Annotated in this window: 52 protein-coding genes (1 of these 52 only partly in view); 20 read left to right on the top strand and 32 right to left on the bottom strand. The window is 64.4% G+C overall.

Going from position 1 to position 57,081, the window contains the following annotated elements; all coding sequences use genetic code 11:
• A protein-coding gene (locus tag ABEL04_RS00485) for a thiamine pyrophosphate-dependent enzyme (RefSeq protein ID WP_375800405.1) crosses the window boundary here: on the top strand, positions 1-607 show its 3' portion. Its footprint begins 548 nt before the window's first position; only the last 607 of its 1,155 coding nucleotides appear in the window; its start codon lies beyond the left edge, outside the window; it ends in the stop codon at positions 605-607.
• A gap of 68 nt (positions 608-675) precedes the next feature.
• On the opposite strand, the gene ABEL04_RS00480 is transcribed toward ABEL04_RS00485, so the two are convergent.
• The 5 genes from ABEL04_RS00480 to ABEL04_RS00460 form a co-directional block, all read right to left on the bottom strand.
• Positions 676-2,073, bottom strand: coding sequence for a tryptophanase (locus tag ABEL04_RS00480; RefSeq protein WP_375800408.1), 1,398 nt, complete (start codon positions 2,071-2,073; stop codon positions 676-678).
• A gap of 280 nt (positions 2,074-2,353) precedes the next feature.
• A complete protein-coding gene (locus ABEL04_RS00475) occupies positions 2,354-2,878 on the bottom strand; it encodes an RNA polymerase sigma factor (RefSeq protein ID WP_375800404.1) in 525 nt (174 codons plus the stop codon).
• Between the two features lie 278 nt (positions 2,879-3,156).
• Positions 3,157-4,470 (bottom strand): HD domain-containing protein, encoded by a 1,314-nt coding sequence (locus ABEL04_RS00470; protein ID WP_375800403.1) that lies wholly within the window; start codon positions 4,468-4,470, stop codon positions 3,157-3,159.
• Positions 4,471-4,518: 48 nt separating this feature from the next.
• Positions 4,519-5,382, bottom strand: a complete 864-nt coding sequence (locus ABEL04_RS00465; protein ID WP_375800402.1) for an esterase/lipase family protein — start codon at positions 5,380-5,382, stop codon at positions 4,519-4,521.
• A 112-nt stretch (positions 5,383-5,494) separates the two neighbouring features.
• A complete protein-coding gene (locus tag ABEL04_RS00460; RefSeq protein ID WP_375800401.1) occupies positions 5,495-6,151 on the bottom strand; it encodes a phosphatidate cytidylyltransferase in 657 nt (218 codons plus the stop codon).
• Positions 6,152-6,347: 196 nt separating this feature from the next.
• Here ABEL04_RS00460 and ABEL04_RS00455 point away from each other — a divergent pair, with 196 nt between their 5' ends.
• The 3 genes from ABEL04_RS00455 (at position 6,348) to ABEL04_RS00445 (ending at position 10,799) form a co-directional block, all read left to right on the top strand.
• Positions 6,348-7,241: a dienelactone hydrolase family protein gene (locus ABEL04_RS00455; RefSeq protein WP_375800400.1), complete on the top strand. Its 894-nt coding sequence runs from the start codon at positions 6,348-6,350 to the stop codon at positions 7,239-7,241.
• 61 nt (positions 7,242-7,302) lie between these two features.
• Positions 7,303-8,367, top strand: coding sequence for a uroporphyrinogen decarboxylase (gene hemE, locus ABEL04_RS00450; RefSeq protein ID WP_375800399.1), 1,065 nt, complete (start codon positions 7,303-7,305; stop codon positions 8,365-8,367).
• Positions 8,368-8,492: 125 nt separating this feature from the next.
• Positions 8,493-10,799, top strand: a complete 2,307-nt coding sequence (locus tag ABEL04_RS00445; RefSeq protein ID WP_375800398.1) for an acyl-CoA dehydrogenase — start codon at positions 8,493-8,495, stop codon at positions 10,797-10,799.
• Positions 10,800-10,998: 199 nt separating this feature from the next.
• Here the strand turns inward: ABEL04_RS00445 and ABEL04_RS00440 are convergent, their stop codons facing one another.
• From ABEL04_RS00440 to ABEL04_RS00395, 10 genes are all read right to left on the bottom strand, one after another.
• Positions 10,999-11,496, bottom strand: coding sequence for a methyltransferase family protein (locus tag ABEL04_RS00440; protein WP_375800397.1), 498 nt, complete (start codon positions 11,494-11,496; stop codon positions 10,999-11,001).
• A gap of 48 nt (positions 11,497-11,544) precedes the next feature.
• A complete protein-coding gene (locus tag ABEL04_RS00435) occupies positions 11,545-11,934 on the bottom strand; it encodes a hypothetical protein (RefSeq protein WP_375800396.1) in 390 nt (129 codons plus the stop codon).
• A gap of 320 nt (positions 11,935-12,254) precedes the next feature.
• A complete protein-coding gene (locus ABEL04_RS00430; RefSeq protein WP_375800395.1) occupies positions 12,255-12,821 on the bottom strand; it encodes a DUF2911 domain-containing protein in 567 nt (188 codons plus the stop codon).
• Between the two features lie 118 nt (positions 12,822-12,939).
• Positions 12,940-13,227, bottom strand: coding sequence for an amphi-Trp domain-containing protein (locus ABEL04_RS00425; protein ID WP_375800394.1), 288 nt, complete (start codon positions 13,225-13,227; stop codon positions 12,940-12,942).
• A gap of 204 nt (positions 13,228-13,431) precedes the next feature.
• Positions 13,432-15,447 (bottom strand): M1 family metallopeptidase, encoded by a 2,016-nt coding sequence (locus tag ABEL04_RS00420; protein ID WP_375800393.1) that lies wholly within the window; start codon positions 15,445-15,447, stop codon positions 13,432-13,434.
• 214 nt (positions 15,448-15,661) lie between these two features.
• A complete protein-coding gene (locus ABEL04_RS00415) occupies positions 15,662-16,210 on the bottom strand; it encodes a type 1 glutamine amidotransferase domain-containing protein (protein ID WP_375800392.1) in 549 nt (182 codons plus the stop codon).
• Between the two features lie 142 nt (positions 16,211-16,352).
• A complete protein-coding gene (uvrC, locus tag ABEL04_RS00410) occupies positions 16,353-18,254 on the bottom strand; it encodes an excinuclease ABC subunit UvrC (RefSeq protein ID WP_375800391.1) in 1,902 nt (633 codons plus the stop codon).
• A 401-nt stretch (positions 18,255-18,655) separates the two neighbouring features.
• Positions 18,656-19,354 carry a peptide-methionine (S)-S-oxide reductase MsrA gene (gene msrA, locus ABEL04_RS00405; protein ID WP_375800390.1) on the bottom strand — a complete coding sequence of 233 codons (699 nt, stop codon included), beginning with the start codon at positions 19,352-19,354 and terminating at the stop codon, positions 18,656-18,658.
• Positions 19,355-19,611: 257 nt separating this feature from the next.
• The gene (locus tag ABEL04_RS00400) at positions 19,612-20,133 is read right to left on the bottom strand and encodes a hypothetical protein (RefSeq protein WP_375800389.1); all 522 of its coding nucleotides are present in this window, start codon (positions 20,131-20,133) and stop codon (positions 19,612-19,614) included.
• A 37-nt stretch (positions 20,134-20,170) separates the two neighbouring features.
• Positions 20,171-21,172 (bottom strand): aldo/keto reductase, encoded by a 1,002-nt coding sequence (locus ABEL04_RS00395; protein WP_375800388.1) that lies wholly within the window; start codon positions 21,170-21,172, stop codon positions 20,171-20,173.
• A gap of 101 nt (positions 21,173-21,273) precedes the next feature.
• Here ABEL04_RS00395 and ABEL04_RS00390 point away from each other — a divergent pair, with 101 nt between their 5' ends.
• Complete coding sequence (locus tag ABEL04_RS00390; RefSeq protein ID WP_375800387.1) at positions 21,274-22,251, top strand: cation diffusion facilitator family transporter; 978 nt, start codon at positions 21,274-21,276, stop codon at positions 22,249-22,251.
• A gap of 15 nt (positions 22,252-22,266) precedes the next feature.
• On the opposite strand, the gene mdh is transcribed toward ABEL04_RS00390, so the two are convergent.
• Positions 22,267-23,211, bottom strand: coding sequence for a malate dehydrogenase (mdh, locus tag ABEL04_RS00385; RefSeq protein WP_375800386.1), 945 nt, complete (start codon positions 23,209-23,211; stop codon positions 22,267-22,269).
• A 331-nt stretch (positions 23,212-23,542) separates the two neighbouring features.
• Here mdh and ABEL04_RS00380 point away from each other — a divergent pair, with 331 nt between their 5' ends.
• Positions 23,543-25,258 carry a hypothetical protein gene (locus ABEL04_RS00380; protein ID WP_375800385.1) on the top strand — a complete coding sequence of 572 codons (1,716 nt, stop codon included), beginning with the start codon at positions 23,543-23,545 and terminating at the stop codon, positions 25,256-25,258.
• A gap of 64 nt (positions 25,259-25,322) precedes the next feature.
• Here ABEL04_RS00380 and ABEL04_RS00375 read toward each other — a convergent pair whose 3' ends face one another.
• From ABEL04_RS00375 to thpR, 3 genes are all read right to left on the bottom strand, one after another.
• Entirely contained in the window at positions 25,323-26,423 is a 1,101-nt protein-coding gene (locus tag ABEL04_RS00375; protein ID WP_375800384.1) for a lysylphosphatidylglycerol synthase transmembrane domain-containing protein, read from the bottom strand.
• A gap of 48 nt (positions 26,424-26,471) precedes the next feature.
• A complete protein-coding gene (gene lolA / locus ABEL04_RS00370) occupies positions 26,472-27,119 on the bottom strand; it encodes an outer membrane lipoprotein chaperone LolA (RefSeq protein ID WP_375800383.1) in 648 nt (215 codons plus the stop codon).
• A 124-nt stretch (positions 27,120-27,243) separates the two neighbouring features.
• A complete protein-coding gene (gene thpR / locus ABEL04_RS00365) occupies positions 27,244-27,783 on the bottom strand; it encodes an RNA 2',3'-cyclic phosphodiesterase (RefSeq protein WP_375800382.1) in 540 nt (179 codons plus the stop codon).
• A 103-nt stretch (positions 27,784-27,886) separates the two neighbouring features.
• On the opposite strand from thpR, the gene ABEL04_RS00360 reads away from it, so the two are divergent.
• The gene (locus ABEL04_RS00360) at positions 27,887-28,357 is read left to right on the top strand and encodes a putative molybdenum carrier protein (RefSeq protein WP_375800381.1); all 471 of its coding nucleotides are present in this window, start codon (positions 27,887-27,889) and stop codon (positions 28,355-28,357) included.
• A 58-nt stretch (positions 28,358-28,415) separates the two neighbouring features.
• Here the strand turns inward: ABEL04_RS00360 and ABEL04_RS00355 are convergent, their stop codons facing one another.
• From ABEL04_RS00355 to hisB, 6 genes are all read right to left on the bottom strand, one after another.
• Positions 28,416-28,745: an ABC transporter permease gene (locus tag ABEL04_RS00355; RefSeq protein WP_375800380.1), complete on the bottom strand. Its 330-nt coding sequence runs from the start codon at positions 28,743-28,745 to the stop codon at positions 28,416-28,418.
• Positions 28,729-29,532 (bottom strand): imidazole glycerol phosphate synthase subunit HisF, encoded by an 804-nt coding sequence (gene hisF, locus ABEL04_RS00350; protein ID WP_375800379.1) that lies wholly within the window; start codon positions 29,530-29,532, stop codon positions 28,729-28,731. The genes ABEL04_RS00355 and hisF overlap by 17 nt, the downstream gene beginning before the upstream one ends.
• A gap of 54 nt (positions 29,533-29,586) precedes the next feature.
• Positions 29,587-30,384: a 1-(5-phosphoribosyl)-5-[(5-phosphoribosylamino)methylideneamino]imidazole-4-carboxamide isomerase gene (gene hisA, locus ABEL04_RS00345; protein WP_375800378.1), complete on the bottom strand. Its 798-nt coding sequence runs from the start codon at positions 30,382-30,384 to the stop codon at positions 29,587-29,589.
• A gap of 39 nt (positions 30,385-30,423) precedes the next feature.
• Positions 30,424-31,074 carry an imidazole glycerol phosphate synthase subunit HisH gene (gene hisH, locus ABEL04_RS00340; protein WP_375800377.1) on the bottom strand — a complete coding sequence of 217 codons (651 nt, stop codon included), beginning with the start codon at positions 31,072-31,074 and terminating at the stop codon, positions 30,424-30,426.
• Between the two features lie 90 nt (positions 31,075-31,164).
• On the bottom strand, positions 31,165-31,983 hold the full coding sequence (proC, locus tag ABEL04_RS00335) for a pyrroline-5-carboxylate reductase (protein ID WP_375800376.1): 819 nt from the start codon (positions 31,981-31,983) through the stop codon (positions 31,165-31,167).
• A 143-nt stretch (positions 31,984-32,126) separates the two neighbouring features.
• Positions 32,127-32,732 carry an imidazoleglycerol-phosphate dehydratase HisB gene (hisB, locus tag ABEL04_RS00330; RefSeq protein WP_375800375.1) on the bottom strand — a complete coding sequence of 202 codons (606 nt, stop codon included), beginning with the start codon at positions 32,730-32,732 and terminating at the stop codon, positions 32,127-32,129.
• 292 nt (positions 32,733-33,024) lie between these two features.
• Here hisB and ABEL04_RS00325 point away from each other — a divergent pair, with 292 nt between their 5' ends.
• From ABEL04_RS00325 to ABEL04_RS00295, 7 genes are all read left to right on the top strand, one after another.
• Positions 33,025-33,351, top strand: coding sequence for a hypothetical protein (locus ABEL04_RS00325; protein ID WP_375800374.1), 327 nt, complete (start codon positions 33,025-33,027; stop codon positions 33,349-33,351).
• A 123-nt stretch (positions 33,352-33,474) separates the two neighbouring features.
• Positions 33,475-35,604, top strand: a complete 2,130-nt coding sequence (metG, locus tag ABEL04_RS00320) for a methionine--tRNA ligase (RefSeq protein ID WP_375800373.1) — start codon at positions 33,475-33,477, stop codon at positions 35,602-35,604.
• A 99-nt stretch (positions 35,605-35,703) separates the two neighbouring features.
• Positions 35,704-36,288 (top strand): hypothetical protein, encoded by a 585-nt coding sequence (locus ABEL04_RS00315; protein ID WP_375800372.1) that lies wholly within the window; start codon positions 35,704-35,706, stop codon positions 36,286-36,288.
• A gap of 17 nt (positions 36,289-36,305) precedes the next feature.
• Entirely contained in the window at positions 36,306-37,028 is a 723-nt protein-coding gene (locus ABEL04_RS00310; protein WP_375800371.1) for a 5'-methylthioadenosine/adenosylhomocysteine nucleosidase, read from the top strand.
• A 135-nt stretch (positions 37,029-37,163) separates the two neighbouring features.
• On the top strand, positions 37,164-38,609 hold the full coding sequence (gene hemA, locus ABEL04_RS00305) for a glutamyl-tRNA reductase (protein WP_375800370.1): 1,446 nt from the start codon (positions 37,164-37,166) through the stop codon (positions 38,607-38,609).
• A gap of 102 nt (positions 38,610-38,711) precedes the next feature.
• On the top strand, positions 38,712-39,683 hold the full coding sequence (hemC, locus tag ABEL04_RS00300; protein WP_375800369.1) for a hydroxymethylbilane synthase: 972 nt from the start codon (positions 38,712-38,714) through the stop codon (positions 39,681-39,683).
• Between the two features lie 26 nt (positions 39,684-39,709).
• On the top strand, positions 39,710-40,462 hold the full coding sequence (locus tag ABEL04_RS00295) for a uroporphyrinogen-III synthase (protein ID WP_375800368.1): 753 nt from the start codon (positions 39,710-39,712) through the stop codon (positions 40,460-40,462).
• Here the strand turns inward: ABEL04_RS00295 and thiE are convergent.
• Positions 40,459-41,142: a thiamine phosphate synthase gene (thiE, locus tag ABEL04_RS00290; RefSeq protein ID WP_375800367.1), complete on the bottom strand. Its 684-nt coding sequence runs from the start codon at positions 41,140-41,142 to the stop codon at positions 40,459-40,461. The genes ABEL04_RS00295 and thiE overlap by 4 nt on opposite strands.
• 116 nt (positions 41,143-41,258) lie before the next feature.
• Between thiE and ABEL04_RS00285 the strand changes: the two genes are divergently transcribed.
• From ABEL04_RS00285 to ABEL04_RS00275, 3 genes are all read left to right on the top strand, one after another.
• Positions 41,259-42,584 (top strand): glycerate kinase, encoded by a 1,326-nt coding sequence (locus tag ABEL04_RS00285; protein ID WP_375800366.1) that lies wholly within the window; start codon positions 41,259-41,261, stop codon positions 42,582-42,584.
• Positions 42,585-42,706: 122 nt separating this feature from the next.
• Positions 42,707-44,824 carry a thioredoxin domain-containing protein gene (locus ABEL04_RS00280; RefSeq protein ID WP_375800365.1) on the top strand — a complete coding sequence of 706 codons (2,118 nt, stop codon included), beginning with the start codon at positions 42,707-42,709 and terminating at the stop codon, positions 44,822-44,824.
• 50 nt (positions 44,825-44,874) lie between these two features.
• The gene (locus tag ABEL04_RS00275; RefSeq protein WP_375800364.1) at positions 44,875-46,062 is read left to right on the top strand and encodes a thiolase family protein; all 1,188 of its coding nucleotides are present in this window, start codon (positions 44,875-44,877) and stop codon (positions 46,060-46,062) included.
• A 6-nt stretch (positions 46,063-46,068) separates the two neighbouring features.
• Here the strand turns inward: ABEL04_RS00275 and ABEL04_RS00270 are convergent, their stop codons facing one another.
• Positions 46,069-47,013, bottom strand: a complete 945-nt coding sequence (locus tag ABEL04_RS00270) for a hypothetical protein (protein ID WP_375800363.1) — start codon at positions 47,011-47,013, stop codon at positions 46,069-46,071.
• A gap of 85 nt (positions 47,014-47,098) precedes the next feature.
• Here ABEL04_RS00270 and ABEL04_RS00265 point away from each other — a divergent pair, with 85 nt between their 5' ends.
• From ABEL04_RS00265 to ABEL04_RS00255, 3 genes are all read left to right on the top strand, one after another.
• Entirely contained in the window at positions 47,099-47,722 is a 624-nt protein-coding gene (locus ABEL04_RS00265; protein WP_375800362.1) for a DNA-3-methyladenine glycosylase, read from the top strand.
• A 245-nt stretch (positions 47,723-47,967) separates the two neighbouring features.
• Positions 47,968-50,919 carry an alanine--tRNA ligase gene (alaS, locus tag ABEL04_RS00260; RefSeq protein ID WP_375800407.1) on the top strand — a complete coding sequence of 984 codons (2,952 nt, stop codon included), beginning with the start codon at positions 47,968-47,970 and terminating at the stop codon, positions 50,917-50,919.
• 125 nt (positions 50,920-51,044) lie between these two features.
• Positions 51,045-52,493: a PhoPQ-activated pathogenicity-related family protein gene (locus tag ABEL04_RS00255; protein ID WP_375800361.1), complete on the top strand. Its 1,449-nt coding sequence runs from the start codon at positions 51,045-51,047 to the stop codon at positions 52,491-52,493.
• A 149-nt stretch (positions 52,494-52,642) separates the two neighbouring features.
• Here the strand turns inward: ABEL04_RS00255 and ABEL04_RS00250 are convergent, their stop codons facing one another.
• The 5 genes from ABEL04_RS00250 to ABEL04_RS00230 form a co-directional block, all read right to left on the bottom strand.
• Complete coding sequence (locus tag ABEL04_RS00250; RefSeq protein WP_375800360.1) at positions 52,643-52,822, bottom strand: hypothetical protein; 180 nt, start codon at positions 52,820-52,822, stop codon at positions 52,643-52,645.
• Positions 52,809-53,273: a transposase gene (locus ABEL04_RS00245; RefSeq protein ID WP_375800359.1), complete on the bottom strand. Its 465-nt coding sequence runs from the start codon at positions 53,271-53,273 to the stop codon at positions 52,809-52,811. The genes ABEL04_RS00250 and ABEL04_RS00245 overlap by 14 nt, the downstream gene beginning before the upstream one ends.
• Positions 53,185-53,772 (bottom strand): transposase, encoded by a 588-nt coding sequence (locus tag ABEL04_RS00240; RefSeq protein WP_375800358.1) that lies wholly within the window; start codon positions 53,770-53,772, stop codon positions 53,185-53,187. Before ABEL04_RS00240 ends, ABEL04_RS00245 begins: the two co-directional genes overlap by 89 nt.
• A 293-nt stretch (positions 53,773-54,065) precedes the next feature.
• Positions 54,066-56,096 (bottom strand): PEGA domain-containing protein, encoded by a 2,031-nt coding sequence (locus ABEL04_RS00235; protein WP_375800357.1) that lies wholly within the window; start codon positions 56,094-56,096, stop codon positions 54,066-54,068.
• Positions 56,097-56,128: 32 nt separating this feature from the next.
• The coding region (locus tag ABEL04_RS00230; protein WP_375800356.1) for a hypothetical protein at positions 56,129-57,081 on the bottom strand (953 nt) is incomplete at its 5' end.

Here is a 57,081-nt window from a genome sequence, read left to right as displayed (position 1 = left end):
CGTCTGCTGCCCCCTCTTCGCTGAGTACCAGCATGGCGTCTTCGAGGCGCGGCTGGACGGGAGAGACCCCGACACGGTGCCGCGTCCGGCGCTTCCCCAGGTTCCCGATGAACTCCCTGATGCGCACCGGGCCGTTGCGAACCAGTATGAGCCGCTTCTCCAGGCCCTGTCTGATCGCCCGCGGGCCGTGACGACCGGCGACACGACGGTGGGAACGCTGTTTGCGCTCCCGCCGGTCGAGGCCGTCGACCTGTGCACGTACATGGGGGGCAGCTTGCCCCTCGCGCTCGGGGCACAGGCAGTGGGAAAAGAACCGGCGTGGGCCGTCACGGGCGACTTCGGATTCGTGGCGGCGGGGCACCTCGGGCTCCTCGAAGCCCAGCAGCGCAGCCTTCCGCTCAGGGTTTTGCTCCTCGACAACGGCCGGGCCCATGCCACGGGGGGACAGTCGGTCCCCCGCGACGCCGTGGACACCGTCCTTGCGGGCTATACCGACCACGTCGTGTCGCTCGATGACCCTACCGAGCCGGCGGCTTGCCGGGAGGCACTGGACGAGGCCGCTGGACGGGACGACCTTGTTATCGTCCGCGCCCGGTACCGGGAGTGACGCATGACTCGCGATTGCTGATTCGTGACACGGAGCTGGTGGAAGAGAGGGAGCTCGTGTGTCACGAATCACGTCTCCGTCTCGCGATGGACCACCTCGGGTTCTTTCGGGCGGAACTGCGCGGTGAAGTGGCGCAGTTGCGGGGGTTCCTCCGTGATCTCGTAGCCGCAGAGCTCGTCGCGACGCTCGTACACGTTCTCGAAGCACTCGATCACGTAGTCGACGTGACTCTGGGTGTAAACACGGCGGGGAATGGCGAGGCGAAGAAGCTCCTGGTCGGCGGGCTCCTCGCTTCCATCGGGCTGGCGGCCAAACATGACGGATCCGATCTCAACGCCCCGGATGCCGCCCGTCGTGTAGAGGGCCACGGCGAGGGCCTGCCCCGGATAATCGAGTGGATCGATGTGAGGAAGGAGGCGTTTCGCGTCGACGTAGACGGCGTGACCCCCCACCGGCTGCACGATGGGCACCCCCATCTCTGTGAGTGCCTCGCCCAGGTACCGAGTCGAGGCCATGCGGTACTCCAGGTAGTCCTCATCCACGATTTCTTGGAGGCCAACAGCGATGGCCTCCAGGTCGCGGCCGGCCAGGCCGCCGTACGTCGGAAAACCCTCGGTAAGGATGAGCTGGTTGCGGGCCTCACGGGCCCACGCATCATCGTTGAGGGCCAGCCAGCCTCCGATATTGACGAGAGCGTCCTTTTTGGCACTCATGGTCATGCCGTCCACGTGCGAGAACATCTCGCGGACGATGCTCTCAACTGACTGGCTGCCGTACCCGTCTTCGCGCTCCTTGATAAAGTAGGCGTTTTCTGCGAAGCGACAGGCATCGAGGAAGAGGGGCACGTCATGCTCGTCGCAGAGCGCCTTCGCCCCGCGGATGTTGGCGATCGACACCGGTTGGCCCCCACCCGTGTTGTTGGTTACGGTGAGCATGACAAGGGGGACCCGGTCGGCATGCTCTTCGAGAAGCGCCGCCAGCCGATCGAGATCCATGTTGCCCTTAAACGGGTGCTTGCGGTCGGGATCCCGGCCCGCCTCGATAACGAGATCGAGGGCCTCGGCCCCGGTGGCCTCGATATTGGCCCGTGTCGTGTCGAAGTGGGTATTGCTTGGAATCTTCGCCTCAGGACCAGCCACGAGGCCCATCAGGATGCGCTCGGCAGCACGGCCCTGGTGAGTCGGGATCACGTGCTCGAAGGGCATCAGGTCCTTGACCGCCTCCTCGAACCGGAAGTAGGAGGGAGAGCCCGCATAGCTCTCGTTTCCCTGCATCAGGCCTGCCCACTGGGCAGCACTCATCGCCGACGTCCCTGAGTCGGTGAGCAGATCGATGATGACGTCGTCGGCATGCAGGTTAAACAAGTTGTAGTGCGCATCCTGGATCAATCGCTCACGCTCTGCCCGGGAGGTGAGCTGGATGGGCTCGACCGACTTGATCCGAAACGGCTCAATGATCGTATCCATCTCCATGGCACCACGGCACTTGGAGGCGAGGAGCGTTGCAGAATGCCAAGCTACCAAACAGGCGGCCCAAGGACAACGCTGAGTGCGAATCCAGGCCCCGGCGAGAATCCCTCCGACAGCGTGTGGCGGCGCCAGAACCCCCTTCAGCCAGCGGGCAGCTAAACTGGGGGACGGGCTCTGAGCGCCAGCAGGTGGGATGCGGTCGGGGCCGCCGCACCGGTCCGACAGTCTGCCACGGATTGGGGGTCTTTCTCACCCAAGGGACCTGAGAAAGTGGGCGTCAGGCCTCCACTGGATCGAGGGACCGGTCGAGCTCGGCACGGAGCTTCTTGCGACCCCGGTGGATGTACACCTTTACCGTGTTGAGTGGCATGTCCAGGATTTCGGCGATCTCTTTGTACTTCAAGCCCTGAAGCTCGCGCAGGGCCACCACTCGCCGATACGGATCATCGACCCGGTCCAGGGCCTCCAGAACGTGGTCCCTCAAGTCTTCCGTTTCGGCGTGCTGGTCGGGCAGGCGTTCCGAACTTTCGGCCCGCTCCAGGCCCTCGGTGTTTACGCAGAGCGTGTCCCGGCGCCGCTGACGGGCCCGGAGCTTGTCAATGCTCGCGTTGCGCGTGACGCGCATGAGCCAGGGAAGAACTTTGTCCTCGTTGAGCTCATCCTGGTGTTCCCAGAGCGTAATGAGGACCTCCTGGGTAACATCCTGAGCCGTCGCGGCGTCCTTCACGTAGGAACGCGCGAGCCGGAAGATACGATCTTCGTGGCTGGATACTTGCTGTTCGAAGGCGGGAAAAGAGGACATGGGCCCGAGCGGGTAATCAGAAAAACTGTTGAGAATGGCCTACTGCGGTCGGGGTCGACGGCTACAAAATCAGGGGGACTTCCCCCGAGTAGCCTGTCGCCATGTCCTACGCGGCCGTGAACGATGCGGTGCGCGTGGATCGACGAGTCGGAGCACGCGGTCGACGAATCGTCCCCCACACGCTCCCTTCGTGCATTGCGCCTGATTGAGCGCTGGTCTGCGGAAAAGGAGTGAGCCGCAGGTGTGGTTGTCAGAAATGATGGACGGTACTCGGAACGCTACTCTTCGATCATGGCCTCCACGTCGATGTCGACCGGCTTCGGGTAGCAGACGTAGGGTTTTTCCACAAAGCTGGTGAGTTCGGAGATCGAGGCGGTGTCCGCCATCTCGGACAACTCGCGCACGGTGCCGTCCCGGCCCAAGATGTCGATCAACTCCTGGTCGCTGTCGTAGGCGGTATGCTGCGACACGTTGAGGGTCAGGTAGTGACGGGCGGCATCGTAGGCCTCGGTTTGGGGGGCGAGATCCTGGTCCACCAGCCAGTCGGCAACCCGGGATCGCCACGCCTCAAGCACATCTGCGTCGGGCCGTTCAGGGAGAAACACGACCCGGAAGAAGACGCGGTTGATGAAGCGCCGGCACAAGTCGGCCAGCACAGGGTCGGGGCCCTGCATCCACTGCTTCAGACTGAAGAGGATGTCCGTGTCATCGAGCCGAAGGTACTGAGCGTGCACCTCCGGTGTCTCGATCTGGTCGACGTGGATGTCGTTCCGGAGGAAGAACAGAAGGGCGCGGGAGCCCTGGCGAAGCCAATCTGGAGGCGTCCCAGTCCCAGCGCGCACCTGGGCCCGATGCAGGATGCCGCGGAGTAGCTCGTCGCCTGCTAGGACCGTCTTGTGCATGTACACCTGCCAGTACATCAGGCGCCGCGAGATGAGGAAGTTCTCGACCGCGTAGATCCCCTTCGCCTCGATCATGATTTCCGAGTCGGGGCCTCCTTGAAGGGGGAGCACGCGCATGGTTTTGAGCAGGCGTTGCACGCCCACCTCCCCTTCTGCAACGCCGGTGTAAAAGGAGTCGCGGCGGAGATAGTCGAGCCGATCCATGTCGAGCTGGCTCGACACGAGCTGGTGAAAGAACGGGCGGTCGTAGGTGTCGTCGAAGATGGCAAGGGCCTTGTCCAGCGCCCCGTCCATCCGCCGGTTCAGTCGCACGAGGAGCACCCGGCTCATGTCCTCGTGCGCGAAGTCGTCGACGAGCTCGTGCTCCAGCGAGTGCGAAAATGGCCCGTGGCCCACGTCGTGGAGGAGGGCTGCGGCCAGGGCGGCGGTCTGCTCCGCCGGGTCGATGGGCGTGCCCTTCTCAGAAAGACTCGTAAGGGCATCCTGCATGAGCGCCATCGCCCCGAGTGCGTGGTTAAACCGGGTGTGCTCGGCGCCCGGAAAGACGAGATGCCCAACCCCCAGCTGCCGAATGCGCCGGAGGCGCTGCAGCTCCGGCGTCTGGATAAGGTCCATGATTACGTTCTTCGGGACCGAGATGAACCCGTGCACCGGGTCCGAGAACAACTTGAAGCGCTGATTGGAGGACACAGCGAAGAGCAATCGGCGGTCGATTCGCAGAACAACGCCCGATGACGATCAATGTCCGTTCTCGACCAGCATCTGGGCGATCGAGGTGTAGAACGCGTTCGAGTCGAAGGATCCAGCCAGCCGAGACTTGAGGCCGACCTGACGGGCATGGTCGGCGTCGATCGTTCCCAGATACTGTCCCCACCGGGCACTCTCCACGCTCACGAAGCCATCGTTCGGGCCCTCCTGTTCATAGAGGTGTCGGTTGAAGTACTGGAAGAGGGGGTCGATGGGGACGGACGTGCCCTTCCCCGCCTGGAATCCATACGAGTAATAATCGACTTCGGGGTGGTTGGGAACCTCCTTGTTGAAGGTGTTCTCCACGAAGGCGGGCGTGAGTTCCTCCAGGGCCCGCCGAATGTTGGCCGATCCGTCCTCCAGGACGTGCGTCCCAACCCAGTCGGCGACGTCCGCGAGCCACCGGCGAACCGTTTCGGGCTGATCGAGGACCAACTGGGCCACAGCGGAGCCATGGTGGGGGGTGGCGACGGTCACGAGCACGTCGACCACCTCATGCCAGCCCATCTTTGAGATCAGGTACCGGGCGTCGAGCCCTCCCATGGAGTGGGCAACGAGCAGCAGGCGGTCGGCGTTCGTCTGCTCGAGGACGTGGGCCAGCCGGTCGTTCCAGGTGGCGGTGCGGGACCGCACGGTGTTGTAGGGCGCCACGTTGGGAGCAATCGCCTTCACGCCCCGCGACCGCAGGTGCAGGGCCTCCTCGTGCAGATGGCCGCCCCGCCGAAAGGAGGCGCCCACCCCGAAGCCGTGCATGAGCACAACGGGGGCCTGGACCGGCACGATGGAAGGCTCAGGAAAGGGCTCAAGCCCGGTAAGGCGTTGCAGGGCCGTCACCGGTAGCGTCTCGTCGGGCATAAACAGCGAGGATGGACGGCACAGCGGATTCGAAGTAGAGCAGAAATCGTACCCGGAACCGAGGGCGGAGGTTCGGGAAGAAGAACTGGCCACAGCCCTGACCGGGGGGCTCCTACGACGGGAAGCCGCCGAGGACGGGGAACGGTCGCCCGAGGAGGAGCACCTCGCTCCCCCTGACGGCGATGGCCGCCACGATGGGGACTCGGATGTTGTCGTTAACCGGGAGGGGAAGGGCCTCCACCACCGCCCCCGTCACCACGCCGGCGGCCCCGGGCCCGAGCGCAATGGCCGGGAAGCACGCCATGACGACGAGACCCGTCCCCACGAAGGCGGCAGAGCCCTCGAGCGTTGCGGACAGAGGGCCCCACGGGTAGCGCCCCAGCCGTCGGCCAACGAGGGCCGCTGCGGCGTCCGCAAGCATTGCCATGACGAGCACCGGAACGGCGACGCGGAGGGGAAAGAGAAGGGCGAGCAGAAACGCCCCGACGAGCACACAGGTGGCTCCGTTGAAGCGAATGCCCGCTCCGACCTTTGGGAGCTCCTCTGTCCGCATCATGGGGCCAAAAACCGTCCGGATGAACGCATTGAACGAGGGGGAGTAGGCCCGTGCCAGGTCTGCGCTCACCGCGAACAGGGCCATCGGGCCCAGGATGTAAAGCGAGAGCGGCATGCCCGCCCACTCCATGCCCAGGGGAATGCAGAGTGCGAGCAGGTGCAGGGCCTTGCGCCACAGCTCGCCGGAGTACGGAAGAGAGGAGGAATTGGACACAGGAGTCGTGCGCCTCAGGGACAGACCAGCAATCCCCGAACCTTCACGTCGAGGGATGGTTCGACAGGCGCACCTCTGGAGCAGGGAACCTCGAGCGGACAGACAGTTTCGTATCTCAGGTCGCTTGCCAGTGCATCCAGCGCGACCCTGCCTCTATTCCGTTCTCAACGGCACGTGTCCAGCGCTTCGTTTCCCAATGTCCTTCCGAGTCTTCCTTCTCGCTGCGCTCGCCGCAGTCCTTCTCACCGGATGCGGCTCCAACGGCGATTCTGAGGCGCAACAAATGGCCGACGGCCACCAGGGGGACACCCCGACCGCCACAGACGCAACGCGGGCCCCTGAGATTCCGATTACCACGAAGACGGTCTCCTACACCCAGACCCCGGACGGAGACGCGGTGGAGGGGTACCTGGCCGCGCCCGAACGTCCGGATTCGGTCCTGTCGGCCCACGGGCGAGATCCGTCTTCGGCCCACCTGCCCGGGATTGTCGTGATCCACGAGTGGTGGGGGCTGAACGACAACATCCGGGCCGCCACCCGCCGGCTAGCGGGGCAAGGCTACCGAGCCCTCGCCGTGGACCTGTATCGGGGAGCCACCGCATCCTCACCCGATTCCGCCCAGGCCCTCACGAAAAGCGCCCTGAGCCGCCGAGACCAGCTGATGGCAAATCTGCGGGCCGCACACGACCATCTCCGCTCCGAGGCAGAGGCCCCGCAAGTAGCCGTCCTGGGATGGTGCTTCGGTGGAAGCCGCACGTTCGACACGGTGGCCGCGGCCCCTACGCGGTACGACGCGGCGGTTGCGTACTACGGGTCCCCCGAGCCGGTGACGGCATCGGTCCTGGATACGCTCACGACCCCGGTTCTGGCCCACTTTGGCCGCCAGGACGAGGTTGTATCGATGAAGGCGGTCCGCGGATTCCAGTCCCGTCTTGAGACGGCGGACGCAACCGTACAGGTGCATCTCTACGACGCGGGGCATGCCTTTGCAAACCCCTCGGGGGAGAGCTACGACCGGGAGGCCGCAGGGGAGGCGTGGTCGCGCACGACCAAGTTCCTACGGACCCATCTCTATCCGGAGAGGCCCTGAGGATTCGTCCAGCTCTCGTCCCGATCGTTTGACGCCACACCAATCTCAAGTTGGTTGCTGAATGTCTGCCTTCCCGTCGCTCCAGAACGACCTGATCCTCCGCACGGCCCGTGGGGAAACCACAAGCCGAACCCCGGTCTGGATGATGCGTCAGGCGGGCCGCTATCTGCCCGAGTACCGGAAGATCCGCGAGTCCCACGACTTCTTCGAGGTCGTCGAGACGCCCGAGCTCGCGGCCGAGGTGACGATTCAGCCCGTCGACCGCTTCCCGCTGGACGCGGCAATCTTGTTTTGTGACATTATGGTGGTGCCGGAGGCGATGGGACTGACCGTGGAGATGGTGTCGGGGCGAGGGCCCACGTTCCCGGAGCCGCTCTCGACCCCCGACGAGATGGAGCGGCTCGTTGAGCCGGACGTAGACGAGGCCCTCGGGCACGTCTTCGAGGCCCTCACGGTGACTCGCCGCAAGCTCGACGGCCGCGTCCCCCTCATCGGGTTCGCCGGGGCGCCGTGGACCCTCATGGCCTACATGGTGGAGGGGGGTGGCAGCTCGTCCTACCGCGCCGCCCGATCCTGGCTCTACCGTCATCCCGACGCGAGCAAGGCGCTCCTGCAGCGCACGACCGACCTGATTGTCGACTACCTGAAGGGCCAAATCGAAGCGGGAGCGCAGATGCTCCAGGTCTTCGACTCGTGGGCGGGACTTCACAGCCCGGAAACGTTCCGCACCTTCTGCCTGCCGTACCTCGACCAGATTGCCACGGAGGTGAAGGTCGACCATCCGGACGTCCCCCTCGTGGTGTTCGCCAAGGGGGCCCATCACGCGCTCGGTGCACTGGCGGACACCGACTACGACGTCCTCAGTCTCGACCATACTGTGGACCCGTCCGAGGCCCGGACCCTCGTCGGAGACCGGGCGGTCCTACAGGGCAACCTCGATCCCTGTGCGCTGTACGCCCCCCCCGAAGCCCTCCGGCGTGAGGTGCAGCACATGCTGGCCGGGTTTGGGGCGCACCAGCACATCGCCAACCTCGGCCACGGGATGCTGCCGGACCATGATCCGGACCATGCCCGCGTTTTCGTGAAGGCCGTGCACGAGCACTCCCACCGGATGCACACCGTCTGAGGACGGCACTGCCCGCTCTGTGGGTCGGCGGCGCGCTTCCCCGGCCTACACGACAGCAGTAAGCGGACGGAGGCCTCCGGGCGAATGTACACACCCGCGCTTCTACCCGTCTTCGCTGATCGGCCATGCTTGACACCTCCTCGCCCCAGGTTCGCGCCCTCCTTCCGCTGCTCTACGTCGCGTGGGCCGACGGGGTGCTCACGCCGTCCGAGGCCGAGACGCTGCGCGTCCAGGTCCAAGATCAGAACTGGATCGATGGGGACGTGCGCGAGGAGGTCTGCGGCTACCTTGATCCGCAGTCTCCCCCCACCGCGACGCAGTACTTCCGCTGGATCCGTGCACTGAAACAGGCCGCGCAGGAATCTTCCGTGAGAACCCGCTGCTCGCTGGCGGAGCTCGGGGTCGCGATGGCCAAAGTGGGGGAAAACGGCACGGCCCTGTCGGACGCTTCGCGCCGGGCCCTGGAAGACATTGAGGCCTCTCTGGGGGTGGATGGGGAGGAGGTGATCGGTGACCTGCTCGGCGAGCGGCCCACGCCGGAGGTGCCCACGCCACCGACCGAGGTGCCCTTCGACAGAGACGCGCTCACGGCAGTGCTCGACGGCAGGCACGCCGACCTGCGCAACCGCATCCGCACGCTGCTGCGCGATCCCGTCTTCGAGTACCGGGACGATCTTCCGACGTCCGCCTACCGCGACCAGGTGCTCCGCTGGTGCCGACTGCTGGCCGACCAGGGCCTCGGCGCCCTGGGCTACCCGGAAGAGTATGGGGGCGAGGACGACATGGAGCGGTTCGTCGTCACCTTCGAGATGCTGGCGTACCACGACCTCAGCATGGTCATCAAGTTCGGGGTGCAGTTCGGCCTGTTCGGGGGCAGCATCCACCGCCTGGGCACAGAGCGCCACCACGAGCAGTACCTGGAACGGGCCGGCACGCTTGAGCTGCCCGGCTGCTTCGCGATGACGGAATATGGGCACGGCTCGAACGTGCGCGACCTGGAGACGACGGCCCGCTACGACCCGAAGGCCGAACAGTTCGTGATCAACACACCCCACGACGCGGCCCGCAAGGAATGGATCGGCAACGCGGCGGCCCACGGCCGGATGGCCACGGTGTTTGCCCAGCTCCACACCGAGGGCGAAGCGCACGGCGTGCACGCCTTTCTCGTGCCCATCCGCAAGGCCGACGGCACACCGCAGCCGCGCGTCCGCATCGAGGATTGCGGCGAAAAAATGGGGCTCAACGGCGTAGACAACGGGCGGCTCTGGTTCGACCATGTGCGCATTCCCCGAGAGAACATGCTCGACCGCCATGCGAGCGTGGCGCCGGACGGGACCTACGAAAGCCCCATCCCGAGCGACGGCAAGCGCTTCTTCACCATGCTGAGCACGCTCGTGGGCGGACGGATCAGCGTGGCCCGGGCGGGCCTGAGCGCCGCCAAGTCGGGGCTCACGATTGCGGTCCGCTACGGCAACCGGCGGCGGCAGTTTGGGCCAAAGGACGAGCCCGAGGTGCCGCTTCTTCACTACCGCACGCACAAGCGCCGCCTGCTGCCGCGCCTCGCCACCACCTACGCGCTCCACTTTGCGCTCGACGACCTCACACGGCGCTTCGCGGCGAAGGGCACCGACGGGACGCTCGAAACGGTGGAGGCGGAGGCCAATGCTCTCAAGGTGTACGCGACCTGGCACACGACCGATACGCTGCAGGAGGCCCGCGAGGCATGCGGGGGACAAGGCTACCTCGCGGAAAACCGCATTGCCGCCCTCAAGGCCGACACGGACGTCTTCACGACCTTCGAGGGCGACAATACCGTCCTCATGCTGCAAGTGGCGAAGGGCCTACTGTCCGACTTCCAGCGGGAGTTTCGGGACATGAACCTACTGGGGATGGCCCGCTTCGTGGCCGGCGAGGTGGCCACGCGGATGACGGAGCTCAACCCGGTTGTCACGCGCAAGACGGACCCTGAACACCTGCGGAGTGTCGACTTTCAGCGGTCGGCGTTCGAGTACCGGGCCGATCACATGCTGCAATCGGCCGGCCAACGCCTGCAGCGCCGCATCGAGGAGCAGGACATGGCCCCGTTTGAGGCCTTCGTGGACGTGCAGGATCATCTCGTGCAGCTCGCCCACGCGGAGGCCGAGCGGGTGGTTCTGAACCGGTTTGTGGACGCCATCGGGACGATAGAGGACGAACCCCTGGCGGACACGCTGGCGACGCTCCGAGCCCTCTTCGCGCTCTCCCGCATCGAGGACGACCTGGACTGGTTCCTGGAAGCCAACTACATCGAGTCTACCAAATCAAAGGCCATCCGGGGCGAGGTGAACGCCCTGTGTGACGAGCTCCGACCCCAGGCCGAGGCGCTGGTCGACGCGTTCGCCATCCCGGACGCCTGCCTTGCAGCGCCGATTGCGACGGAGAAGGAGACGTAGAGACACGCTTGGGCGTGCTTCCGGCCTCCACTCCCCCCGGACGGACGCCCGCAGCTCTATATTCCTGCCGATCCGAGGGAGGACGCCTGTCCCGTGACCACGGGGACAAAGGAGTTTGCAGTTTCCGATAGGCTCCCGACGGCCACTGAATTGCGTTCACGCATCCCGATTCCGAGCCGAACTCGATCGGGCAGTACTTTTAAAGCCATCGGCGGACGTCTGCCCGGTACTGGTTGTATTCCTCCCCGAAGAGGGCTTCCAGCCGCGCCTCCTCCTGCTGGATCACACCGCGAAGATACAGGAGGACCGGCACGAGGGTCACGAGCGGCCATACGCTATTGACGAGCAGACTCCCCCCGACGTGGGCGATGCTGTGCCCTACGTAAATCGGGTTCCGGCTGTACTGGTAAACCCCCTCGCGGATGAGCTCCGGCGGCTCGTCGGAGTGGGAGGGGTGCTTCCCTCGGGCCCGCATGGTCCGTATTGCTCCTCCAAAGATCAGGCTTCCCAGAACGAGGAGAATCGCACCGGGGAGAAGATTCCAGGGCCATGGGAGAAGGGCCACGGGAACGGCCCAGTCGATCCCCAGGCCGATCAGAAAAGCAACGAGCGTCAACAGGGGAGAGGGGGCAAGAATCTCTCCGGGAGGAACCTGGTCGGGGGAACGATCGGGGACTGATTGGTCAGGGCTACTCATTTGGTCAGGGCTACTCATGAAGTAGACGGGACTAACCGCGGTACACTCTCAATGACAAACGGAATGCAGGCGTACAGTTATCAGTATCTCGGGCCGGACGAACAGCGAGACGACCAAAGAGTTGAGTCCGACGTTCAAGCGCTGCCTGACCCCCACAAGCACGAGAGTCCAATCCTTTCCGCCGCGGCTGAGGTCTATGGGAAGCCTGGGGCCGATGAGTAGGAAGAAGCATTTTGAAATTGAATGCCAGCCGACGTTCCCAGCAGCGTCGCGGCCGAGTAGACCCGTGTGCGGCAGTGTCGGGACACGGATGAGCTCCGCGTGCTGACCATCAACAACGACGATAGTTCCCACGCAGTCCGGAAGCGGATGAAACAGCAGGGCCACACGTTTCCGGTGCGGCTGGACGACGGGCATCTCCGTAACAACGACGTGCATACCTCGTCGACCACCTTGGTTTACGACAATGGCCAGCCTGGACGTCACGCACCGAGTGGAAGGGTGCACTGGGTCGCTCATCGAAGGATTCAGTTGGCGGAGGTGACTTGCGGCCCTGCAGGCAGAGCCCCGAAGGCGCTTCCCGAAGCGATTGAAGAACAGGGGGCGCGGGACTCCATGTCCTCAAAAAGCCTCATGACGGAACTGCCGCCATCAGGTGAGCGCGGCTTCCCTGGGACCGCAGTCGACGATGGGGCCAGGGCAACTGGAAGAACCAGGGCGCACTGAAGTTTGAACAAGGAGTACGGTCGGATCCGACCCTAGTTGCCCCCGCTATCTGCCACCTGAATCTGGAAGGGGACCCGCACGTCTGCCCAGTGGAGAACGCAGGTCCCCTGGCTGTTCTTGACGTTCTCGAACAGGAACGTCATCATTTCCCGCTGCGGGGCCGACTCGGGCGTAACCTGCACACGGAGCACATCCTTGCTCTTGTCGTAGTTGGTGCCCCATTGATTGGCGACACTGTTGAAAATGATCGTCCAGGTCTCCTCGCCGGGAATGGTGTAGAGCGAATATGTCCCAGCCGGGAGGGACTCGCCCTCGATGGTCACGTCCGACGAGACTGAGAACGTGGTCGCTTCGTTGGCACCGGTGCGCCAGACCTCGCCGTACGACACGAGCCCGCCGAAAATCTTTCGACCTTCCACACTGGGCCGGCCGTAAGTGATGCGAACCTTCGTGGTGCCGATGGTCTGGGAGACGGTGGCATTCGGGCTCACACGCGGCTCTTCGTTGCCCCGCTCCTGGGCCGTCGCCGGGGTGACGATCACGGAGGCGAGGAGCAGCAGAAAACCGGTGGTCAGTACACGGGAGGGGAGCGTAGGCATGCCGATGTAGACTGGGCTGTAAAGAGAAGCCGAAGATGCGAAGCGTCCAAGCTGGGAAATTAAAGTGTCGATCGGAAGAGCAGCCCGCGCCCCGAACGATTTCCGTGAGGCCGGGGGGCTACTCGATCTCCAGCGAGCCGGGTCCTGCGATGCTTCCCTCGCTGGTTTCGTACCACTCAATCTCGAGTTCGAGGTCGATCTCGGAGGAGCCACGGTCGTTCGACTCGTGCTCTAGCTCGATCTCAAACTCCACGTGGTCGGGAACCTGAACGCTCGTGGACTGATCGGCGGCCGAGAAGTCAAGTTCGCCGCTGTCCTCAAGCTTGTCTGCGATGGTTCGGAGATAGGTAGCCACGTCCGCGCGGGACATGTCCTGTTCGAACTCGAAAAGCGTACCGTTGGACATCGGTTCTGAAAAAGGTATATGGGCGGAAAAAGAGTGTGCACCGCTCAGCTATACTTGGAACGAGTGAGGCAGTTCGTGCCGTGCTGGTGAATTTGAAATCGTCTCGAGCAAGGCGGCCGTAAGGGTCCGGGAGCGGGTTCGGAAGGAAGGCAGGGCCTTCTCGGGAGGCAGATGGGACGCGGGCCGAGACGCACAGCCTGGGATTTACGGCTGCCAGGTCTGATTCGATCGGTCGACATCGGGGAAGTGCTCGTCCGGATCGATTTCGACACGGACGACGGCAGGCGAGCGGGGGACTGTAATCGTGCGCCGCTGCGCCCCGTTCAGCCAAACGTCCACCGGGACTCTCCGCCGCTCGGTCGTGCCATCGCTGCGCGTGACGACCACCCGGGCCGGCATTGGGAGGCGGCCCCGGTTCACAACGACAATTGCGGTCGAGTCGCCCGTCGATGTCACAGAAGCAATCGCCTGGTCCAGCGTCCAGGTCGTATGGAACCACGCGTGCCAGAACCAGGACAGGTCGCGGTCTGTCACGTCCGCCACGGTGTTGAAGAAGTCGTACGGCTGCGGGTGCTTTCCCCACCACCGATCGATGAAGGCGCGGTAGGCCCGTCGGAAAGACGCTTCGCCGAGCAGACCGCGGAGCGCTTTCAGAACCTGTGCGCCCTTGTCGTAGGGCAGGTCGAAGTATACGCTGGGCGGGATGCGGTCGCCGTGGCGTGTGAGCGGCACCTCGTCGCCTCGCCGCGCAACGCGCAGGTACGTCCGGCGCTGGCCCCGCTCCGAATCGCTAGCCCGGCCAGACGGGCGCGGCTCCGGGCCGTGGGTCGTCCGCATGCCCTGCGCTGTATTGAACTGCGTGAGGCCTTCGTCCATCCACACGTGCCGCTTCTCATTGGTGCCCACCTCCATGGGCACCCACATGTGGCCCACCTCGTGCATCAGATCCCCGGCCAGCTTGGCCGGCGTCGCCCACGGCTGCATGATCGTGACCATCGGGTACTCCATGCCGCCGCCCCGCAGCACGCCCTCCATCGCGGTCATGGACGAGTACGGGTACGGCTGCTGCAGGGATCGGGAGAGGACCTCTACCGCATTGCGGGTAAACTGGGCACCGCGGGGCCAGGCGGCGGCCGCCTCGGTGGGGCGGTAGAAGTTGTGGACCATCACGGTGTCGGTGGCCACGCCGGAATCGGGATTCGAGGGCGCCTCCCGGACCGTGCCGTCGCCCGGGAAGCGATTGGCGGGCGGAGGCACAAGGGCACGGGTGGCGTTCCACAGGTACCGGTCGCTCGTGCCCCACGCGAAGTCGCGCACACTCTGGGCGCGAAAGTGCCAGGTCGCCGTGGGCCCGCTGGCCTGAGTGGCGACCCTGGTGCCACGTTCGCCCTCCTCTACGATTGGGACCACCGCGCCGGTCCGGCGCGCCCGCTGGAGGCGTCGCTGCGAGCGCTCTGAGAGGACCGCCTCGGGGTTCTGAAGCTGCCCGGTGGCGCCCACGAGCCAGTGGGCAGGCACCGTGAGGCGCACGTTATAGTCAGCCTGCCCCATGTAAAATTCGGCCTGGCCCGTGTACGGCTCGGCGACCCATCCGTGCACGTCATCGTAGACGGCGACCTGCGGGTACCAGTAGCCCATGAAATAGACGCCCTCATCGCGCCCCTCTTTGCCGTCGGCGGGAGCGGGCGGCACCTCGTGCGACCAGTCGAACGAGAGGACAACGCTGTCGCCGGGCACAAGGGGCCGTGGCAGCCGGAGCCAGGCCACGGTCCCGTCCACGGTGTAGCCGGCCGCCGAGTCCGGCGCCGCGCGGAGCAGCGGCGTGCCGTCGGCTGCCACGCGCTGAAGGGAGACGCCACCGGTTACGGGCACCGATTCCTGGCGGGCCACGTCGGCCCGGTAGAGGTTTTGCCGGAGATGCACCGCCACGCGACGCAGCGTGTCCGGCGACCGGTTCAGATACGTCACGCGCTCGTGGCCCACGAGGCGATGAGTGGCCGGGTCGAGGCGCGCCTCGATGTCGTATCGGGCGTACTGCTGCCAGTAGTTAGGACCCGGGTGTCCAGTCCGGGTCCGTGTCCCCGCGCGGACGGCACGGGTGAAGGCCGGCGATTCGTAGACGGCATGCGGGCTCGCAGGTGCGTCGGAGAGGGTCGGCGCCGGCTGCGTCTGGGCCCCGGCGGGCCGGACGGCACCGGCAAGCACCAGGAGCCCCGTCATCAGCGCGACGACTCGCCCGCACAGGGGGCATGAAGGAGAGAAGTCCGGTCGAGGCGGATTCGGGATTCGGGTCGCCATGAGGACTGGAAACCGGAATGAGGCAGCTGGGTGGACGGGGAGGATCTTCGTGCGTCAAGGAAGAGGACCCTCGACGCCTTGTCAACGGCCCAGCACGAATCCCTCCTCGGCTCGACAATCCGGGGAATGACAGACGTTACGCCGGTGCGGAGGCTGGAGCGGCTTCCTGCTCGAGCGCCGACACGAGGGTACGGCAGAATGCCGGAATGTCTTTCACCACGCGTCCCCAGACGAGGTTGCCGTCGCGGAAGGCCGCCTCGTCCACCCACTCGGCGCCCGCATTCACTAGGTCGTCCTTGATGCCCTCGCTGCCGGTGGCACGATGGCCGTCGACGATGCCGGCCGAGATCCCGACGAGGCCTGCGTGGCAGATCTGAGCCACGATCTTGTTCTGCGCATCCATCTCACGCACGAGCGATGTCACGCCCTCGTCGCGGCGAAGCTTGTCGGGGGCCCAGCCGCCGGGCACCACTACGGCATCCAGGTTGTCGGCGTCGAGGTTGCGGGCGGCCACTTTGGACGTCGCCGTGAGGCCGTGCTTGCCGGTGAACGTCGTCCCGGCGTCCCGACCGGCAACGACGACGTCGGCGCCCTCTTCGCGCAGCCGCATGGTTGGGACCCAAAACTCGAGGTCTTCGAACGACCGATCGACGAGGACAGCGATACGCTGATCAGAAAGGTCCATGGTGGTTGAGGGAGTGGATTGGGAAACCGATGTGTTTCTGTTATTGAAGGGTGAAGTACCAAGACGTGTCCGTCTTGCAGACGTGCAGATTCGTCGCAAGGTCCCGGCCGGCCCCGCAGATAGCCCGAAAGCCAGATGGAAGCTATTCAGTGTCCGCGGCCACGGGCTCGTCAGTCTCATGGTAGTAGTCGTACACGGTCTCCGCTTTCGCCGGACCGACGATCTCCGCCATTTCGTCCTCCTCGGCCTCCTTCACCTTGGCGACCGAGCCAAAGTGGCCCAGGAGCTTTTCGGCGGTCTTCTCCCCGATGCCGTGGATGTCGAGCAGCTCGGACTGCAGCGTCTTCTTCTTGCGCCGCTTGCGCTGGTAGGTCACGGCAAACCGGTGGGCCTCATCGCGCACCTTCTGGAGCAGCCGCAGGGCCGGGCTGTCTTTCGCGAGGAACACCGGATCGGAGTCGCCCGGTCGGTAGACCTCCTCCAGCCGCTTGGCGAGGCCAATCACCGGAAACCGATCGTACGCGCCCACCTCCTTCAGCATCTCTACGGCACTGGAGAGCTGGCCCTTTCCGCCGTCGATGACCACGAGGTCCGGCCATGGACCGTCCTCCTCGACCATCCGACGGTAGCGGCGCCGTACCACCTCGCGCATCGCTTTGTAGTCGTCGGGCGTGCCCTCCTCGGTGGAGCGGATCTTGTAGGTGCGGTAGTCGCTCTTGCGGGGGGTGGCGTCGGTAAAGACGACGCAGGAGGCCACCGTCTCCTTGCCGCCGTGGTGCGATACGTCGATGCCGTCGATGCGGCGGGGCGTCTCGTCCATGCCCAGCGCGTCGCCGAGAGCCTTCACGCTCTCGGGAATGCGGTTGCGCTCCCGTTTCATCTGCTGCGTCTTCCACTCGCCCACCTGCAGTTTGGCGTTCGACGTGGCCATGCGGACCAGACTCGCCTTCTCGCCCCGCTGGGGCACTTTGATTGGCACCTTGTGGCCCTGCCTCTGGCGCAGGAGTTCCTCCAGGGCGTGGGTGTCCTGAGCCGGGTGGTCGTTCGGGTCGTGCGAGAGCAGGACCTCCTCGGGGTAGAAGTTCGCGTCGGCGTAGTAGTTTTCCGCGAGGGAGAGCACGAGCTCCTCGTCCGTGCGGCCCTCGATGCGGCGCAGAAACGTGTGCCGCTTGCCAATCATCTTGCCCTCGCGCACCTGAAAGAGCACGCCGCAGGCAATGTCCTCGTCGCGGTCCGCGTGCAGGGCAAACACGTCGCGGTCGGCGAAGTCCTGGCTGACGACCTTCTGCTGCTGGGAGTAGTCCTTCAGCGCCTTGATTTGATCCCGCAGGCGGGCGGCCTCTTCGAAATTGTGCTGGTCGGACTGCCGCTCCATCTCGTCCTTCAGCAGATCGATGAGCGCCTGCGTCTGGCCGTTCAGGAGCTTCTTCACCTGCTCGATCGTCTGCATGTAGTCCTCTTCGGACTGCTTCCCCACGCACGGGGCCTTGCAGTTGTCGATGTGATACTGCAGGCACACGTCGTGCGTGCCGGCCTCAATCTTCTCTTTGCTCAGGTCGAGGGAGCAGGTGCGGAGCTGAAACACGGACCGGATCGCGTCCATCATCGCGTTCATCTTGGACACGTCCGCGTAGGGGCCGAAGTACTCGGACCCGTCCTGCTTCACGGTGCGCGTCTTGAAGACGCGGGGGAAGCGCTCGTTTTTGATGCAGATGTAGGGGTAGGTCTTGTCGTCCCGCAGGTTGACGTTGTAGCGGGGCTGCAGCTCCTTGATCTGGTTGTTTTCCAGGATGAGGGCCTCCGCCTCGGTATCCGTGACGATGATGTCCACGTCGACGGCCTTCTGCACCATCACCTGGATGCGGCCGTCGCGCTGCCGACTGTCCTGGAAGTAGGTGCGCACCCGCTTCCGCAGGTCTTTGGCCTTGCCGACGTACAGGACGGAGTCCTCCTCGTCCAGAAATTTGTAGACGCCCGGGTCGGTGGGGAGGGCCTCCAGCTTCTGGACGAGAGCGTCGGGTTTGTCGTCGAGCAGGTCGCTCATCGTACGGGGCTGTTGCGCAGGGCAAAAGGCACACTTGCGCTACGCCTCGTCACGGGAGTGTGATTCGATCATCCGGGGAGATATGGCCTTGGTTTCATCCCTCGAAGCTCGTATGTCCGTCCACGCCTCGTCGGGAAGCCCGGCCGCCAGTGCAGGCGTGCGCTTCTTCCACCGCTGTCTGGGCTGGCCGTTCAACGGGCCTGTGAGGTCGACTCGAAGGCCGTTGTGCAGGGGGGTGAATACAGACCGTATCCTCCCAGCCTGCGGCTGCCCGATGCAGGGGAGGCTCCTTCGAGAAGCCGAAGCCTATCTGAGTCAGCCCCCCGTTCATCTGTCGCAACGCCGGGGCGGGTTCGTTCCACGTAGGCGGTGTGCGCCTCAAAGCGGTCAAGGCCCCCTCCTTACTTGACAGCCAGCGGGGCGTCGGTCCCTGCGGCCTCGCCCCAAATCTCTCGCAACCGCGCGTCACGGCCGCAGGCCTGGCGGTAGCTCTTGTAGTCGACCGGGTTCTTCTTGTAGTAGTTTTGGTGATACGTCTCCGCCGCGTAGAAGGCATCGAGCGACTGCACCTGGACGGCAATATTCTGGTCGAAGCGAGTCGCCACCGTCTGCTTTGACTGACTGGCAAGGCGACGCTGGCGGGCGGTGTGGGCAAAGAGGGCGGGGCGATATTGCGAGCCACGATCACAGAATTGACCGCTCCCGTCGAAGGGATCGACGTTGTGCCAGTAGACGCGCAGGAGGCGGTCGTAGGAGACCTTCGTGGAGTCGTAGACGACCTGGACGACCTCCGTGTGGTTCGTGGCCCCGCTGGCCACCTCGCGGTAGGAGGGATCCACTTCGTCGCCCCCGGCGAATCCGGAGGTCGTCGACGCGACGCCCTCGATTTTGTCGTACGGCGGCTCCATGCACCAAAAGCAGCCTCCGGCGAACGTCGCCGTGTCGGCCACGGCGGCGGGCAGGGTCGTGTCCGAGGAGGCGACCGCCTCCGTATCTGCGCTGGTAGAAGACGTGCAGCGTAGGAAAAGTCCACCCGCAACCAGGGTCAGAATGACCGCAAGGCTGAGTCGGAGCAACGGGGGATGAGTCTGGCGATTCATCGTGGATACCTCTGTGTTGAGGAAAAGAGAAAGCTTCTGAAGATCGTCTGATCCTTTCGGGACCCGTTTGTTGCGAGGGAGATCTCGTTTGTCGCAAGGCAGGGCTCTCCTGTTATAGAGCAGAGTCTTCTTACTCGAGCTGCACCTGTCTAGGTCCCCTACTGGAGAGCGCTGAGCGGACAACAGAAGGCGCCTGAGAGTCTCGGGTCCCCGCAGTAAAAAGACGCTCAGGGGAGGCGTTGACTCCTGCGCGTGCATCAGATCGAGCCGTACTCCTCCTCAAGCGCAAGGTCTCCGTCGTCGAACACCGAGGTACGGAAGTATGTCCAAGACGCGCTCTTCTTGTCTTCGTACTGTGCAGTGTGGAGGGCCACGAGTCCTGAGACCCGCTCGCTAAGCTCCTCGATCACGTCATCGATGTAGACGGGAACGAGGATTTCGTTCAACGACGACCGGGCGTGTTGGAGAGCCTGTTCCGTCCTGTCGCGCCGGTGGTCGTCCGGACGGCGGTCCTCAAACGTCAGGTCCCGGCCATCGGCGTGTACGGCAAAGAGACGCACCCCCGTCGCGGTATCGGGATCAATGCGGGCCACTGTGTGCGTTGTATCTGCCGTCGGTCGAGGCGTCACCCCAGACAGGTGAAAGAATTCTTGGCCGTCAGCAAGGGCTCGGACCTCCGGAGCGCCCGTGTTTTCGGCGCGGACATGGAGGCAAAATCCTCCGGGTGGGGGCGAGGACTGCTGGCTCCACGAATCGTCCTGTAGCGTGTACCAGGCCATGCCATTGAAACGGGGGTGTGCGATGGAGAATGCGGGGTTAGCGGTTGCCGTAGGTGTGCTCCGTTCGCTCTTCGGTGCGGTCGGTGGCTGGAGGAGGCGTCGGGGACAGATCGCTGATCGCTTCGCGCAGGTCGGGCGTCATGTCGATCTCCAGCGCGCCGAGGGAGCCTTCCAGTTGCTCCAGATTGCGGGCGCCAATGATGGGGGCGGTCACGGCTGGGTGGTGGGCCACCCACGCCACGGCCAGCGATACGGGATCGTATCCGTGTTCCGCGGCGAACGCGGTGAAGCGCTCGGCCACCTCGTAGTGAAGGTCCTCGCCGTAGCGGGTCTGGTACATTGGGTTCTCGACGAGCCGTCCCTCGGCCGGGCGCCGATCGACGCCGTATTTGCCCGTGAGGAGGCCGCCGCCGAGTGGACTGTAGCTCAGGACCCCCAGGTCTTCGTTCTGGGCCATCGGTAGGAGCTCAACCTCGGCCTGCCGCTTGGTCAGGTTGTACATCGGCTGGAGGACGTGGAACGGCGTCCACCCCTCGGCGCGCTGCCGGCCGAGGGCCTTCATCACCTGCCAGGCGGCAAAGTTGGAGGCCCCGAGGTAGAGAACCTTGCCCTGCCGCACGAGATCGTCGAGGACGCGGAGGGTCTCCTCCAGAGCGGTTTCGTCGTCGAACCGATGGATGAAGAGCACATCGATCCGGTCAGTGCCGAGACGCCGCAGGCTGTTTTCAACGGCCCGGACCAAATGGTAACGGCTCGCGCCCCGGGCGTTCGGATCGTCGCCGGTGGGGAAGTACGCCTTCGTCGTGAGCACGACCTCGTCCCGGCAGTCGGCCACGAGGTCGCCCAGAATCTCTTCGGAGCGGCCGTCTTCGTAGACATTGGCGCAATCGAAGACGTTGATCCCTGCCTTGCGGCAGCGCCGAACCATCGCGGCGGCGGTGTCCCGGTCTGCGGCCCCACCGAAGGACATGGTACCCAGGCAGAGAGGGGACACCTTCACGCCGGTGTCGCCGAGAAATCGGTAGGAGGGAAGGAGCATGAGTGGAAAAGGGGTCAAGAACAATGTGTGGGGGGATGCGGGAACGAACCCGGAAACTGCACTGCGAACCCAGAGAGATCGGCCATGTAAGACTTCAAACCATGAACACTACACGCTCGCATTCCGCCACCGAGCCTGTTGCGGCCTTCCGAGCCCGCCGGCGGGCCATGGTCGCGAGCTTTTTGGTTTCGTTCCTCATGCTGGCGGGAAAGATCACGGCGGCCTATCTTACCGGGAGCACTGCCATCCTCTCCGATGCCGCCGAGTCGGTCATTCACCTCTTTGCCACTGGTTTTGCCGGGTTCAGCCTCTGGTACGCAGCAACGCCCCCAGATCCAGACCATCCGTACGGGCACGGAAAAATCTCGTACTTCGCGTCCGCCGTGGAGGGGACGCTCATCCTCATCGCCGCGGCCGGAATCGCATGGACGGCCGTCCACGATCTGATTGCCGGGGCGGAGCTTCAACAGCTTGACATTGGCCTCTACCTAATCGGGGGCCTCACGATCGTCAACCTCGTGCTGGGGCAATATTTGATCCGCACTGGCCGTCGCACCAACAGCATTGTTCTGGTCTCCAACGGCCAGCACGTAATGACCGACATGTGGACGAGCCTGGGCGTCGTTGTGGGCGTTGGGCTCGTCTGGCTCACGGGCATCCGGTGGCTCGACCCCGCCGTGGGACTGCTGGTGGCGGGCAACATCCTGTGGACGGCCTCCCGCCTGCTGCGCCGCTCCGTGCACGGCCTCATGGACGAGGCCGATCCCGAGGCCACGAGGGCCCTACTGGACGAGCTTTCTTCGGCCGTCGACGAGGACCTGATCGCGGGGGTCCACCAGGTACGCCACCGCCGATCGGGCGATCAGGTGTGGATTGAATACCACCTCATGTTTCCGGGCGACATGCCCATCCACGAGGCCCATGCCCGATCCCACGAGGTTGAAGACCGCGTCGATGCCCTCTTTCCGGACGAGGAGGTGCACGTCACGGCCCACCTGGAGCCCCGGCGCCACGACGAGGCGCATCCGGACGAGCACCGTGAGCCCGCCGATCCTTTACGGAAGGTCGCGCCCTTCTGAAGGGGCATCCGGGGGCTACCCAATCTCTCCCTCTTCGCGGAGGCGTTCGAGGTCCTCAAGATTGCCGTGAACGTGCTCGGCGGAGGCCTCCAGCGAGTCCCGCTCGTCACTGCTGAGCTCGACCTCGATGATCTCCTCGACGCCGTCGGTCCCCAGCTTCACCGGCACGCCGATGAAGAGGTCGTGGAGGTCGTACGCGCCGTCGCAGTAGGCCGCGCAGGGGAGAATACGCTTGTTGTCCTTGAGGATGGCTTCCGTCATCTCGGCCGCGGCGGCACCCGGGGCGTACCAGGCGGAGGTGCCCATCAGGTCTACGATTTCGCCGCCCGCGCCCTTCGTGCGCTCCACGATGTTGTCAATCGTATCGTCGTCGAGCAGTTGGGTGACCGGAATGCCACCGACCGTGGTGTAGCGGGGAAGCGGCACCATCGTATCCCCGTGTCCGCCCATGAGGAGCGCCTGCACATCGCGAATGGACACGTCCAGCGCGTCGGCGATGAACGCCCGGAAGCGACCGGTGTCGAGCACGCCCGCCATGCCCATCACGCGGTGCGTCGGAAAGCCGCTCGCCTCGTAGGCGACGTACGTCATGACGTCGAGGGGATTCGCAACCACGATAATGGTGCTGTCGGGGCTGCCCTCCACGAACTGTTCGGTCACCCCGCCGACAATTTCCGTATTCTTGGCCAGCAGATCGTCGCGACTCATGCCGGGACTGCGCGGCAGGCCGGCCGTGATGATGCACACGTCCGAATTTTCGGTCGGCCCGTAGTCGTTGGTGCCCGTAATCCGGGTATCAAACCCGTGAATGGGACCCGACTCCATCATGTCCAGGGCCTTGCCTTGAGGCATGCCCTCTTTGATGTCGACCATCACGACCTCCTGGGCCACGTCCAGACGAGCGACACACTCTGCGGCGGTGGCCCCGACGTTGCCGGCACCGATCACAGTAACTTTCATGGGAGTCAGAGGCAACTGTGAGTAGAATTGCGGAAGGAAGACTTGCATTGGATAAAGGAAAGTAGAGGCCCTGCATCCTGCCAGCAATATTCTGCGAAAAGCTGGACTCCACGGCGCCAGGATCGGCTCCACAGCCGCTCCATCAAGGAGAGAGCCGGACCGAGGGGGGGCTCCGGTGCCTCAGCCCTCCCCCAAACTGTGAGGCTCGTTCGTCAGCACCGCATTTCGGATCGGTCGAATCAGTTTCTATCTTGATGTTGATCCCGCACACCGGCCGAACAAAACCAACCGGGCTGGGCCAACTACTTCCAACAGATTTCTACCAGTTTCGATGGGCGGTTCGGAGCAGCCCTCGACCGATTCCTCCTACGTCCCCGGGCGCACCGCGCTGCGATGGATTGGGATTGGGACGTCGATCCTGGGCGCCGGAGCGCTCGCTGCCTTCGTTACTTTCTGGACCGTTATCGATGCCGAGTATCTCCAGCGGCGGCTCAACCACGCGCTGGCCAACACCCCTGTAGAGCACTACCGCGTCGAAGTTGAGAGCGTGGAATGGGGGCTCCTCGATCGGTCCCTTCAACTCCGCGGGATTTCGGTGAGTCCAGGATTGCCGACGACTGTGCAGCCACAGATCTGGAACCCTGCTCTTCCTCGTCGAGTCCAGGCTTCGGTTTCGACGGTTCGTCTGAAGGGCATTCACCTGTGGTCGCTCGTGCGGCATCGACTCCTGATCCTCGACGCGGTCCGCCTTCACGGTCTCCAGGTACGGGTGGAGGGAGCAGAAGGACGGGCAACTGCGCCCCACGACTCCTGGGTGGCGCCAAGTGGGGGGATGGCCTTATCGCTCGGTCCGCTGCGGAACGTTATGATTCACCGGTTTCGTCTCGACGGAGGAACGTTCGTCGCCAACCGCGGCGAGGGCCAGCCGCGGGACTCCCTCTGGGACGTTTCGCTGCGGCTCGACAGCCTGTCGACCGACGCGCTGGCGGACCGGCCTCCCGCTCAGGTCCTAGCGGCTCAGTTTTCCCAGGGAGCGGTCGGGGGCTACCGGAGGATCTTTCCAGAACGGCCCTACAGCCTCCGGATCGGGTCCAGCCGGGTGTCGAAGCCGGACTCGATCCTGACGGTGGAGCAGATCCGCTTCACCCCGACGGTCTCGGATTCGGTGTTCATGCGTCGGCACGAGCACCGCGTGAACCGTATCCGCACGGTCGCGCGCCGGATATCGGTGGAAGGGTTTCGGGTTGACCGGTTCGTCCGGGACAGCACGTTCCACGCAGACCGGGCCCGAATTGAGTCGATGCACTTGAGCGTGTACCGGGACAACCACCTTCCGCCGAAGCCGCGGGACCCGCCGCCCCCGATGCCGCACGAGGTGGCACGAGCCTTCGAGAACGTGTTTCGCATCGACACCATACGGATCCGCGACAGCGCGATTCGGTACGTTAAGCGGGCCGAAAAAGCCCAGCACGCAGGGGCCATTTCCTTCGAGAATCTCTGGGCGACCCTCTACAACGTAACCAACAGTCCCCGGCGGATGACGCCGTCCCACCCCGCAGTCGCCGTGCTCCGGACCGACGTGAACGGGGCCGGGCGCCTCCGGGCAACCCTCCGCGTGCCGCTCCGCGCCCGTCGCCTATCGCTCTCGTTTGAAGGGCGACTCGGGGCCATGGACGCAACGGCCCTGAACGAGACGTTCGTCCATCTGGGTGGGGTGCGCATCGAGCGTGGGCAGGTCGACAGCCTCTGGTTCCAGGCTGACGTCGAGCAGGGATCGGCTTCTGGGTCGCTGCGGAGTGTCTACCGGAATCTCGAAATCGAGACGTTAGAAAAGGCGACTGGGGAACGGGGCCTCAAAAACCGCCTCAAAACGTTCGTCGTGAACGGCCTGGCGCTACGGTCCAACAATTTGCCGAACGACGAACCCTTCCACGTCGGGCAGATCCGGCACCGCCACGAAGAGGGCAACACCTTCTTCAAGTTTCTCTGGCTCTCCCTCCGGAGCGGAATATACTCGATGGTCGGCATCGACCGCCTCCCGCGGTAGGCCTGCTCGGAACGACTTGGCCGAACGCTCCTGAGAGTCGAATCTACGGTCTGCAGGCACCGACCTATGAGCCTGACTCAGAGGCGGCGGGCGGGGACTGTTGCTGCCAGAACGCCAGGAGGGGACGGAGGCCAGTCCCCTGGTAGAAGATCACGATGCCCCCCGTCAGGACGTAAAACACGAACTGCGCGCCGTGGGTGAGCACGGCATAGGTGAGGGCTTCGGCCTGCGGAACCCCGTAGAGATGATAGAGCGCCTGCTGCGTGATGTAGTGGTAGGACCCGATCCCACCGGGGGAGGGCACCAGGAGTCCCAGCGCCCCGATGGCCATCAGTGCCCAGGCGTCAAGAATGCCGATGCCGTAGGGCTCTGCTAGATGGAGCATCCGGAACGGAAGATACGCCATCAGGAGGTATCCTCCCCACATGCCGACGGTGGACAGGAGAATCGCCCCCCGTCGGGGCGAGTCCAGAAGCGTCCTCATGCCCTGGTTGAATGAGAGCAGGGTCGGCTTAACCGTCTCCCGCCAGAGTCGGCCGACGGACGAGTCCTCACGACGAAGAGTTCCCTGCAGCAGAGATGCCACCACTGCCGTGAGCAGCAGCGCTCCGAGTGTCCCACCGACCACCCAGGCGGTCGGGATCGACTGGAGCCGAGACCACGCCGGCCCGAGAAATTGCTCTCGAAGCACGTCGAGTCGATTGAAAAGGATCGCAACGGTGCTGAGCAGCGCCAGGCCCAGGACCGCGGTGTCGAAGATGCGCTCAGAAACGACGGTTCCGAAGAGGCTGCTGAACGAATAACGGGATCGGGCCGAAAGGTTTGCGGTGCGGGCCACTTCGCCCATCCGGGGGGCCACGTAATTCACCATGTACCCGATCATGACGGAGGAAAAGGACGCTTCGAGCATTCGCGGGGCGCTCATCCCGGAGGAAGACGTGGACGGGGACGAGGAGGGAAGGGCTTCAATGAGGATTTGCCACCGCCACGCCCGGAGCAGGTTGGCCACGATGGTCAGCCCGAGCAGCGGGAGCACCCACCGATAGTCGGCCTCCCGGAAGGCGTCGGCGATCTTCGTGAGGTCGACGCCGTAGAGGGCCAGGGCCAGAAGGCCACCGGCCAAAAGGAAACTGCCAATTTGGAGCAGTCGGCGTCGGGTGAGCACACTTTCAGGAACCATTTGTCAAGAAGCACAGACGTCGGGGGGCTCTGCTCACTGGGAGGTGTTCGAACGAAGGTCGACCACCTCGATGCCATCGGGCGGAGAGAAGCGAAAGGGCGTGCCCGAAAGCGACGGGTCGACTGTAAGGTCCCGCAGATCGAGCGTCAGGGTCGATGCGTTCCGGTCAGTCGCGCGGAGACGGGTCACGAGGCGATCCGAGCGGCGCACCCAGAGGGTGGCCGTTTTGAACCGAGTGGACGACGCCGTCGCCTCCAGGGATAGCACCGTGTGGGGAACCCCGTTCTTCGTCACCGATCGGGTCGAGGTGGTTTTGTACTGATCCGTCGAGGTGGTGAGGAACGTCTGCGGCGTAATCGTCGACGTTCGTTTCTCCGCATCGTTGATGACGACCTGACTGTCTGCAGGTGAGTAGATCCAGGTCGTTTTTCCGTTGGTTACGACGGTTTGGCTCGGGGTCTCCACGCGATACTTGTTGCCCGACAGCAGGACTTGGCCCCGAATCTGAGTCGAGTCGCCGGCGATCTCCGAGCGGATCGTTTGGGTAAAGGAGGCCCGGAGATCATCGATCCGTTCGTATCGGGCTTTCAGGGCATCCAGGGAGAGGGTGTCCTGAGCCACGCTCACGGACGCGAGAAGCGTGAGTAGGCCGATCACGGTGGGAAGGGTACGGATGGACATCGGGCGTGAACGGCTATTGGAAATCCGGTTTGCAGGCGTGGCAGAGACCCGAGCGGCGGTCCCCAGCGCGTCCCACGGGACGTCGCCTCGAGAACTGCTCGACCCTCCGGACCGCCGGCTGGTGTTACGAGGCCAGTTCGTAGGTGGCAATGGGTTCGTGGATTGCCCCCTCCGGAGTGAGCGTGCTCTCGTACAGGACGAATTGGTCGGCCTCGAAGGGATCGAACGAGTACTCCTCGTGGGCCTGGAGGAAGGAATGAACCGCCTCACGACGGGCGTCGTCGAGGCGAGCGATGGTGACGTGGGGACGGTAGGTACGCCCCTCGGGCTCGAGACCTTCAGACTCCAGAACTTCGCTCACGGCGTTGTAAAGGGCCATCATGGAGTCGGTCCGCTCCAGCCCGAGTATCAGCACGCGGGGGGAGCGACGGGAGGGAATCACGTCGAGGCCGTAGGGAATATACTGAGCGGGAGGCACGTCTACGCCCGAAAGGGCCGTCTCGTACCGGCGCGCCTGCTCCTCATCCACGTCTCCGATGAAGCGGAGGGTCACGTGAAACTGTTCCGGCGATGTCCACCGGGCGTCGAGGTCGCCCTCGTCCTGAAAGGCTGACAGGGCCTCGCGGAGCGAGTCCGGCACGTCGACCGCGGCAAATAGGCGCATGACGGAGGAGGGATCAGCACGCGAATGATCAGTCCACCGAAACCGGATCTGGGGAGGAAAGGTTCACGCTTATGCGGATTTTTGGGATCAATCAGCAGCTGCCATGCAGATCCAGAAGATCGTCTCGGGCGGGCAGACCGGCGTTGACCGGGCTGCGCTGGACGCAGCCCTGGCTGCCGGGGTAGACGTGGGCGGGTGGTGCCCCGCGGGTCGCCGCGCCGAAGATGGCCGGATCCCGGACCGGTATCCCCTCACAGAAACACCCTCAGACGAATACGCACAGCGGACGCGGTGGAACGTGCGGGACAGTGATGGCACCCTCATCCTGGCCCCGGACCCGCTCGAAGGCGGCACGGCCCTCACGCGGGCGGCGGCCGAGCACCAGGGTCAGCCGGTCCTGCACGTGCGCCTGTCCGACACGGCCCCAACGTCGACCATTCGGGACTGGGGGGCGGGCCACGACGTACACGTTCTCAATGTGGCCGGTCCGCGGGCGAGCGAGGTTGACGACATCTACAGGGTGGCACGCGAGATGCTCGACGACCTCCTGACTGCCGTATCGACGAGCAACTGAGACGACTGCCTGCGCGCAGAACCCATCGAATCGGGCCTTGCCCCGAAGCGCAAAGGGCCTACTCGGCGTGCGGGCGGTCCGATGGACCGGTCGAATCGGAGGGGCGCCGCCGATGGCGCTGGCTGAAGAGGTCTTCCCCCTGCTCGACCCGTCCGGCGGTTCTCCATAGAAGCCACACGATGATGATCGTGGCGGCGAGAACGAAAAGCGTGAACGCAGGCCAGAGAGGGGCGTCCATCCCAAACTGACGTGCCTGCATTTCCGGATAGCGGATCCACTTGTCGAGCCCCCAAGCGGCCATGCTTCCGCCGATGGCGGCGAAGAGGAGAGCTGCGCCCTTCAGCAGCCGGGTGGCGGCCTTCGGGGAACGATCACTCGGTCGTGACATGACGGTCGGTCCATTCGTTCGGGGCAGGACGGATCGGAAGGCCGGCGTCGCGCAGGTAGTCCTTCGCTTCGCCGACGGTGTACTCGCCAAAGTGAAAGATGGATGCTGCCAGCACCGCACTCGCCCCTCCTTCAACCAGTCCGTCCCGCAGGTGCTCCAGCGCGCCGGCCCCGCCGGAGGCGATAACCGGGATCTGCACACGCTCGGTAATGGCCCGGAGAAGCTCCAGGTCGTAGCCGTCCTTGGTCCCATCGCGGTCCATCGAGGTCAGGAGAAGCTCTCCGGCGCCCCGCTCCTCCGCCTCCACGGCCCAGTCGATCGCATCCCGGCCCGTCGGCTTTCGCCCGCCGTGCACGACTACTTCCCAGTCGGGCCCCTCGCCGTCCCGCCGCTTCGCATCGATCGCTACGACGATGCACTGATTGCCGAAGGCCTCGGCCCCTCGAGCGATGAGGGAGGGATCCTTGACGGCCGCGGAGTTAATGGCCACCTTGTCGGCGCCGGCCTGCAGCATTGCCCGCAGGTCCTCCACCGAGCGGAGGCCGCCCCCGACGGTCAGGGGAATGAAGATCTGATCGGCGGTGCGGCGCACCACGTCGCGCATGATGTCACGCCCTTCGTGGGTCGCGGTGATGTCGAGAAAGACCAGTTCATCGGCCCCGGCGGCGTCGTAGGTCCGGGCCTGTTCCACAGGGTCGCCGGCATCGCGGATGTCGACGAAGTTGATGCCCTTCACGACGCGGCCCTCGTCGACGTCGAGGCACGGGATGATGCGCTTGGCGAGCATAAACGGGCTAAGGTCGTGGCGTGCAGGATGAGGAGCGGAGGGCAAAAAAACGAACTACTCGTCCGGAGACGGTTCCGGGCGGAGGGACGCCGTCGAGAACGCGTCGAGGTCGACCGTGTCCGTATCCTGCCACGCCCAAAACTGCTGGCAGGGGAAGCGGTTCTCGTAGAGCGCCGTGCCCACGATCACGGAGTCGACGCCGTACGGCTCGAGCGCCTCGATGGCGAGTAGGTCTTCGTGGTCGCCCACGCCCCCAGAGGCGGTAATCTTTGCCTCCGACAGGTGCTGTCCCAGCGTCCGGTACGCCTGGATGTTCGGGCCTTCCATCGTGCCGTCCCGGCTGATGTCGGTGTAAACGAAGCGGCGGACCCCCCGGCGTTCCATGTTTTGGGCGAATGCGACGGCGTCGAGGCCCGACCCTTCCGTCCAGCCTTCCGTCCGCACCTCTCCGTCCCGCGCGTCGATGCTCACCACCACACGCCGGGCAGAAAATGCGTCGATCGCCGCCTCCACGAGGCCCGGATTCCGCACGGCCGCGGTCCCCAGAATGACCCGGTACACACCCATCTCCAGGGCAGTCTCAACCTGGTCCATGGTGCGGATGCCCCCGCCGAGCTGAACCGGAATGTCGAGGGTGCTACACACCTCTTCGATGACGGATCGGTTGTGCTCGCCCTCGCCCCGCGCCGCGTCAAGGTCGACCATGTGAAGCGTCTTGGCGTTCTGTACGCGCCACAGCTTCGCCATCTTCACTGGGTCGTCGAAGTAGATGGTCTCGTCGTCGTAGTCGCCCTGGTGGAGCTGCACACAGCGGCCGCCGCGCAGGTCAATGGCGGGAATGACAAGAGCCATGGGAGGACGAGAACGGGGGGAGGTCTGTCGATCTGAGGGTCAGGCCGCGTGGACAGACCCAGTGGAGTGAAACTGCGTGGCAAAGTTTTCCAGCAGCCGGAGCCCCGCGGCCTGAGACTTCTCTGGGTGAAATTGCACGCCGGAGACGTGGTCGCGTTGCACGATTGACGGAAATTTGTGGCCGTACGTCGTCGTCGCGAGGACGTCGTCGGGTCGGCCTGCGACCGGGTGGTACGAGTGCACGAAGTAGACGTGCGCCCCGTCCCCGAAGCCGTCGAGAAGCGGGCTCTCGCGGGTCGGCTCGATTGTGTTCCAGCCCATGTGGGGGACGATTGCATCCGACGGCATGTCCCCCTCGGCGTCCCGGAAGTGAACGACGTGGCCGGGGAGCACCCCGAGCCCCTCGTGTGTCCCCTTCTCGTGGCCCGTCTCGAACAGGAGTTGCATTCCCACGCAGACGCCCAGGAAGGGCGTACCGCGATCGATGGCGGCGTGAATCGGATCCTCCAGATCGCGGCGGCGGATCTCATCAATGCAGGCCCCAAACGCTCCCACGCCCGGGAGCACCAGCCGGTCGGCGTCCGCCACGACTTCGGGGTCGTCCGTGCGAAGCACCTCCGCGCCCGTCTGTCCGAAGGCCTTCTCGATCGAGCGGAGATTGCCAATGCCGTAGTCGATGATCGTAACCATTTCAGGGTCAAGTCTCGGGTAGTGAGAGTCGAGTTGGGCGGGGCGACGAGCCGACAGTCGAGTCCTGAAAACTGGTCCCCGCGGGCACCGTCATTCGTCGTTCAACTCTTCGGACCGCTGGGTGGCAGTGCCCACGGCGTTGATCAGCATCGTGCGGAGGCCGTGCTCTTCCAGCGATGACACGGCGGCGATGGCCGTCCCGCCCGGTGTGGTCACCTCGTCGCGGAGGATGGCCGGGTGCTTGCCGGTGTCGATTGCGAGCTTGGCGGCCCCATACACAGTTTGCGCCGCAAGCTTCGACGCGTCCTTGCGCGACATGCCCTGCTTCACGCCCGCATCTGTGAGGGCCTCGATAAACATGTACACGTAGGCGGGGCCGCTGCCCGAAAGGCCCGTGACGGCGTCCATGTGCTCTTCGGGCACCACCACGGCCTCCCCCACCGCCTCGAAGATGGAGCGTGCCTGCTGGAGATGATCGTCCGTCGCGTAGGTGCCCGCTGTGAGGGCCGTTGCCCCCACGTCCACGAGGGCCGGCGTGTTGGGCATGGCTCGAACCACCGGCTGATCCTGACCGAAGCCGAGTTGGAGACGCTCGGTCGTGATGCCGGCCAGCACGCTGATCACGAGCACATCACGTTCGACGTGATCGCGGATGTTGGTAATCACCTCGGCCCGACTCTGCGGCTTGATGGTGAGGAGAATGATCGAGGCGTCCTGGACGGCGGCTACGTTATCGGTGGTGGTGCGGAGTCCCGGAAACTCCTCGGCCATCTCGTCGAGGGCGGATTGGGTCCGCCGCGTAGCGATGACGTTCTCAGAAGCAATCAGGTCCCCGCCGATCATCCCCCCGATGAGGGCACGACCAATGTTTCCGGCCCCGATGACGGTCACCGTTTCGTCAGTGAGCATACCAGATCAGATTACAACGCGTTAGCAAGTGTGCGCGAGGAAAGTACAAGCTTCTTACTAAGGCAATTTGTGAGCTCTACGCCCGAGACGCTACCTCCAAATTCATTGGGGCTGAAAGCGAATCGACCGGTCCCTGGTCGGCCCTACAGCGTTCCTTTGGTTGAGGCCACCTCGGCGCGGTCCGGACTTCGGCGAGCGGCGGCGCGGAGGGCCCGGGCTGCCGCCTTGAAGAGCGCCTCAATCTTGTGGTGGTCGTTGTGGCCCCGCAGAACCGTGAGGTGCAGATTGCAGCGCGCGTGCTCGGCCACCGAGCGCCACACATGCTCGACCATCTCGGTCGCGAGGTCGCCGACGCGATCCCGGTCGAAGGCCGCCTCCATGCGGCAGTAGCTGCGGCCCGAAAGGTCGATTACGGCCCGGGCGAGCGCGTCGTCCATCGGTACGTAGGCGTGTCCGTAGCGGGCGATGCGGGTCTTGTCGCCGAGTGCCTGCCGCAATGCCCGCCCCAGCCCGATGGCCACGTCCTCGACGGAGTGGTGCTCACCGACCGCAAGGTCGCCCTCACAGCGAACTGTCAGGTCGAGCCCCCCGTGCTTGGCGAAGAGTTCGAGCATGTGATCGAAGAAGCCCACTCCCGTGTCGACGTCGTAGGTACCATCGCCGTCCACTGTCAGATCCACGGACACCTCGGTCTCGGTGGTCGCTCGCTCGACGGTGGCGGTGCGAGGAGGGAATGAGGAGTCGGACATCGGGGAGATGAACGTCGATCCGAGAAATAAGCGTATTGGAGGGTGATGTCGTCCGGATCGCTCCAGAGGCCCGGCCTCTCCGGAACGGAACTGCACACCGGCGGCTGGGCTGAGAAACAACCCGCAGGAACGGTTCTCAATCCGAAAGAACCAGGCACCCGTGCAGGGCATTTTCACGAGTGGCTCACGGGCCTCGAACACGCACAAGAGGCCATTAGTTCTTATACTCTGTGATAGAAACACGCCGTCGTCTATCGTTCTGTTGACACCGAGAATAGAATAACGAAGAATCGTGGCAACGTACAGCGAAGCCGATTTTGAAGACAGCCGGTTCGATTACGGAGAGCGGGTCCGGATTCTCCTCCGCCACCCGAAGCACGGGGGCATCTACGGCGAGGCCGAGGGCACGTGTGCCGCCCGAGAGAAAGATGTCTCCTTCGAGGCGCGCGACGGTACGGAGCGAACCAAGACCCTGGTGTGGCTGAAGGACATCGACGGATACGAGAAGCCCCACGATAACCTCCCAGACACGACGAAGGAGGTGGACGAGGCGTGGTTCGCCGAGGAGGCGCTGCGCAAGCGAGAAGGAGATCCGCTGGATGGGGTGAGCTTCAACTGAGGATCGTTTCGCGTTGCGTACTCCGTATCTCGCAATATCAACGTCGAGAGAAAAGAAAACGCAATACGCAACATCAACTCTCGGAACTCCCAAATACTACACATCCGAAGCCTCTCTTTTCTAATGGCCGATTCCTCTCCGACCGAGCGTCTCCTCGTCACCGCAGCCCTGCCGTACGCCAACGGTCCGGTCCACATCGGTCACCTCGCCGGGGCGTACCTGCCCGCTGACCTGTTCGTGCGGTACCAGCGGCTCCGGGGGCGAGACGTCGCTTTCATCTGTGGCTCCGACGAGATGGGCGTCGCCATTCTCATGCGGGCCATTCGGGAGGATCGGGACCCGCAGGAGATTATCGATACCTACCATCCCCAAATCCGTGACAACTTCGAGCGGTTCGGGATGAGCTTCGACTACTACGGGCGCACCTCCAGCGAGACGCACGTCGAGACGACGCAGGATTTTTTCCGCGTGCTCGACGAGAAAGACCTCTTCAAGCTCAAGACCGAAGAGCAGCTCTATGACCCGGAGGCGGAGATGTTTTTGGCCGACCGCTTCGTCGTCGGGACCTGTCCGGTCTGCGGCTACGAGGAGGCGTACGGCGATCAGTGCGAGCAGTGCGGCTCGTCATTGAGCCCCACCGAGCTCGAACGTCCCCAGAGCACGCTCACGGACGCATCGCCGGAGCTGAAGGAGACCACGCACTGGTACCTGCCGCTTGGAGACCTCCAGCCGGACCTCGAAGCCTGGATCAACGACCACCCCGAGTGGAAGAACAACGTCCTCGGTCAGATTCAGAGCTGGTTCGACGACGGCCTGAAGGACCGTGCCATTACCCGGGACGTGCCGTGGGGAGTGCCTGTGCCCGAGGACGTGGCGGCCCGGCACGGCCTGGAGGCGGAGGGGAAGGTGATCTACGTCTGGTTCGACGCGCCCATCGGCTACATCTCGGCCACCAAGGAATGGGCCCGCCAGCAGGGCACGCCCGAGCGGTGGCGAGACTACTGGCAGGATGAGGAGACCGATCTCGTCCACTTCATCGGGAAGGACAACATTGTCTTCCACTGCATCATGTTTCCCGCCATGCTCATGCAGCATGGCGAGTACGTCCTGCCGGAGAATGTACCGGCGAATGAATTTCTGAATCTCGAAGGGCAGAAGCTTTCGACGAGCCGGGGCTGGGCCGTGTGGCTCCATGAGTATCTCGACGACTTTGAAGATGAGCGCCACGGCCCGGATCTGCTCCGCTACGCGCTGGCCACAACTCTTCCGGAGACGGGGGACGCCGACTTTAGCTGGGAAGAGTTCCAGCGACGGGTCAACGGCGAGCTTGCCAACGTCTTTGGAAACTTCGTCCACCGCACTCTTACCTTCGTTCATCGCTACTTCGACGGCACAGTGCCTCCTCTGGAGGCCCCCTCGGAGACGGACCAAGCCATGCTGGAGGCCATCCGCGAGGTGCCCGGCACGGTGGGCACCGCCTACGAAGAGTACCGGACGCGGGAGGCGGTCTTCGAGACGATGGAGCTGGCCCGCCGCGGCAACAAGTATTTGAATGAGACGGAGCCGTGGCACACGCACGAGGACGACCCTCAGGCCTGCGCGAACACCATTCACATCAGTCTACAGGTCTGTGCGGCGCTCTCGATTCTCTTCGAGCCGATTTTGCCCAGCGCCGCGGCACAGCTGCGAGACACCTTGCGCCTGCACCCGGTGCGCACGAGCACGCCCGGTGCCGATCCGGACGACGCCTTCGGCTGGGAGGACGCCGCCCGGCCGCTCCTCTCCCCCGGACACCCCCTCGGCGAGCCGGAACCACTCTTCGAAAAGATCGACGACGAACGAATCGAGGCCCAGATCGAGAAGCTCCGCGAGCGGGCCCGCAGCCAATCTTCCGAACCCGCCTCTTCCGATCAGATGCCCGACGACCTCAAAGATCCCATCTCGTTCGACGACTTTACGGACCTCGATCTCCGAGCCGGCACCGTCACCGCTGCGGAGCCAGTGCCGGACGCGGACAAGCTCCTGCGGTTGGAGGTCGACATCGGCCTTGAGGAGCGCCAGATGCTGGCGGGCGTAGCCGAGCAGATGGATCCCGACGACCTGATCGGCCTCGACGTAGTGGTCGTGGCCAATATGGAGTCGAAGGAAATGTTCGGGTTCGAGAGCCAGGGCATGGTGCTGATGGCCGAGGAGCCCGATGGGACCTTCGTGCCGGTGACTACCGACGCAGAAGAAGGCTCCATTGTGCGGTAGTAGTCGTGGACGTGGAGGACGGCTCCAACCGTTACTTGACCGGCACCGCCTGCGGCTCCGTCAACCCGACGCAGTCCCGCTCCGCAGAGCTCCGGTGAGATGCGCTGCCCAGTCTACGTTCTCCTTGCCTCCCTGCTCCCGATCCTCATCGGCTGCGCGAGCGGTCCCGAGATTGCACAGCCGCCCACTCAGCTGTCCGAGATCAACCAGGTCCTCGACCAGGCCGACGCGACCATCCTGTGGGTCTCCGGAGAGCGGATTCCAGATGCGGAATACGTTCGCGTGTCGCCGGATTCCATCTGTTACCGGATTCATATGGATCCTGCAGGACCCGGCCGGTGGGAGCGCCCACCCCTGCCGGACAGGGATGAGAAGACCCGCTGCCGGTCCATCCACGCCGTGCAGCGGATCGAAGCACACGTAGGAGGGGGAGGAGGATTTATCGGTCTCGCTGCGGGGGCTGCTCCGGGCACGATCCTGGCAGGCATCTCACTCGTGCGGGGAGTTACGCAGGACTGTGGAGAATCGTCGTCGTATTGTGGGTTTGGGGCTCTAATCGGACTGTACTGGGGCGTAATCGGTAGTGTGGTTGGAGGGCTACTCGGAGCGATCATCGGTGAGGTGTCCGATACCGATCGACGTGTGATCTACCGAGGTCCCGTTGACGAATACTTGATGCGATGAATTAGGTCTTCCTACTTATGCCGTTGGCCATCATGTCCGCAATGGACATCGAAATGGAGCTCTACTTGGAGCAATGCACGCTCCAGGCCACTACTGAACGAGCGGGCCTTGCCTTTCACGAGGGCCGCTGGCAGGGCCACGATCTGGTGCTCGTGCGGGCCGGAGTCGGGAAGGTGAACGCCGCCCTCTGCGCCCAGCTGCTGATCGACGTGTTCGACGCCCAAGCCATCGTTTGCACCGGGTCCGCCGGGGCGGTGAACCCGGCGCTCGACATTGGAGACATCGTGGTGGCGGAGGATTGCGTCCAGCACGACGTCGTCGTGGACTTTCTTGGGCTGCCCCGCGGACAAATTCCGTTCACTGACCTCCGCTTTTTCGAAACCGCCCCCGATCTCCGCCGGCGTGCACAGGCGCTCTCTCTCCCCGACCACACCATCCGCCCGGGGCGGGTGCTGACAGGGGATACATTCATTGAGGACGAAGAGCATCGCCGGCAGCTCCGCGAAGAGCTAGAGGGGGACTGTGTGGAAATGGAAGGAGCTGCCGTGGGACAGGTGTGCGCGGTTAACGACGTGCCTTACTTGGTCGTCCGGGCCATCTCGGACCGCGCTGACGGCACTTCGGATGTCGACTTCGAGGCATTTCTAGAAGAGGCTGCCCGCTCTTCCTCCCAAACCGTGCTCCGGCTTCTGGATGCTTTCGATCCGACGGCCGACACGTTCTCAGCCTCAACGACCTAGGTCTTCTGCGAACCTTTACCCCCAACTCATTTTTGCTTCAACCCCTCCTGTAGGCAGGAGGCAGTACTCGTGAACAGGGGACGATCTGTGATGTATAACTTCGGCGTTGTGCTTAAATGGATGTGAGTTGCCTCTATGAGGTTCTATACATCCGGTCTTAATCACGAATGTGCCTCCCTTGACCAAACGGAGGAGTTTGCGTTGAGTCCGGAGGATCAAGAGGCCCTGTACGATAATCTCAGCCTCAGTGAGGGCGCAGAGGTCGTTATTCTCTCGACCTGTAACCGGACCGAGGCCTATCTTTACGGCACAGAGGCGGATGTTCGTCAGGTCGAGGCGATGCTTGGGCAGGCGGCCGGGAAGGGCTGGCCGTCAGACGCTGCGTTCCGGGTCCGCGACGAGTCGGCGGTGCGCCATCTCCTTCAGGTCACCAGCGGCCTACGGTCGCTTGTGCTTGGAGACAGCCAAATCTTTGCTCAGGTCAAGGCTGCCTACGAGCGGGCCGTGGACGCCGGGGCCGTGCACTCGTTGATGCATCGTCTCCTGCACACAGCGTTTCGTGCGTCGAAGCGCGTCTCGTCGGAAACGGCGCTCGAGCAGGGCGCCGCCTCCGTCTCGACGGCGGCCGTAGAGATGGCTCGCCAGGATCTCGAAGCGTATGCCCGCACAACCTCCTTCGTGGAGACCGACGTTGCCCTCGTGGGAGCGGGCAAAATGGGGCGACTCGCCCTTCAGGCCCTCACGGAAGAGCCCCTCCAATCGCTGACCGTCGTCAACCGGTCCTCCGATCGCGCCCGGGAGTTGGCCCTCGCATACGACGGAACGACCAGACCCTGGCGCCACCGCCACGACGCCGTCGGGGCGGCGGACCTCGTTTTCGTCGCGACGGGAGCGCCCGATCCAATCCTTCACGCCTCGGCCCTGCCAGCGCAGGACGACGCCCCCTCAACCCTGATCGTCGACATTGCCATGCCTCGGAACGTCGATCCGGCCGTCGCCGACCGTTCGGGGTACCGGCTCTACGATCTGGACGACCTGCAGGCCTGGACGGAGGGGGTACAGGAGCAGCGGGCCGATGCCGTTCCGGAGGCGGAGTCGATTTGTGAGGAGCTGCTCGAAGACTTCGTGACGTGGGTGTTTCACCAGCAGGCGCTCGAGCCCGCAATCCAGGCCATCCGGAATACCTTCGACACGATTCGGGAGCAGGAGGTCGAGCGTCACGCCCACCGCACCGACATGAATCGGGAGGAGGTGGACCGTCTCACGAAGTCGATCATGCAGAAGCTCCTGGCGGTGCCCATCGTTCGTCTGAAGAACGTCGACCCCGACAGCATCGACTTCGTGCAGGGCATCGAGCTGCTGCACGCCCTCTTTGCTCCGTCCGACGACCCTCCCCGTCGGTCTCTCCCGGAGGCCTCTGAGGACGACCGCCCCAACCTCGTGGACGCTCCCTCCCGGTGTCCGTACCTCACCCACGACCCGGCGACCGATGGGGCGGAGGACCAGCACCTTCAGCACGCGCTCAACTTGCAGGCAGAGGCCCACGACGACTCCCAGGAGGCACCCGGATCGGCGGAGTGAACGTCCGGCTCGCCGACTCACGGTGCGATTCGCCCCTGCGGATGACTTTTCACGGTCTCGTTCCCTCCTCTGTCTGTATCCAAATCCCCCCAGGCCCCTGTCATGCCGGTTCCCGATCCTCTCGTCCTTGGCACTCGAAGCAGTGAACTGGCACTGCGGCAGGCCAACGTCGTACGCTCGAAACTCGAAGCAGCCGGCCACAGGGCCGAACTCGAAACCATCACGACTCGGGGGGACGAGTCCACCGATACGCCAATCTCGGAGATTGGCGACGAGGCCGTCTTCACGAAGGAGTTGGATCGCGCCTTGCTCGAGGGCGAGGTCGATCTGGCCGTCCACTCGCTTAAAGACATTCCCTCCACCGTCCCTGGAGGAATTACCCTCGCAGCCATCGGCGAGCGACCACACCCGCTCGACGCCTTCGTGGCGCATCCGTCGTTCGAGGGGCACCTCGACGATCTCCCGGAGGGGGCGACCGTGGCGACCTCGTCCCTCCGTCGCACGGCTCAGCTGCTCACGTGGCGCTCAGACCTCAACATCGTCCCTGTTCGTGGAAACGTTGACACGCGACTCGAGAAGCTTACCGAGAGTGACTGGGACGGAATGGTTCTCGCTGTGGCCGGCCTCATGCGGTTGGGACTTTCGGTCCACATCCGCGACCGCATCGACCCTTCGATCATGATTCCGGCGGTGGGCCAGGGAGCGCTGGGCATCGCATGCAGGGAAGAGGGCGAGTCCCTCCGGGCCTTCCTGCACGACGTGCTTCACGATCCGCCCGCGGGCTACGCTGCGGTCGCTGAGCGGGCCTTCCTCCGACGCGTTGGGGGGGGCTGCCAGGTGCCCCTCGGGGCCTGGGCGCGGCTGGAGGAGGAGACGCTCGTGCTGGACGCGTGCATCGCTGCCCTCGATGGAACGGAGCACTATCGGGACCGGCGGCGGTGCGACCCGGAGGACGGGGAAGAAGTGGGCCGACAACTGGCCGTTGACCTTCTGGAGGCGGGCGGGGAGGCCATCCTGGAGGAGGTGCTCGGCGACCAGCGCCGGGAGCCCACGGGATCGCCCTTTCGTCCCTGACACTGCCAGAGCAAACAGGTCCGCCGATGCCCGAGTCGCTAGACGTCATTCTCCTTCGGTCGGCCGACGATCCCGATCCGTACCGGGCTACGTTCAGCCAGGCCGGCCTGCGTGCAGCCTGCGAGCCGGTGCTCTCGTTTGTATTCCCGAATCAGGACGCCCTGCGGAAGCGGCTCCGACGGCGCAAGCAGTATGCCGGGATTGTTGCCACGAGTCCTCGCGTGGCGGAGGCGCTCGACCGTGCCTTTTCTGCGGAGGCCGAACTTGCCGAGGCATGGCGGGGTGCGCCCGCCTACGCGGTCGGGCCGAAGACGGCTGGGCGATTGCGGGAAGTGGACCTTCAACCACGGGGGGAAGAGGCCGGCACGGCCGAGGCTCTCGCCCAGCGAATCGTCGACAATGGTCCCGCTGCCCCGCTGCTCTTTCTCTGCGGCAATCGTCGGCGCGACACGCTCCCTGACCAACTGGTCGAGGCTGGGGTCCCGTTCGAAGAACAGATGGTGTACGAAACGCGAACGCGCAGCACTCTCGATCTGCCGTCTCCGGCTGGAGAGACGTGGCTTGTCTTCTTCAGTCCCTCGGGGCTTGAGGCTGTGCAGCAGGCGGCCTCCGTCGACCCGTCGGCCTACCGCGTAGCAGCCATCGGCCCCACGACCGCCGGGGCCCTCGAAGATGCCGGCCTCGTCGTTGACGCGGTCGCCGCGGCGCCTGCCCCGGACGAACTGGTCGCCGCAATTACCGCCGCCCGTGAACAGGGCGAAGCCTCGGATGAACGTTAGGAGTCGGACTCCCGGAGCATCCCGTCGATGGCCGCCCGAAATCGTGCCGTGGCCTGCCCGGGGTCGTTGGCGGTGGCGACGGCCGAGAGGACCGCAACCCCGTGCGCCCCAGCGTCGAGGGCGGTCCGGACCCGATCGTGGGTGACGCCTCCAATGGCGATCACGGGAATGGGAACGGCCTCACAGGCCTCTTCCAGGCCTTCAGGCCCTTTCACCGACTTCGGGTTCCGCTTCGAGGTGGTCGGAAATACTGGACCGAAGCCCAAATAGTCGGCGCCCATCTCGTGCGCCTCGACGGCCTGGGAGGCATTGGTCGTCGTCGCCCCGATTGTGCGCTCCGCGCCCAGAACAGTGCGGGCCTCGCCCACCGGAAAATCATTCTGCCCCAGATGCACGCCCTCAGCCCCAACCGCCTGCGCGATATCGACCCGATCGTTGACGATGAGGGGGACGGAGGCATCCTGGCACACCTCGGCGACCCTGTGCGCCTCTCTCAGCTTGTTCTGTATGCCACCGTGCTTCTGCCGAAACTGAATGGAATCGGCCCCGCCCCGGATGGCGAGCTGGGCTAGGTCGGCGTGTGAGCGCCGCTGCTGGAGGTGAAAGTCGGTGAGCACGTGCAGGCGACCGATGGCCTGGTCGGGCGGGCTCGGCTCTCCGTTGGTTGAAGGGCTCTCCATGAATCTGGATCTGAAGCGTCTTGGGGCGTTCTTTTTCACCCTTCACACGTGAGTTCCTGCACGGTTCCCCGTTCAGGAGCGTCGAGCCAACCCACGCTCCACCAAATTTGGTACACATGAACACCTCTGCCTCACTCGTCGAGGATGCACGAGCCATTTTTCGGGCCGCGGTGCAGCGCGTTCAACCTCCCGAATTGTTCGGGGCCTCGGAGCCGTCGGACTGGGCCCTGCGCCCGATCGAGACCTACGATACAGTTCGTCTCGTGGGACTCGGAAAGGCCGCGATGGCCATGGCCGGGGTCGTTGAAGAGGGTCTTGGAGGCCTCGTGGACGAAGGGACGGTGATCGTTCCGGAGGGAGCCCCGGACACCTATCCCGAAGATTTTCCGGCTCCGTCGACCGTGACAATCAACGAAGGGGGACACCCCATTCCCACGCAGGGCAGCGTGCGGGGCGCCCGGCGAATTGTAGAGCAGGCGGAGGCCGCCAGTGAGGAAGACCTGCTGATCGTTCTCGTTTCCGGAGGGGGGACTGCCCTCAGCACACTCCCGAGAGAGGGGCTAGACCTCCATGACCTCAAGACGACGTACCACCACCTGCTGACCGGTGGGGTTGACATCCATGGCGCAAACGCGGTTCGCAAGCACCTGACGCAGGTTGGAGGCGGACAACTTGCCCGGATCGCCCACCCGGCAGATGTTGTCGCGCCGATCGTATCCGACGTCGTGGGAGACGTTATTTCTGTTATTGCAAGTGGGCCTACTGTCCCTGATCCCTCCACCTACGAGGACGCCATGCAGGTGCTCTACCAGAACGATCTCTGGCACGATGTGCCCGCCCCGATTCGGTCACACATTGCCGAGGGGGCGCGGGGGAACCGTCTGGAGACGCCGGGCCCGGGGGCTGACTGCTTCGAGCGAACAAAGAACGCGGTGGTGGCCACCAACCGGACCGCCCTCGACGCGGCCAAGGAGGCGGCCGAGAGCAGAGGGTACAGAGTCGCGTCCGTCCAGGAGGACGTCAGCGGTGAGGCTCGCACGGTGGGGGAGCAGCACGCCCGCACCCTGCTCCGTGAATCGTCGGCGCGTCCTACGTGCTGGCTTTGGGGCGGAGAGCCTACCGTCACGGTCACGGGCGACGGGAACGGAGGACGGAACCAGGAGGTGGCGCTGGGGGCGTCCCTGGTACTCGAGGACACAGGGCGGTCGGCGGTGCTGCTCAGTGGGGGCACCGACGGCATCGACGGGCCGACGGATGCTGCCGGGGCCTGGGCTACGCCCTCGACCGCCGACGAAGCCCGCGCCGCCGGCTGCGACCCGCAAGCACACCTGGAGGCAAACGATGCCTACCCGCTGTTCGAGGCCATCGATCAGCTCATTCGGACGGGGCCAACGCACACAAATGTCATGGACGTGCAGATCGGGCTCACGGGCGCCCCGTGAAGCGACAATGGACCGCTTCTCGTCCCCACGAGACCGGGCGGTGGAGCCGAACCGGATCGGTCTCCCGTCGTTGGGTTAGGCGACACCCGCGCCGCACTTCCCCCACCGATGTCTCCCGACCTATGCCCAATCGACTCGCCGAGGAACAGAGTCCCTATCTCCGCCAGCACAAGGATAACCCTGTCGACTGGTATCCGTGGGGCGAAGACGCCTTCGAAACGGCCCGTCAGGAGGACAAGCCGATCTTCTTATCCATCGGCTACTCTACGTGCCACTGGTGCCACGTGATGGAGCGGGAGTCCTTCGAGGACGAAGAGGTGGCGCAGGTCCTAAACAACGGATTCGTGGCCGTCAAGGTGGATCGGGAAGAGCGGCCCGATGTGGACAGCATCTACATGGACGTGTGCCAGATGATGCGCGGACGCGGGGGCTGGCCGCTCACCGTGCTCCTCACACCCGACCGCAGGCCCTTCTTCGCCGCGACGTACCTGCCGAAAGAGGGGCGCTTCCAGCAAACCGGACTCATGGATCTGTTGCCTCGCGTCCGGAAGCTCTGGGAGAACGACCGCGAAAAGCTCCTCGACGATGCGGAGGAGGTCACGAGTCTTCTTCGGCGATCCTCGGAGGAGGACGAGACGGGGAGCACGCCTGGGGAGCAGCTCCTCGACGAGGCCTTCCGGAAGCTCTCGCGGCAGTTTGACTCGACGCACGGGGGATTCGGGTCCGCCCCGAAGTTTCCGGCGCCGCACAACCTGCTCTTCCTGCTCCGCCACTGGCACCGGACGGGGGAGGGGCGAGCGCTGGAGATGGTGACCGAGACGCTCGACCAGATGCGGAGGGGCGGCCTGTTTGATCAGGTCGGATATGGATTCCACCGCTACTCGACCGATCAGCGATGGGTCCTCCCGCACTTTGAGAAAATGCTCTACGACCAGGCCATGCACGTTCTGGCGTACGCGGAGGCCTACCAGGCCACCGGCGAGGATCGCTACGAGACCACCGCGCGGGAAGTGCTCACGTACGTGATGCGGGATCTCCAGGCCCCGGACGGAGGGTTCTACTCGGCGGAGGACGCCGATAGCCTGAACGAGGAGGGCGAGATGGAAGAAGGGGCCTTCTACGTCTGGTCTACCGACGAGGTGCGCGACGTGCTGGCGCCGGAGCTTGCGGAGCTCGTGATCGATGTCTACAACATGAGTGCCGAGGGCAACTACCAGGAGGAACGCACCGGCGAGCGGACCGGCAAAAACGTGCTGTACCTCGACCGCCCCCTCGCCGTGGAGGCCGAGCGACACGACATGAGCGAGGAGGCCCTTCATGAGCGTCTGGAGACGGCCCGCGAGGCACTCCTCGAGCAGCGGGACGCGCGGCCCCGGCCGGGCCTCGACGACAAGGTCCTGACAGACTGGAACGGGCTCATGGTCGCGGCCCTGGCAACGGCCGCCCGTGCCTTCGGTGAGCCTGACTACCGGAAGACGGCCTGCCAAACGGCCCAGTTCGTGCTGAACACGATGCACGACGCTGAAGGACGCCTGCTCCATCGCTACCGAGAGGGCGAGGCGGGCATCCGGGCGACCCTTGACGACTACGCATTCCTGACTTGGGGCCTCCTCGAGCTGTACGAGGCCACGTTCGAGCCCCGGTGGCTACAGGCGGCTCTCGACCTCACGGACTCGTGCCTGGACCGCTTCTGGGACGCCGACGGCGGCGGGTTCTACATGACGCCTGAAGACGGGGAAGAACTCATCGTTCGTCCCAAAGAAGTGACGGATGGGGCCCTTCCGTCCGGCAACTCGATCCAACTGATGAATTTGCTGCGTCTGGCGCGGTTCACAGGCCGAACGGAGTTCGAAGAGCGAGCAGCGGCGCTGAGTCGCTGGGCCGGGTCGAGCGTCCGGAGCCGTCCGACCGGGTTCACAGCGCTGCTCGCCGGTCTCCACTGGGCGGTGGGTCGTCCGCGGGAGGTTGTCGTCGCCGGTGAACGGGGCGGCGAAGACACCCAGGCCCTGCTTCAGGTCTGCCACGACACCTACACCCCAACGACCGTGGTGCTGCACCGCCCGCCCGGCGATGCACCGGACGTGACCGAGGTGGCGCCCTTCACGAATTCCCAATCGCCGCTAGATGGACGCGCCGCCGCCTACGTCTGCCGGGACTTTCGGTGCGAGGCGCCGACCACAGATCCAGCGGAGCTCGAAGAGCAACTCCGGAAAAGTGCTCGCCCGGTGGACACGGGCTAATCCATCATGTCTGTTCACTAGTTCTCGTTCACCATTTGCAGCTTCGATCCATGCGTAACGTATATGTCGTGTCTGCCGTTCGCACCCCCATTGGCCGATTCGGCGGGGCTCTAAAGGATCACTCGCCCGTGGATTTGGCCGCTCCAGTAATGCGGGCCGCCCTCGACCGGGCCGACGTGGATGGCGGAGGGCTGGACCTCTACATCTTTGGAAATGTCCTGCGCGCCGGCCACGGTCAGCTTGTGCCCCGTCAGGCCGCCCTGCAGGCCGGTATTCCTGAGAGCATCGACGGTTACGCCGTGGACATGGTCTGCGCCTCCAGCATGATGTCGATTATGAACGGAGCAACGATGGTGAAGGCGGGAGAGGCAGACCTCATTCTCGCCGGTGGCACCGAGTCGATGTCGGACGCCGGATACTATCTGGACTCCGGGGCGCGGTGGGGCTACACGCTCTCGCCAGGCGGCGAACAAGTGCTGGACATCATGCAGCGGGACGGCCTCAGCGATCCGAACAGTGGGGAGGCCATGGGCGAGCAGACCGAGCGCCTCTGCGCCGAGCACGACATCAGCCGCGGCGAACTCGATGAGATTGCGGCGGCGTCCCAGCAGCGGGCTGCTGAGGCGTCGGAGAACGGGCATTTCGACGACGAGATCACGCCGGTCGAGTACGAGACACGCTCCGGTCCGGAGACACTGGAGTCCGATGAAGGCATTCGGCCCGACACGACCGCCGACGGGCTCGCGAACTTGAGTCCGGCCTTCGTGGAGGACGGAGTCTTGACCGCCGGCAACAGCAGCCAGATTTCCGACGGCGCGGCGGCGGTACTGCTCGCGAGTGCCGACGCAGTGGAGGCCCACGGGCTTACGCCCCTCGCAACGGTGCATCGGGGCGGCTGGTCGGCGCGCGAGTCGTGGCGTTTTCCGGAGGCCCCGATCCCGGCCGTCCACAACGTGCTCGACGCCACCGACACGGCCCTCGACGACTACGATCTCTTCGAGAACAACGAGGCCTTTGCCATCAACAACATCCTTTTCCACCGCGAGCTGGATGTGCCGTACGATCGGCTGAACGTTCACGGAGGGGCCATTGCGCTGGGGCACCCCATCGGCGCCTCGGGCACCCGGATCACCGTGACGCTCCTCCACGCCCTTCGCCAGCACGGCGGTACGATGGGCCTGGCGTCCATCTGCCACGGCACCGGCGGCGGCGTGGCCCTGGCCATCGAGCGGACGTAAACGCCGCTACGATCGCGGAAGGCAACGGGCAACGTCCTGAACGGCCCGGAGATAGAGGGGCGGTCCGCCCCCGTTGAGACGACCCTCCGTGCCACGAGCGTTCTCTTGTCCTTCGAAGTCGAAGGCCTCGTCAACCCGAACCGATTCGCCGGAGAGCCTCAGGTCGGCGGCGTGGGAGGACGGAAGATAGACACGGAGCGGGCCGCCCACGGTCTCAAGGTGGGTCTCCTCCGACGGGGCACCGCGGTAGGTGAGGGCCCCTCCCCGAACTCCAGCCTCACAGCACCCGCCCACGTCCTGGAGATGGAGAGCGGCGCCCTGAACGGTCACCTCCATAGAGCCGCGGACGCTCTGGACCGTTGTAGGAGCGGCCACCGAACGAAGGGTGGTAGACGTGGCCTCCACGTCTTCGAGGGCGACGGTTCCGCTCGTCCACTGGAGATCAAGAGCCATGTCGGCCCCGTTTCGAACGGCAAGGAGGCCTCCCCCGCCTCGCACGTCGAGGTCTCCGTGGAGGCCTTCCGCCTCCACCGTGCCTCCCATCACGTCCAGACTGACCGCTCCCAGAAGATCGGAGACGTTGACAGTCCCTCCGGGCGCGTGGATCTTCAGGTCGATGGCAGGAGGTATCGCGACGTCGAGCTGGACAGACGCGCGGTGCTTGCGTCGCCACCGCCACGTATCCGGGTCGTTCTCCAGCGCAGTTCCGGCGATGGACAGTTGGTCGTGGGACCGTTTTGTGGTCAGACCCCTCCGGTGGAGGACCTCACTCGCCTGATCAGCATTGGAGTCCAGGACCACTCCGAGCACGTGCACGCGCTCATCATCGGTGCGGGGACCGACCTGCACCCGGGCGCTCGGCACCTGGACATTCAGGACACTGAGAGAAGAGGCCTCGAATGCCCGGTCCATCAGTACGGGCGCCTCGTGGGTCGAGCTCGGAGGAGACATAGGGACGCTCGGTGGGTGATCGCCGGCTCAGAAGGTCGTGTTTGAATCGAACAACCAATCCACTCCCCCAACTGTTCAGACCGCGATGGAGCCCCTTCCAACCAATTTTTTCGCGGAATCGACCGTTTCGACGGCGCGGCATCTGCTCGGGGCGCACCTCGTGCATGAGCATCCGGCCGCGGGGCGTCTCGCCGGCCGCATCGTAGAAACAGAAGCCTATACTGAGGACGACCCTGCCTGCCACGCCTCTCACCTCTCCCGAAATCCGGAAACAGGCACGATCACCGGCCAAGGCCGAGGGCGTGATCTCTTCGCCGCACCGGGAACGGCTTACGTCTATCTCATCTACGGCGTGCACTGGCTCCTAAACGTGGTCACGGAGCCGGAGGGGACGGCCGGCGCCGTCCTGATTCGTGCCGTGGAGCCGATGGCGGGCGTGGACATCATGCAGGAGTGGCGGAGCCGGCCGACGACGGATCTCACCAACGGTCCGGGCAAGCTGACGGAGGCCTTCGGCGTGGACGATGAGCAGCACGGGATGGACCTCACGGGGCCGCCCCTGTATTTGGCGGACGGGGAGGCCGTGCCGGACGAAGAAGTGGCGACCTCGAGCCGCATCGGCATCACGAAAGGCGTCGAGCGGCCCTGGCGGTGGTACGTGACCGGGAGCTCGTTTGTCTCCAAGGGCACACCCAGCGACCAGAAGTAAGGAGTGCGTGGTGCATGCCGTGTGTGCACATGATCGAAGCCACTGCGCACTACGAATTACGCGCAGCGAAACACGGAACACATCCCTGGAATCCTCACCGCGCTTGGCCGTACATACACCGGTGGAGTCCTATTTTCCCGTCCCGACTATCCGCCACCCTGGAAAGGCACAGGCCCCCATGGGCCATGTCCTGACAGGCGGTCCTGCTGCTTCCCCGCTGTTTCGCGCGATTTGAATAAGACCTCCTGGGCAACGCTCCGATGAATCCGCACCTTCAATCTGGCGTTGATACGACACGGACCTCCGAGGACCTCCGACGGGACTTCCTGCAGTTCTTTGAGGAGAAGGACCATGAGATCGTCCCGAGTGCCTCGCTCGTGCCGGAGGGCGACAGCACGCTGCTCTTCACGAACGCCGGGATGAACCAGTTCAAGGATGTCTTTCTGGGAACCGGTCGACGCCCGTACTCCCGGGCGGTGGACACGCAAAAGTGCCTCCGGGTGTCGGGCAAGCACAACGACCTGGAAGAGGTGGGGCACGACACCTACCACCACACCTTTTTCGAGATGCTGGGCAACTGGAGCTTCGGCGACTACTTTAAGGCCGAGGCCATTCGGTGGGCCTGGGAACTGCTGGTGGAGCGATGGGGACTTGCGCCGGACCGGCTCTACGCCACGGTCCACGAGGGGGACTCGGAACTCGGCCTCGAGGCCGACGAGGAGGCCTACGACCTCTGGCTCTCCGAGACGCCCCTTCCCGAGGCGCGCGTGTTGTACGAGCCCTCGAAGGAGAACTTTTGGATGATGGGCGACACGGGGCCGTGCGGGCCGTGCTCAGAGATCCACGTCGACCTGCGGCCCGAAACGGCGCGCACGGAGACCCCTGGCCGGACCCTCGTCAACGAGGACCACCCGCAGGTCATGGAGCTCTGGAATCTGGTGTTCATCCAGTACAACGCGCAGTCCGACGGGAGCCTGGAGGCCCTCGAGGACCAGCACGTGGACACCGGCATGGGCTTCGAGCGCATGGTGGCCGTGCTGCAGGGCGAGGAGTCGACCTACGACACCGACCTCTTCGCGCCGCTCCTGCAGGCCATCGCCGACCTCTCGCCCCGCGACGAGGTACGCGGCTACGACGACCTTCGGATTGAGGACGACGACGAACACGAGAAGGCGCGCATTGCCCTCCGCGTGGTGGCCGACCACATCCGGGCCATCGCCTTCGCCATCTCCGATGGCGTGATGCCGGGCAACGTGGGACGCGGCTACGTCATTCGCCGCATCCTGCGCCGCGCCGTCCGCTACGGCTACCAGACCCTAGGCCTGGAGGAGCCGTTTCTACATCGCCTCGTTGAGCCCTTGATTCAGAAGATGGGTGACCAGTTCGATGGGCTGGCGCAGCAACAGGACTACATCGAGCAGGCCATCGAGTCGGAGGAGGAGAGCTTCCTGGAGACCCTCGGCACCGGCATCGAGTTCTTCGAGCGCGTCGCGCCCTACGTCACGAGCTTCCGTGAGAAGGACGGCGAAGTGACAGACCGCCTCCTCGGAGAGATTCAGCAGGACCGCCAGGCGATGGACCTGTTGGAGAAGGCCTACGTGGACACCGACGACCGGGGCGAGCTCCTCCGCGACTTCGCCCGCACGGCCCGGGAGGGAATCCTGCCCGGCCAGGTGGCCTTCCTCCTGCACGACACGTACGGCTTTCCCATCGACCTCACGCGGCTGATGGCCCGTGAGCGCAACCTTGGGGTCGACATGGAGGGATACGAGAAGTTGATGGACCGCCAGAAAAGTCGGGCCCGGGAGGCCTCCGAGTTCGAGGTCGACCAGAGCGACGTGCATGCCTGGCAGACCGTCAGTGAGGGCGAGTCGTCCGTGTTCGTCGGGTATGACCAGGAGGTGGTGCAGGACGCCGAGGTCCGGGCTGTGCGCGTCGTGGAGATGGAGGAGGACACGCGGTACGAGGTGGAGCTCAGCCACACGCCCTTCTACGCCGAAGCCGGGGGACAAGTCGGGGACACCGGCACGCTCCGCCTTGGGGACGAGGAGGTGCGGGTGCTCGACACGCAGTACGAGGGCGAGCGTATTGCGCACACTGTGCCTGACCTGCCCGACGCGCTGGACACGTCGGTGGAGGCCCGGGTCGACACGGAGCGTCGGCGGCGCATCCGGGCGCATCACACCGCCACCCACCTCATGCACGCGGCCCTCCGGCAGACGCTGGGCGACCACGTGCAGCAGAAGGGCTCGCTCGTCGCCCCGGATCGGCTCCGGTTCGACTTTAGCCACTTCGATGCCGTGGCGGAAGATACGCTCCGCGACCTCGAGCGACAGGTCAACGCGGCCATCCAGCACAACATTCCGAAGGAGGAAGCGCGAAACGTGCCGATCGATGAGGCCCTCGACCGTGGGGCCATCGCCCTCTTCGACGAGCAGTACGGCGACCGGGTGCGCGTCATCACCTTCGATCCCGAGTATGGCCCTGAGACCACCTCCACCCCTCGGTTGGGGCGCAGCATGGAGCTCTGCGGGGGGACCCACGTGGACGCCACCGGCGAGATCGGCCTCTTCCGGTTCCTGTCTGAAGGCTCGGTGGCTTCGGGCGTGCGCCGCGTAGAGGCTGTGGCGGGAGAGGCGGCGTTGGAGCACGTCGAATCGCAGCTCGACGAACTGATGCAGGCGCGACGGCAGTTCCGCTCCCTCCAACAGCCGCTGCCGGACGCCATTGCTGCGCTTCAGGACGAGCGCGATCGGCTTCAGGACGAGGTCGAGCAGCTCCGTCGGGGGCAACTGGCGAGCAAGCTGGACACCTTTATCGACGAGAACGCTACGACAGTCGACGGCGTGACTGTCGTTACCGGACGCCTCGACCGCGCCGATACGGATGATCTTCAGGAACTGGGGCAACAGCTGCGCGACAAACTGGGGGAGGGGGCTGTGGGCGTCCTCGGCAGCGTGGGAGAGAACGGAGAGAAGGCGCACGTCGTGGCCACTGTGGCCGACGACCTGATCGCGGAGGCCGACCTCCAGGCCGGATCGCTGGTGGGCACGCTCGGCGAACGGCTCGGGGGCGGCGGGGGCGGACGTCCGTCGCTGGCCTCCGCCGGGGGACGCGATCCCGAGGCGTTGAATGCCGTCCTCGACGACGTTCCCTCCCTGGTCCGGGAGCATGTCTCCGGAGGCCACCCGCAGTAGATGAGCGTCGGACCCGGCCTGTGGGGCCGGATGCCGCGGCTGGGTTGCAATTCACCGTCGGGATCCCCATGTTCTAGCCCTCCTGTTTGAGCGATGTCAAACCTCTCGCAGGCACGAAAGCCGGCATGACTATTCCTGAGTGTCCCCCCAGCTTGTCGGGCCTTCGGACTCCCCTCGTCTGGACCCTGGCTCTCGCGACGGGGATGCTCCTGGGAAGCTGTGATTTGCTGGGCGTCAGCGAGAAAAGCGCTCAGCGCCCTGTCCTTGAGCGCTACGTAGAGGCCTCGACCCCGGCCTACAACTGGGAATCCGTCAGCGAGACCACCGTCGACGGGGTCGAGTGCGCTGAGCTGCGCCTGACCTCCCAGCGGTGGCGCGGCATGCGCTGGCGGCATCAGCTCATCGTGGCTGAGCCCCCCGCGTCCGGATCCTCGAAGCACGGTGCACTCATAATCGGGGGCGGGACCCAGGATGCCCTGCGGGAGGCGACGGACCCGAGGTCGGGAGAGGCGCCTGAGCAGTGCGAGTTGCTCGCGCAGGCCGCAGAGGTGTCCAACCAGGCGGCAGCCTTCCTCCGGCAGGTCCCCAACCAGCCGCTGTTTGGGGGCCTCACGGAAGACGAACTGATTTCCTACACGTTCGACCAGTTTCTAGAGAATCCCTCGGAAGACACCTGGCCGCTTCTGTTGCCCATGACGAAGTCGGCGGTGAAAGCGATGGACGCGCTGCAGGAGTACTCCGCCGAGAACTTCGCGGAGAGGCTTGAGAAATTTACCGTAACCGGCGCCTCCAAGCGAGGATGGACCACCTGGCTGACCGCTGCGATGGACGACCGAGTGTCCGCACTTGCGCCGATGGCCTTCGACATCTTGAACATGAAGGTCCAGCTCGATCACCAGCTGAAGGCGTGGGGCGACCACTCCAGCCGCATCTCGGCCTACACGGAGCGGGGGCTTCCCCAGGTTGCAGACACCCCCGAGGGCGAGAAACTGTTCGAGATCGTCGATCCCTACCGCTACCGAGATCGGGTGTCGGAGCCCAAGCTGATCATCCTCGGCACGAACGACTCCTACTGGCCGATCGATGCGCTGAATTTGTACTGGAAGGAGCTTCAGGGCGAAAAGCACGCGATGTATTTGCCGAACGAAGGCCATGGGGTGCAGAACGCCGAGCGGGTGCTTGCAACGGTGGCCGCCTTCGCTCGGGCAGCCGCGGGCGAATTCTCGTTTCCCGGGATCGACGCGTCGTACTCGACGGGGGCCGGAGGCGGCACGCTCACCGTGACGCCCACCAAGACGCTCGGCCTGGAGCCCGATGCGGTTCGTCTCTGGCGGGCGACCTCTACCGACCGCGACTTTCGCGACGCCGAATTCAGCGCCCGCACGATGCCTGCGCAGGACGATGGGAGGTATCGGGCCAATGTGGCGCGGCCCGATCAGGGCTACCGGGCCCTTCTCGGGGAAGTCGTATACAAGGTCCAGAACCGAACATTTACCCTCTCAACCCGGGTCCGGATTCTCGCAGCCGAGGCGTCTAGCTCCACCGCTCCCCCGTTCAGCGCTCCGGGGAATTGAGCGGCTGCCGACGGGGGACGAGTAGAGATCCCGCTTTCGATTCATTTCCCGAACCCTTCACACGGCCCGGAAGCCCCGATAAAGAGCGTCGCGTCTGGGGTAAATGCAAACATAGTTGAAACAGGGAGCAGGGGGTCTTCGCCTCACTGCTACTCGTCGTCGGTGGTTGCTTCTTTTAGCGCTTGCTTGAGTCTCGGGAGATCTCGGTAACCGTCAAGACGACGGAATCCGTCTTCTGCTTCCAGCAGTGCCAGGGCCATCCACTGCTGTCGCTGCGGAGAGTGGTGCCAACGCTTCACATCGTCGATGTAGCTTTCAACATCTCCCATGAGGCTCTCGATACAGTTGGCGGCCAGGGAGGCTTTTGCCAAGCTCGTCGAAGAGCCCGAGTCGACAGGGCGTGAGCGTGGCCTCCAGGCCCTCCTGAAGGGAGCGAGCAGCCGTGCGGTTGATCTGCTGCAACTCGGCGTGGACATTGGTGAGCCGTTCTTTGGCAGCTTCATAGGTCGTCTCTTGATAGGCCCGCTGCAGTTTCCGTCGCCACGTCTTTTGATCATCCCCCGGCAAGTAGCTGAGCACATTTCTCCGCTTGTGCCACTGGCAACGTTGAATCTCAGCTCGATCCCCGGAAATCTCGTCGATGGCCTTGTGCAGTCCCTTGCTTCCGTCGATGATGCACAAAATACCCTCCTCAAAGCTGAGTCCTCGCTTGATCAGATCCCGGAGCATCTCCTTGATCGACCGGGCGTTCTCCGTCGTCGCCTGCGCAGGGCCGAGCATCTTCTTGTAGCCAGCCTCCGTCACCCCCATGCAGAGGGTCTCCCTGCTCACCGGCGACCCGTTTTCCGTCGATCCAGAGAGCCAGAAAGTTCTCCTCCTCCAGAGACCGACTTTCAAACTCCTCCAGGGCCTGCTGGGCTCGCTGTTGAAACTGGCGGCTCACCGAGGACCGGCTCAGGTTGAACCCATCGACAAATTGGCCAGCGACCCGCCCGTAATCCCCCTGCGAGAGGCCCGGAAGAATCGCCCGGGTCAACTCCTCGCTGGTGTCGGCGCTTTTCATTGCCTGATAGCTCTCCAGCGTTTGCTCCTCCCCGGCCTCTTTGTCCCGCACCCGGGGCACGTCGATCGGAACCTTCTCTTCGCCGATTCGAATCGAGCCTGGATCCGAGCCCCAACGGCACAGATGCTTGTCAAAAGGTCGCTCGCGGCTGTGGCGCTCTCCAGCTAAGGCTTCGACTTCCTCCTCCAGTATCTCCTCGGCAAGAAGGCGAGCCATCTTCGCGTGGTGTTGAAGCAGGTGCAGTTTTGTGTCGATTGGTCCGTCGAGAACGTCTCGAAGCGTCTCAGAAGTTGGCGTCTCTTCGTCGGCAGGGCTATGTTGAGTAGTCATAACGGGGTTCTTCTTCGGTTAGAGGTTGGTTGCTTGTGGGCCGAGGAAGAACCCCTTCCTTGGTTCCAACTTCAACTAACTCTGAATGTACGCCACAGGGGGGGACACAGATGCTCTGCGGTAGTAAACTCAGGAAGATCTACCAATCCACCATTTAGGCCTGACGAGCCGACCGGAAACTACTTCAGATTGATCCCAATGTGAAAGAGGCGCTGCGTGACAACCGAATCAAAAGAGCCGAATGACCTAGCGAAGTAATCCCCTACGCTGTCGGCCTCTCTTCGCCCGACGGTCCGATGAGTGAACCCAAGTGTAAGGCCGAGGTCGCGTCCTCCTCCGGCACCGATGAGGTCCACTAGCTTGATCGCTAGGTCGACGGTTCGCGTGCGGCCGAGAGGCCTCTGAGAGCTGGCGCCGTTGTAATCATGGAAGTACCCCGGAGTAAAGGTCAGCGCGCCCTCGATGACAAGGTTCCCGATCACCGGTTTGCGCCTGACGCTTTGCAGGTCTGTAAAGTGGAGGCGCCCTCCTACCCCGGTGCCGAGACCAGCACGAAAGTACTTAAAGTTGGACAGGGCGTCCTGCTGATATCCTGCTCGCAGTCTAATGGGAATAAACATCGCGAGCGGAACGGTCCCGATGAATCGCGTGAGGTATACGTTCCCTCCCAGCGACCCGCTGATGGAAAACGCGTCGCCCCTCCCGACCCCGACCGCAAGGGTCCCGTTTTCTCCAGATACGCGAAACGTGTTTAGGGAGCTACCGAGCGTGTCGGAGCTGCTAGCCGGTGCGCTGCGGCGGCCGAAGGTGAGAGACTCTGCCTGCGATGGGGAGGTTGCCATGAGTTGCACTGTCGCGCCTCCGGGAATTGACCTCTTCAACTCAATCTCTTTGTTCGGGCCCGGCGCTACGGCCTCCCCTACGGCCCCGTAGACGTCCTGAGAAGCAATGGCCAATGAGCGGTCGTTGGGGGGGACTATGACCGAGAGCGTGATTTTGAACGTGCCCACGGAATTTTGCTCTGAGATACCGGTACGTAGCAGATCATAGGTGATAGCAACGCCCTCGTCGGTCCGTGTTGCCTGGAGGTTCCTGATCAACACGTCGTCGCTCGACTGAGCCGTGAGACGACCCAGGGAGACCCGCCGGGTGACCGAAGAATTTGTGCCGACAGCAACCGTGCGCACGCTGGGGATATAGCCACTCTGGGCGACACGAACCTCGTACGTGCGCCCTTGCTCTACCTGCGTTTGGAACGGAGTGGCTCCTGTGACCGACCCGGAGAGAGCATCGCCGGTCACGGTTACTGAGGCCCCTTTGGGCTCCGACTTAATCTCGAGCGATGACTGCTTTCGCTCGAGCTGCGGTCGTATGGTTTTGGTCTGCCCGGTCCCCACCGAGAGCGTAGTGTCCTGGGACCGATAGTACCGCCGCGAAACTATAACCGTGTGCTCAGTGCCGGCGCGGACCCGCAGTGCCTGGTCGCCCTTGAAGGAACGACGTTTCCCATCGACGCGAACCGTCGCCTGCCCGGATACGCCCTCGACATGGATGTTCCCGTACCCCTGCTCCAGTTGAACGGTGTCCCGCCGGGCCGCTCCAGGTCGTACCGCAAGGGTTGTATCGAGACGCCGGTATCCCCGCTTCTGGATCACAAAACGCTGGTCTCTCGCTGGCAGGTCTTCGAACCGCGCCGGGGCATCGGCTGAGGTGTCCCGAGCCATGCTTTTGACGCTAGCCCCCGAAGGCCGAGTATGAACGATCACGGATCCTGTATAGACGAGACCGAAGACCTCTCCGTCCGCATTGAAGCTCATGATGGCCTCTCGTTGCTCTCTCTCATCCTCAATAATGAGCGGAATGTTGCGGATTTCGTAGGACCCGTCCGCCCGCTGGGCCAACCTGCGAGTTAGCCGAGGCTCAGTGCAGTAGAACGAGGACTCGTTCCACCGGCGCTGGATCTCCATGCGTCCTTCTCTCGTCACCAGAGGACCCGACAGGCGGGGACGGCGTCCGGCGTTTGCAGCCCGGTTGAATTCCGAGAGTATGGTGGTCGCGCTGTTCTCGATCGCGCTCACCGTGCGTGGGGGCCCTCCCGAGAGCTGCACGGTGGTGGTCTGCTCCTGCCCGAGCGCCAGAGGCGCGCAAAGCGTCCAGCAGGCGATTGTGAGCAGCGTCAGCAGTGCTGGTTCTCCGTTTGTTTCCACCATGAGCCGAGCTTCTCTCTGATTCGGAATCATCTCTAAATGGGATAGACGTACCGGATTTGGTACTTCGACAGGTCGTATGTGTCTGCCAGCTCGGTTTCCCCCGAGACATCGACCGCATTGCCCGACTTCAAGTCGACCCGCTGCCCCCCTTGGCTGGGCCTGTAGACGGCCTCGACTGTGCCGTACTCGGGGCCGGCAAGAACCTCGACGAATGCGTACCACTCCCCGGGTTCAGGTACTTTCGTGCCCGCCCTGATCTCGCCTCTGCGCTGGAGGGAGTCGACCTGTGCCCGAAGCGTTTGGACATTCTGGATATGAGCCAGTTCCTGGATGAGCGAGGAGGGTGCAGGGGCTTCGCTCTGAGATGGTTCTTGTGGCTGTTCTACACCTGAAGGGGTTGTCTCCGCGCCGGTAGGTTCGGCCGTCTGATCGTTGCCGGTCTGGTCGTTGGGGGACGCTTGTCCTTGCTCAGCGTCCGAGTCCTGGTGGCGCTGATCCGACGGCTCCTGATTCGAGTCGCTCGTCGACTCCCGACGGGTGCTTTCTGAAGAGCTTGAAGGGGAGGAGGAGCGTTCAGGATCTTGACGGCTTGTGCCTGCCGGGTCCTGCTCGGCTGTCTGTTCGGCGCTGTCGCCCACCGTGCCCTCGGCACTGTCCGCGGGCGTCTGTAGGGCCGGGGCGGCGCCGGCGGCCGAAGTAGAGGGCTGCGTATTCGACGCCACTTTGTTTTCTGCCGTTGCCCCCGGCTGCTCGTCTCTGTCCGCTGGAGAGAGCAAGCCGGGCGCGAAGTACCACAGGCCAGCCGTGACGACGACTAGGCCCATGAGGAGCCCCCCTAGTGCCCGCCAGACGGCATTCGGGATAGGTTTCCCAAGAACCCATCCTGGGGACCCATCGTCCTCCGCTACAGGACCAAAATCTTTGGGGATGGAGGCGGGGGGCTCTGGAGTGGCTTCCCCCCGAGCGGAAGGTGCCCGATGGTTCT

Origin of the sequence: Salinibacter sp. (genome assembly GCF_042218895.1) — a bacterium.
GTDB lineage: Bacteria > Bacteroidota > Rhodothermia > Rhodothermales > Salinibacteraceae > Salinibacter.
Note: the sequence above shows the minus strand (reverse complement) of the source record. Positions and strands in the feature narration are given on the sequence as shown.

Coding starts and splice junctions, on each gene's coding strand:
- ABEL04_RS00480 (WP_375800408.1), bottom strand. CDS start 2,073: ATGGATACGATCATTGAGCCGTTTCGGATCAAGTCGGTCGAGCCCATC.
- ABEL04_RS00475 (WP_375800404.1), bottom strand. CDS start 2,878: ATGTCCTCTTTTCCCGCCTTCGAACAGCAAGTATCCAGCCACGAAGAT.
- ABEL04_RS00465 (WP_375800402.1), bottom strand. CDS start 5,382: ATGCCCGACGAGACGCTACCGGTGACGGCCCTGCAACGCCTTACCGGG.
- ABEL04_RS00455 (WP_375800400.1), top strand. CDS start 6,348: ATGTCCTTCCGAGTCTTCCTTCTCGCTGCGCTCGCCGCAGTCCTTCTC.
- hemE (WP_375800399.1), top strand. CDS start 7,303: ATGTCTGCCTTCCCGTCGCTCCAGAACGACCTGATCCTCCGCACGGCC.
- ABEL04_RS00445 (WP_375800398.1), top strand. CDS start 8,493: ATGCTTGACACCTCCTCGCCCCAGGTTCGCGCCCTCCTTCCGCTGCTC.
- ABEL04_RS00440 (WP_375800397.1), bottom strand. CDS start 11,496: ATGAGTAGCCCTGACCAATCAGTCCCCGATCGTTCCCCCGACCAGGTT.
- ABEL04_RS00435 (WP_375800396.1), bottom strand. CDS start 11,934: ATGCACGTCGTTGTTACGGAGATGCCCGTCGTCCAGCCGCACCGGAAA.
- ABEL04_RS00430 (WP_375800395.1), bottom strand. CDS start 12,821: ATGCCTACGCTCCCCTCCCGTGTACTGACCACCGGTTTTCTGCTGCTC.
- ABEL04_RS00425 (WP_375800394.1), bottom strand. CDS start 13,227: ATGTCCAACGGTACGCTTTTCGAGTTCGAACAGGACATGTCCCGCGCG.
- ABEL04_RS00420 (WP_375800393.1), bottom strand. CDS start 15,447: ATGACGGGGCTCCTGGTGCTTGCCGGTGCCGTCCGGCCCGCCGGGGCC.
- ABEL04_RS00415 (WP_375800392.1), bottom strand. CDS start 16,210: ATGGACCTTTCTGATCAGCGTATCGCTGTCCTCGTCGATCGGTCGTTC.
- uvrC (WP_375800391.1), bottom strand. CDS start 18,254: ATGAGCGACCTGCTCGACGACAAACCCGACGCTCTCGTCCAGAAGCTG.
- msrA (WP_375800390.1), bottom strand. CDS start 19,354: ATGAATCGCCAGACTCATCCCCCGTTGCTCCGACTCAGCCTTGCGGTC.
- ABEL04_RS00400 (WP_375800389.1), bottom strand. CDS start 20,133: ATGGCCTGGTACACGCTACAGGACGATTCGTGGAGCCAGCAGTCCTCG.
- ABEL04_RS00395 (WP_375800388.1), bottom strand. CDS start 21,172: ATGCTCCTTCCCTCCTACCGATTTCTCGGCGACACCGGCGTGAAGGTG.
- ABEL04_RS00390 (WP_375800387.1), top strand. CDS start 21,274: ATGAACACTACACGCTCGCATTCCGCCACCGAGCCTGTTGCGGCCTTC.
- mdh (WP_375800386.1), bottom strand. CDS start 23,211: ATGAAAGTTACTGTGATCGGTGCCGGCAACGTCGGGGCCACCGCCGCA.
- ABEL04_RS00380 (WP_375800385.1), top strand. CDS start 23,543: ATGGGCGGTTCGGAGCAGCCCTCGACCGATTCCTCCTACGTCCCCGGG.
- lolA (WP_375800383.1), bottom strand. CDS start 27,119: ATGTCCATCCGTACCCTTCCCACCGTGATCGGCCTACTCACGCTTCTC.
- thpR (WP_375800382.1), bottom strand. CDS start 27,783: ATGCGCCTATTTGCCGCGGTCGACGTGCCGGACTCGCTCCGCGAGGCC.
- ABEL04_RS00360 (WP_375800381.1), top strand. CDS start 27,887: ATGCAGATCCAGAAGATCGTCTCGGGCGGGCAGACCGGCGTTGACCGG.
- ABEL04_RS00355 (WP_375800380.1), bottom strand. CDS start 28,745: ATGTCACGACCGAGTGATCGTTCCCCGAAGGCCGCCACCCGGCTGCTG.
- hisF (WP_375800379.1), bottom strand. CDS start 29,532: ATGCTCGCCAAGCGCATCATCCCGTGCCTCGACGTCGACGAGGGCCGC.
- hisA (WP_375800378.1), bottom strand. CDS start 30,384: ATGGCTCTTGTCATTCCCGCCATTGACCTGCGCGGCGGCCGCTGTGTG.
- hisH (WP_375800377.1), bottom strand. CDS start 31,074: ATGGTTACGATCATCGACTACGGCATTGGCAATCTCCGCTCGATCGAG.
- proC (WP_375800376.1), bottom strand. CDS start 31,983: ATGCTCACTGACGAAACGGTGACCGTCATCGGGGCCGGAAACATTGGT.
- hisB (WP_375800375.1), bottom strand. CDS start 32,732: ATGTCCGACTCCTCATTCCCTCCTCGCACCGCCACCGTCGAGCGAGCG.
- metG (WP_375800373.1), top strand. CDS start 33,475: ATGGCCGATTCCTCTCCGACCGAGCGTCTCCTCGTCACCGCAGCCCTG.
- ABEL04_RS00315 (WP_375800372.1), top strand. CDS start 35,704: ATGCGCTGCCCAGTCTACGTTCTCCTTGCCTCCCTGCTCCCGATCCTC.
- ABEL04_RS00310 (WP_375800371.1), top strand. CDS start 36,306: ATGCCGTTGGCCATCATGTCCGCAATGGACATCGAAATGGAGCTCTAC.
- hemA (WP_375800370.1), top strand. CDS start 37,164: ATGAGGTTCTATACATCCGGTCTTAATCACGAATGTGCCTCCCTTGAC.
- hemC (WP_375800369.1), top strand. CDS start 38,712: ATGCCGGTTCCCGATCCTCTCGTCCTTGGCACTCGAAGCAGTGAACTG.
- ABEL04_RS00295 (WP_375800368.1), top strand. CDS start 39,710: ATGCCCGAGTCGCTAGACGTCATTCTCCTTCGGTCGGCCGACGATCCC.
- thiE (WP_375800367.1), bottom strand. CDS start 41,142: ATGGAGAGCCCTTCAACCAACGGAGAGCCGAGCCCGCCCGACCAGGCC.
- ABEL04_RS00285 (WP_375800366.1), top strand. CDS start 41,259: ATGAACACCTCTGCCTCACTCGTCGAGGATGCACGAGCCATTTTTCGG.
- ABEL04_RS00280 (WP_375800365.1), top strand. CDS start 42,707: ATGCCCAATCGACTCGCCGAGGAACAGAGTCCCTATCTCCGCCAGCAC.
- ABEL04_RS00275 (WP_375800364.1), top strand. CDS start 44,875: ATGCGTAACGTATATGTCGTGTCTGCCGTTCGCACCCCCATTGGCCGA.
- ABEL04_RS00270 (WP_375800363.1), bottom strand. CDS start 47,013: ATGTCTCCTCCGAGCTCGACCCACGAGGCGCCCGTACTGATGGACCGG.
- ABEL04_RS00265 (WP_375800362.1), top strand. CDS start 47,099: ATGGAGCCCCTTCCAACCAATTTTTTCGCGGAATCGACCGTTTCGACG.
- ABEL04_RS00255 (WP_375800361.1), top strand. CDS start 51,045: ATGACTATTCCTGAGTGTCCCCCCAGCTTGTCGGGCCTTCGGACTCCC.
- ABEL04_RS00250 (WP_375800360.1), bottom strand. CDS start 52,822: ATGGGAGATGTTGAAAGCTACATCGACGATGTGAAGCGTTGGCACCAC.
- ABEL04_RS00245 (WP_375800359.1), bottom strand. CDS start 53,273: ATGCTCGGCCCTGCGCAGGCGACGACGGAGAACGCCCGGTCGATCAAG.
- ABEL04_RS00240 (WP_375800358.1), bottom strand. CDS start 53,772: ATGGCTCGCCTTCTTGCCGAGGAGATACTGGAGGAGGAAGTCGAAGCC.
- ABEL04_RS00235 (WP_375800357.1), bottom strand. CDS start 56,096: ATGGTGGAAACAAACGGAGAACCAGCACTGCTGACGCTGCTCACAATC.